Source organism: Bacillus sp. FSL R9-9410 (assembly GCF_038050385.1).
In the GTDB taxonomy this organism is placed as follows: Bacteria; Bacillota; Bacilli; order Bacillales; family Bacillaceae_G; genus Bacillus_A; species Bacillus_A cereus_U.
In genome coordinates, this window is the sequence record NZ_JBBOTV010000001.1 from 3,110,137 (window position 1) to 3,167,807 (window position 57,671).

Genomic DNA, 57,671 nt, shown 5'->3' on the forward strand with positions numbered 1-57,671 from the left:
GTATCAATGCTAGTAGTACAATTACAGCTTCATTCCAAGTATTAATAATTAGCATTCCAAACCCAAATCCTATTTCAAATAGCGCTTCCATTTCCTATAACTTTATTGTTGATCCAAATGCTTCACCTGTAAGTAAAAATACAACTTCAACTACTACATTTACTCAAGTAAACGATGCAAATGTCATTTCGGCAAAATCAGTGGATCGAGAGTTCGCTACCGTTGGAGATATATTAACTTATACCGTTATTTTAACGAATGCAGGAAGTGTTTCTGCTGATAGTCCAACTTTCGTAGATACAAATCCAGATGGCACTACCTTTATTCCAAACACTTTCCTTATTAACGGTGTACTCCAAAATAACGCAGATCCAAATATAGGTGTTCCGTTACCTTCCATTCCTGCTAACGGCTCCCTTACCGTCTCTTATCAAGTAATTGTTACCTCTTTACCAACACAAAATCCAACAATAAATTCATCTAGTACACAGTATAGCTTTATTCTAAATCCGGGCGATCCACCAACTATAGAAACATCTTTAAGTAACACTGTAAGTACACAAATTAATTTAGCAAATGTTGTTATTGTCAAAGAGGTAGATTTAACCATTGCCGATGTCGGGCAACCAATCACATATACAATTTCCTTAGCTAACCTTGGCAATACTACAGCAAACAATGTTATTGTTACCGATATAATCCCTCCCGGCACCACTATCGTACCAAATAGTATTTTTATAGGTGGCGCTTTACAGCTAGGTGCAGACCAAAGTACCGGCCTTCAAGTCGGCTCCATTCCTGCTGGTGGTTTTACAACGATTGTTTTTCAAATAAGTGCAAATGGGCTACCTTCACCAAATCCAATTCAAAATAGCGCTTCACTTCAATATAGCTTTATCGCTGATCCGAGTTTACCTGCTGTTGTTAGAAACGCTGCTAGCAATATAGTAACTACACAAATTAATACTGCTAATATCGTTGCTACAAAACTAACGAGCACAAATTTCGCTGATGTTGGTGATGTCATATTATATGCGACTATTTTAACAAATAACGGGAATATCCCTGCTTCTAATGTAACGTTTACAGATATCATTCCAGCGGGTACCCTGTTCATTCCTAATACTGTAACGATTAACAATGTCCCTATAGCAAATGCAAATCCTGCTAACGGTATTTTGATCGGTACGATCGGGACGAATTCATCACGTACCGTTTCATTCCAGGTTTTTGTACCAAATATCCCTGCTGTAAATCCGATTACAAATCAATCAGGCACAACATTCCAATATACGTACGATCCATCCAAACCAGCTGTAATGCAGATGGTGGCTTCTAACACGGTACAGACAACTATTAATAACGCCTCAATTGCCGCTACAAAATCTGCAGATAAACAGTTTGCTAACGTAAATGATATTATTACGTACACGACTACTTTAACGAATAGTGGGAACACACTTGCATCAAATGTAATATTTACAGATGTAATTCCAAACGGGACATCGTTTATTCCTAATAGTGTAACAGTAAATGGGAATACACTCCCTAATGTAAATCCAGCAAATGGCGTAGCAATTGATCCAATAAACCCCAATACAAATACAACAATCTCATTTCAAGTAATAGTAAATTCCATCCCTAGTCCAAATCCAATCCCGAACCAAAGTAATACAACGTACCAATATATTGTAAATCCTAACTTACCTCCAGCATCCTCCAATACGGTAAGTAACGTAATAACAACTCAAATTAATAACGCTACGATCGTCGCTACTAAATCAGTGAATACACCGACAGCTGCAATTGGAGATATCGTTACCTATACGATTGCAGTTACAAACACAGGTAATATCCCTGCTAGTGCAACTGTTTTAACAGATGGACTTGGTGCGGGCGCTTCATTTGTCCAAAACTCCGTAACTATCAATAATGTTCCACAACCAGGATTAGATCCATCACTTGGTGTTCACTTAGCAGATATTCCGCCAGGAGATACTGTATTCATTACTTTTCAAGCACAAATTTTAGCGATACCATCTAGTGGCACATTAACAAATAATGCCCTTGTAAATTATGAATATACAGTGAACCCAAACCAATCACCTGCTGTTGGTAGTACAATTACAAACACAACGGTTACTCCAATTATTGATGCTACTCTATCTATAAATAAAACTGTCAATTCAACATTCGCTACTATTGGAGATACACTTACTTTCACTTCTACCATTACTAATTCCGGTAACACTACCGCAAACAATGTTATTTTTACAGATTTAATTCCAGATGGTACAACGTTTATTCCAAATAGTTTTACAGTAAATGGAACAACCATTCCTAATGCAAATCCACAAAATGGTATCAATATCGGTAACATAAATTCAAATGCATCAGTTATACTCAGCTTTCAAGTAAACATTACAACGATTCCAAATCCTAATCCAATCCCTAATAAATCATCGCTTCAATATAATTTTATTGTAGATATTAATGAACCACCTGTTTCACGAACAGTTAAATCCAATAAAACTTTTACACAAGTAAATACTGCTTCCGTTATCGCAACAAAAACTGCGAGCAGTGCATTTGCTGCTGTTGGAGATACAATTACGTATACAACAACCCTTACCAATAGCGGAAATACAACTGCAAACACACCTGTTTTTATAGATATATTACCACCTGAACTTTCATTCGTGCCTGATAGCGTACAAATTAATACCATCCCACAACTTGGATTTAGGCCCGATAGCGGGATTCCTTTAGACCCAATTCCAGTTGGAGGAACGACAACCATTAGTTTCCAAGCCATTGTCGGTTCAATACCAGCTTCAAACCCTACGATGAACCAATCTAGCACAACATACTCTATTATTATTGATCCTACCGAGCCGCCTGTTACAGAAACAGCTACTAGTAACCCCGTCTTAGTTCAAATAAATGAAGCAATTATTCAAGCAACGAAAAGTGTGGATCGTCTATTCTCTGACGTTGCGCCTGGAAATTCATTTTTAACGTATACAGTTTTATTAGAAAATATCGGGAACGTGACTGCTACTAATATCATTTTTACAGATCCGATTCCAAATAATACAGTATTTATAGAAGATAGCGTTCGAGTAGGTGGGGTTTTATTACCTGGGGTAAATCCAGCGAATGGGATACCAATTGGGGATATTATTGCAGGAGATTTTATAAACGTCACCTTCCGCGTGCAAGTAGTTAGTATTCCAAATCCAATTTTCACAATTGGGCCTGGGGGACCAAACTCACCGGTTGTAAACGGTGCTTCTATTAATTATCAATTTATGACAGGACCTAATTTACCACTCGTTTCACGAAGTACAACATCCAATTCTGTTTCGACACAAATAAATTCCGGAGAAATTGTAGCGGTTAAATCCGCGGATAAAAATTTCGCAACGATCGGCGATACAATTTCTTATACAATTACATTAAATAACCCTGGAAATGTCACTTCACAAAATATAATTTTCACGGATATTTTGCCTAATGGAACGACATTTATATCTGGCACTCTTATAAATGATTCTGGTACGCAGCAAATTGGCAATCCGGCAAACGGGATTCAGATTGGAAATATAAATCCAGGTGGTACGGCTACTATTACGATAAATGTCCTTGTGACAAACATTCCAAGTATAAATCCAATCTCTAATTCTAGTTCTGTACAATTTCAGCATATTGTCGATCCAAGTCAACCCGCTATAACACAAACCGCTTCATCTAATACCGTTACTACGACAATAAATAGTGCAATATTAACAGCGACAAAAAGCGCTGATAAATCAATCATTTCCGTCGGTGATACAGTTACGTATACAACTACTATTACGAATACAGGAAATGCACCAGCTACAAATGTAACATTTACAAGCGCTATTCCAGCTAGCACTACATTTATACCAAATTCGGTCACAATAAATGGTATCCAGCAACCTGGTGCGCAACCAGCACTTGGAGTAAATTTACCAAATATCGCACCCGGTGAAACAGTAACTGTTACTTTCCAAGTAAATGTTATTTCTATTCCCCCTTCAAGCTCGATTATGGATAATGACACAATTTTATATTCTTATACTGTTGATCCAAGCGGAGCTCCTATTACAACTTCTACTTCAACGAATATCGTTACAAATCCTGTACTAGATGCCATGATAACGATGGTAAAATCAGTCGATCAAACGCTTGTAACACTAGGTGATACCATTACCTATACGACCATTTTAAAGAATAGTGGTAATACAAATGCAACTAACATTACTTTCACTGACCTTATACCAGATGGCACAACGTTTATTACTGATAGCATTACAATAGATGGCATCACACAAATTGGTCTTAATCCTAATACAGGTATAACGATTGGATCAATTGCTCCTAACAGCTCAATATCTATTGCATTTCAAGTTACCGCTACTTCTACACCAGCCCAAAATCCTATTGCCAATTCCGCGACTGCTTCTTACACATTTATCGCTGATCCAAATGCACCTATTGTTTCAAGAACTGCTACTTCAAACACAGTGTTCACTACAATTAATACAGCTACCATTCTTTCATCAAAGCAAGTTGATAAATCATTTAGTCATATCGGAGACACACTCACTTATACTGTCACTTTAACAAACAATGGAAATTCATCCGCACAAAATGTTATATTCACAGATAACGTGCCGAGTGGAACTGCATTTATTACAAACACATTTTCTATCAATGGAATTCCTCAAAGTGGTGCGAATCCAACGAACGGTGTAAATATTGGGTCTATAACAGCTGGGTCTACAGTAAATGTTTCCTTCCAAGTAAACGTGACCTCATTACCAACTGAAAATCCAATTGTAAATTTCTCATCGACATCGTACCAATTAGTCTCACCGCCTGATGCAGAAACTTCAATTAGTAATCCTGTTTCAACACAAATTAGAGAAGCCATATTATCTATGACGAAAAATGAAAGTGTATCCTTTGTAGATATCGGGCAAACTGCTTTTTACACTACTTCTATTGCCAATGTAGGCAATACGGATGCAACTAATATTGTATTCACAGATGTATTACCAAGTGGACTCACATTTGTTCCTAACACATTAACTGTCGATGGCATTTTACAACCTAATGCGGATCCAAATACAGGTGTATTACTTGCAGCACTTCCACCAAATGAAATATATAGTATCGTCTTTCAAGTTACAGTGAACAGCATTCCACCTATTAATCCAGCACCGAATACAGCATCAACGACATATGAGTTTACTGTTGATCCAGGTAATCCGCCGGTATCGAATACAGCTAGCTCCAACACTACACTTCTTCAAATAAACAACGCAAATATTATTAGTACAAAAACAGCAAATCTTACTTTTGCGGATGTTGGTAATACAATAACATTTACACTTAACCTTCCTAATACAGGGAATGTGGCTGCAACTGATGTAATTATTATCGATATTCTTGATAGCAATTTAAGTTTCATTCCAAACAGTTTCACAGTTAATGGGCAAACCATTCCAAACGCTGATTTGTCTACTGGTGTAAACATAGGTTCAATTAATGGGGGTAATACGGCAATCGTTACATTCCAAGCAACTGTTACTACACTTCCAACACTTAATCCAATTTCTAATTTTGCTTCTACCACATATCATTATGTCGTTGATCCTAGCCAGTCACCTATTACAACTTCCAATCAATCGAATACAACGACAACACAAATTAATAGTGCTATCCTTACTGCACAAAAAAATTCAAATGCGGAAACGATAGATATCGGGCAGGATATCGTCTACTCCGTTACAATTACAAATAGCGGAAATGTTAGTGCAACGAATGTTATTTTTACCGACCTTATTCCAGCCGGAACTTCCTTTGAACCGAATAGTTTTACACTTAACGGAATTAGCATCCCCAATGCAAATATAATTACAGGTGTTCCAATTGGTGATATCGCGCCAAACCAATCTGTCATCGTAGCATTTCATATTAATGCCAATGAAATTCCTCCTATAAATCCAATTTCCAACCAAGCTAGCGTTAGCTTCCAACATATCGTTAATCCAGCAAATCCTCCAGTTTCAAAAGATATTACTTCTAACAACGTTACAACAAAAATTGAAAGTGCTATTTTAAACACTATTAAAATAGGAGATAAAGCTTTTGCAACTATCGGTGATACGATTACGTATACAACTACTATTACAAACACAGGAAATATTCCTGCTAACAACGTTATTTTTTCAGATCCTTTACCAACATGGACACAATTTGTTGCTGGATCAGTTGTTGTTGATGGCACTCCATTACCATCCGCTTCTATTATTAGCGGTGTTGGCATAAATACGATAACTCCAAATGAAATCGTAACAATCATATTCCAAGTTCAAATTGTAAGCAATCCAACAACGTTTACACCTGAACTCCAAAACTTAGGATTTGTTAACTTCCAATATAACGTAGGCAATTCATTACAAGCCCAGCCTGGCAATGTGGAAACGAACGTCTTCGTTACTTCTATTAATTCAGCGATACTTTCAGCTGTAAAAACTGCTAATACAGCCTTTGCGAATATCGGAGACACAATCACTTATACAGTTTTGATTCAAAACAGCGGCAATACAAAAGCTACGAATCTAAATTTCTCAGATCTTATTCCAGCTGGAACGACCTTTGTTGAAAATAGTTTTTCTGTAAATGGAAGTATCATTCCAGGGGCAAATCCAAATAACGGAGTTAATATCGGAACCGTTAGTACGAACAGTTCCTTAACTGTTACTTTCCAAGTCATAGTCACATCTACTCCACCCTCAAACCCAATTACAAACGTTGCATCTATTCAATTCACATTCATTGTTGACCCGGCAGCTCCTCCTGTTACAAGCACAATAAATTCTAATGGCGCTTCAACACAAATTAATAACGCTACCGTTACTACTGTTTTAGAAGCAAATCGATCAATCGTATCCATCGGAGATATAATTACGTATACAGCAACATTAACAAATACCGGAAACTTCCCTGCAAATTCTGTATTGCTCATAAACGGAGTTCCTGTAGGTGCAGTATTCGTTCCAAATAGCGTTACGTTAAATGGAATTTCACTTCCAAATACAAGTCCAACTCTCGGTATTCCAGTTGGTATTATCGCACCAGGTGATTCTGCTACTATTACGTTCCAATTTCTTGCAAGTTCTATTCCACCGCAAGGGGCGATTATAAATCAAGCCATTACAAGTTACACGTATATTGTCGATCCAAGTCAACCTCCAGTTACAGCAACATCCTCATCTAATACGGTTAATACAGCTGTCGTTGATGCATCGTTATCCGTAATTAAAAATACAGATTCTCTCGTACAATCTACTAACGGTACAATCACTTACACAGTAGTCGTTCAAAATAACGGAAATACAACTGCAAATACAGTTAATTTAACAGATTTGGTCCCAGAAGGAACTGCATTTATTCCTAATAGCGTGACCATTAATAGCGTTTCCGTTCCAGGTGCCGATCCAAACGTAGGGATACCATTAAACGCCATCGCGCCGTCAGAAATCGTCACCGTCACATTCCAAGTTATCGTTCAATCCATTCCAAGCGTGAATCCAATTTCTAATACAGCCCGTATTGACTATACTTTTATCGCCGATCCAACCTCTCCTATCATCTCTCGTACAATTACTTCTAATCCAGCATCCACACAAATTTCAGATGCGACTATCATTTCTTTAAAAGCAGTCAATGCACAACAAGCAACAACTAGCGATATTTTGACCTACACGATAACATTAGAAAATAACGGAAATATCTCAGCAACTAATCTCTCATTTTTAGATTCTACTCCAAATGGGACTACATTCGTAGAAAATAGTTTTACACTTAACGGAACAGCTATACCTGGTGCCAATCCAAACGTAGGTGTTACTTTGCCTAACCTTGTAGCAAACGCTACTCACCTTATTTCGTTTCAAATTCTTATTAATAATTCATTCTCGCAAGATTCTATTACAAATCAATCCAATACAACATATACAATTCAACCAGATCCAAGCCAGCCGCCTATTACTGAAACATCTACAAGTAATATTGTCATTACAAATTTTGTGCAAGCACAATTGACAATTACAAAAACATCCAATCCAATAACTGTAGATATTGGCGGAACTATACTTTATATTTCTGAAGTGAAAAATATCGGCAATGTTGACGCAATAAATATTATTTTTACAGATTCTATTCCAGCTGGGACTACATTCGTTCCCGATAGTGTCACAATTAACGGTGTCCTGCAACCAGGTGTAAATCCAGAAAACGGAATACCAATTGGAACGATTCCAGCAAACAGTTCCAAAACAATACTATTTCAAGTGCAAACAAACAATCCACCTACTGAAACCGAAATTGTAAATCAATCTTCTGCAAATTACCAATATGTAAGTATTCCTACAGCTCCACCGGTGAATCGCTCTGCAAATTCTAACATTGTTACAACATCACTTCAAAATGCAAATATTATTTCTGTTAAAAACGCGGATGTAACTTTCGTATCAATTGGGCAAATTATTACCTATACAAATACACTACAAAATATAGGAACCGTTCCAGCTAACAATACTATGTTCATTGATAACATTCCAGAAGGTACGATATTCATTGAAGATAGCTTATCAATAAATAATGTGATTCAGCCTGGCGCGAATCCTGAAAACGGAGTAACTCTCGGCACGATACAACCAAATGAAACAGTCACTATTTCATTCCAAGTACAACTTACAAGTATACCTTCCGGCAATACGGTCATTAACATTTCAGACACTTCATATGAATACCAAATTGACCCTAGTTCTCCAATTATTCAGCGTAGATCGTTATCAAATGCAGTAAACACTGAAGTGCGGACGGCAAATGTTAGTGCAATTAAATCCGCTAATAGATCCATTACACGTATCGGCCAAATTATCACATATACAGTCGCAGTTACAAACGCTGGTACAGTACCTATTACAAATGCACTACTTATTGACGCAATTGCAGCTGGAACCACATTCGTTCCAAATAGCATCCTTGTAGATGGCATAACACGACCTAACGAAAATCCAATTACTGGAATCACCCTTAGCATTATCCTTCCAAATAATACGATTATCGTTACGTTCCAAGTAAATGTAGTCTCTATACCTTCACAAAATAATATTAATAATATCGCTGTCATTCACTATGAATATCAACCGGATCCAAGCTCACCACCAATTTCAGAAACGACCTCTTCCAATAGTACAAATATACAATTTATTGACGCTATTCTTATCGCTACAAAATCCGCTAATAAAGTATTAGCTAATATTGATGAAATCATTGAATATACAGTATTAATCCAAAATAACGGATCCACTACAACTAACTCCATCTTTTTTACAGATACTATAGAAGATGGAACAGTATTTATTCCGGGAAGTGTAATAGTTAACAATACTGTACTTCCTGCAGCAGATCCGAATATCGGCTTTTCCATTGCTAATATCGCGTCAGGTCAATCGACAACAATAACATTCCAAGTTTCCGTTACGAATTTACCTGCTGTAAATCCAACACCTAATACTGCAAACATCGTCTACGACTTTATTTTCAATCCTGACTTTGCACCAATTCAAAAATCTACTACTTCCAATACTACTTTCGTTCAAATTAATGACGCTGATATCGTTTCACTGAAAACTGTTGATTTAACTTCTGTAACGATTGGTGACATTTTAACTTATACAACAACTTTAACGAATACAGGGAATACAGATGCTACTGCTGTTGTATTTACAGACAATATTCCTGATGGAACAACCTTTATAGACGGTAGCGTTTTAGTAAATAACATTCCGCAGCTTAACGCCAATCCAAGTACCGGTATACTTGTAGGAACGATTGCTCCTGACATTTCTATCCCAGTCACATTTTCTGTTACCGTCGTAGCTCTTCCAGCTAGCGGTCGCATTCAAAATCAATCAGCTTCCCGCTATACAATAAACGGGGAAGAACAAATATCGACTAGTAATATTACCTTCACTGAAGTTATTTCTGCTAATGTAATTGCGACAAAAACAACGCCAATCCAATACGCTGACCTACAAACTATTATCCCTTATACAATTCCCATCATAAATAACGGAAATATACAAGTGGAAAACATTATCGTTACAGATATCATCCCAGCAAATACGAGCTTTATAGAGAATAGTGTTATTGTAAATGGCAACGCTCGGCCAAATGACAATCCACTTAGCGGTATACCAATTGATAACATTCCGCCTAATACAACAGCAACTATTCTATTCCAAGTCCGGGTTATTTCGATTCCGCAAACAAATCCAATCTCTAACACGAGTGCAATTGAATATGAATACACGGTACCAGATCAACCACCTATTACCGAAACTATTATTTCATCAGCTGCTGTAACAGAAATTAATCATGCGAATTTGAATAGTAATAAAGCTGTTGACCTTGCATTTGCAACGGTTGGTGATACGTTAACGTATACGATTACATTAAATCAAACTGGTAATGTTGCAGCAAATGATGTAATCATTCAAGATATTATTCCTCAAGGTACTACGTTTATAGAAAATAGCGTCATTGTCAACGGAGAAACTCTTCCGGGAGTTAATCCAGTAAGCGGCATACCAATTGGCATTATAATTGTAGGTGGAAATACTATCGCTTCATTCCAAGTAACTGTAACTTCTATTCCAACACCAAATGAGCTCAACAACAAAGCAATTACTACTTTTAACTATATAGTCAATCCAAATAACTTACCTGTTACAAATACGACTACAACAAATACTGTGACAACAACTGTCCAAAATGATAATGTCGTTGCCATAAAATCTGTTAATGCCACGAATGCATTACCTAGTCAAACTTTAACGTATACAATTACAATTACTAATAGTGGCAATGTAACGATTGAAGATCTTTTCGTTGTAGACACCGTACCAGTAGATACAACCTTCGTTACTAGCAGTGTTACGATTAACGGAATCAATCAACCGAATGCGAATCCTGAAAACGGTATTACATTAGGAAACCTTGCTCCTAATGAATCTGTTATCATTACGTTCCAAATAACAATATCTTCTTCGACTCTTCAATCTGCAATCAATAACGATGCTTCTGTTTCCTATACTGTTACCATTGATCCGAATGAACCACCTATTACAATTACAAAGCAAACAAATACCGTTACAACAACACTCATCGATCCAATGGTGCGCATTGAGAAAAACGCTGACAAATCTATTGTCGTTATAGGAGATATTATTACATTCACATTAGAGATATTTAATCATTCCCCAATTCCTACAGTAAATACTTCCGTTTTAGATATGATTCCAGCTGGTACAACATTTATAGAAAATAGTGTAACCATTAACGGTACCCAAATCCCAAATATCCGTCCAGACACTGGTATTAATATCGGCGCTTTACCTGCAGATGGAGTAGCAACTATAACATTTAAAGTTCTCGTAACTTCTATCCCTTCAAACAGTACAATTATCAATTCTGCAACAGTTACAGCTGCTTTCCAACTGACGCCACAGGATCCGATTATTACTTTCATCGTTAATTCGAACATTGTTCGCATACCAGTTCAATTTATAACTGCAACTGTGCTTAAAAACGCTTCCGTTAGCTCAGCTTATTTAAACCAATATTTTGATTATACGGTGCATATTACGAATACCTCGGAATTTTCAATTACAAACATTTCTTTACAAGACACCATTCCTGCAGGTTTACAATTTATGAACGGTACGGTCTTCATTAATGGGGAACGCTCTCCACTAGCGAATCCGAATATCGGTTTCCTAGTCGCTACTAATTTGGAACCGAACGAAACAATTATCGTGTTATTCACAGTACAAGTGATAAGTCCACCTATTAATAATGAATTTAAAAACACGGCAAACGTTTCTTTACAACTTCAAGTCTCTCCTACCGATCCACCAATCACAGTAACCATTACAAGTAACGAAAACATCGTCACCTTTATTCCAGAAAATCCAGATGAAACACTTCCAAATTTAAATTGTTTCTTTGACGGTGAACGTTTCATACGCATTACTCCTCGAAATATACGAAATTACTTTTGGACTTGGATTTGGTGGCGTTAATCAAAAAAGAAAAAGCTTGTAGTTCGGATAATATCCAAACTACAAGCTTTTTTCATAAACAAAATTATCAATTGCTAGCAGCACTATATGCTACATGTCGTTTCTCAATCCGTTCTTCAATTTCTTTCATATTCTCTTTATTAGTTAGTAGGGATTGTTTATTTTCTATTAATAATTGTTTAAAGGATTTTCTCACTTTTTTTCGCATGTTTATTTTCCTCCTTGGGGGATGGTTTATATAAAAGATAACTTGAAACTTTAATCAATGAGAGGATTTACCCTCACTAATTATTAGCCTACATCAATCGGGCTTTTACAGGGAGTTACTCTTCCATCATCACTCTTTATTCAGCTATAATACTGAGATAGAAGTCCTATCTCCCGTTAATGCGGGATAAGGATTTATCTGTGTGTCCTTATAATAATTGATTGTTGTGAAATCCATTTGAACTTCATATGAAAACTAAGCTTATATTCTGACAACTTTGTGAACAAAAAAAGAAAGGTAGATCAAAATTATATTTGATCTACCTTTCCATACCCTTTAAAGCATATTAATCAATATTTCAGGTCTTCCCCAATTCATTTCGTCGCAAACGAATCGTAGTTTTTCTTCATTCATTGTGTGTAATCCTTCTTCTAACGAACATGAAATCGGAACTTCACAATGAATTTGCGCTAATTGTAAAGAGATATTTAAATTCTCTAAATCACTTTCAATTTTTGTGCGCTGCGCTTTCGTTAATGATGCTATATTTTCTAGTACTGCCGATACTGTCCCGTATTCTTGAATAAACTTATACGCTGTTTTTTCACCAATACCTTTTACACCCGGATAATTATCACTTGTATCTCCCATGAAAGCTTTCGCATGAACAATTTGCCAAGGTTCTACACCTTTCTCTTCCATGATTTTTTCCGGTGTGTAATACTCGTAATTTCCAATCCCTTTACGAAGAAGCATAACTGTAACATTCGTATCAACAAGTTGAAGTAAATCTGTATCACCTGTCAAAATATAAACTTCCGCTTCATTGCAATATTGTTTTGCAAGCGTACCGATACAATCATCCGCTTCATAACCTTTCATACCGATTACAGGCATAGATAATTTCGCAGTCATTTCTTGCACTAAATCAAATTGCGGAATTAATTCTTCCGGCGGTGCTGCACGGTTTGCTTTATAATTCGAGAAAGATTCCGTTCTAAATGTCGTACTTCCCATATCCCAGCACGTTACAATGTGCGTTGGTTCGATTGCTTGTGTTGCTGTTAATAAATGCTTCATATAACCATGAATCCCATTCGTCGGGGTACCATCTTGTCGTTTCATAAATTGTCCATGTACACTTGTTGCGTAAAAAGCACGAAATAATAGTGCCATACCATCAACTAATAATACTTTTTTCATAATTCCTCTCCTACTAACAAAAAATAATAACCTCACGTTATCACGTAAGGTTATATATAGATTACCATTCTACGTTTTTATTCAACTTTTTCTATTATACATTGTTTTTGTATATTTGGCATCATTAACACATTAAGACATTCTACCGCAACAAGTATGAAGTATTCCTGAATACGTATTTTTACCTGTCGAAACAACTACAGCCTTTGCATTTCCCCCAACAATATACGTACCTTTGAAACATACATTTTCAAGTTCAAGTGGATTATAGTCTTTCATCCGTTTTAATGGAATAAATCGTTTACGTTCAAGATGATAGCAACTTTCAAATTTCTCAATACTAGCATCGTTTCCTGTCAGCATAGATTCATTTACTAATAAATCATTTGCATAAATAATACGTACATCTGCTGGCACTGTATCGCCCTCTGAAAGAAAAATCATATCTCCAGGTACAAGCTCTTGTACTGGCAATTTCATCATTTTCAATTCATTATTTAGCCCTGTTATGCTAGAAGCTTCTACTCTAGAAACAGTAACTGTTTCACATTGTAATTCATCACACACATTTTGTTTTGAAAGACCCGGGATCATTCCACTTAGCTTCATCATTACTTCCGCAATACGCGCTCTTTTTGAAGTTAATTCATTTCGGCCGTATACTTGAATACGTTTTTGTGCCTCTTTCATAGATAGTCCGTCTCTTGTTGTTTTAAAATACGCAAATACAGATTTTACATCTCTTGTTGCGATTTCAATTAATAAATCTTTATTTTTTTGAAGCATTGTTTGTTCTTTCATTGCTTTTTTACTTAATTTATACGAAGTGTTACCCACACTTTTATTTACATATAACATATTATCGTCTCCTCCTTTACAACATAGGAAGAAACGCTTTGTTTCTCAATTTATCCACTTTACCGTGAAAGTGTCTAGCGCTTAAATACTCGAATAAACGCTACATTATGATAAATATAGAGGGAGGAACAAGTCGTTTCCTGCCTACATCATATATTTTTGATTTGAAGTATATGGGTAACGGAACCGAGTCAGAATTTGACATGCTCCTCACCTCCTCCTTAATTTTTTAGTTATAATCTATACTATGAAATTACTCATAGCTTGCTAACAAAAAAGACCCTTACTCATAAGAGAGCAAAGGTCATTGCATACACAAATAAGCGATTCCCAATATAATATAATTAGAAATCTACGGACCTCTCCCTCGCCGAGTTTTAGCACTGTATAGCATAGGTTCATTACCAGCTACGTTAAGAAAAACCTTAATTCGATCATTCCTGTTGACCCATTGGCGTCTCTCGACATTTTTGGGCAGTAGCATTTCTCTATACAGGAGCCTCACCTAACAGAGACTTATTTTAATTACATAGAAAATGTTACTCTTATTTAAAATAGATGTCAACACTTTGTATGGAAACTTTTCCTTATTACAACAACTACCTCTAGTACTGTACACTAATACGCATCCTGCTCAGCATTCGGCTACATAAATTAATTGAACACCTATTACAAAAAATTAGCACATGAAAAATAAAACCCTTACGTTAAAATGTAAGGGTTTTAATATGTTACACAACCAGCAATTACAATTCCGATGGAAAGTGATAAAAACATAAGGAAAAGACCAACTGCTTGATTATCTTCTTCAAGGCTTTTATTAATATTAAAACGTGGTGTAAGCCATTCCGCTAAATAAAAGACAATAATTTGAGCTAATATCCCAACAGCCCCCCATGAAACCATATCAAGAATTGAAATAGAATTAGCAGCCGTTGAATATAAAACGATAGCAAGACCAAGTAGTCTCCCTCCAAGTACATAGCTTACTGCTTTATTCCCTTGAGCCATTAACTTAAATTCCTTAACTTTCGTTGTCACTTCCATAAGAAAAAGACCGATACATAAAAGTGCAAGTGATACTGCTAAATATAGTAAAAAATTAATCATTTATTTTCCTCCTTCTTAATACCTACCGGTAAATAATACGATTCATTTCCCGTAATTTTTTCTCCGGCACGTATACCGATGCTGCTCGCTTTTCCAGCAATTAAAAATGCCCCAAACACGTACGACAGCCTCTCAATTCCTTTTTCAGTTTCCAAAAATACAACTGGAAGCTCTGTATATTTCTGAAATATAGGAAGTGATGATTTATACGTTTCATGTGCATTTCGAATCATAATATTTGTATCCTTATCACGAATCGTAATCGTGTCACCTTCCCTACCGAACGAAGGTTTTTGAACGAAAGGACTTTTCCCAAAAAATAAATCTGGCTCTAAATATGTAGGAAGCATATATTCGTTAATCCACTTTTGTTCCTCACTTGTGTAAAAAGCACCTTCTTCTGCTAATCCCCAAATAAGACATTGAATTGATTTCGGCTGAAGTAAAAAGGCCGACAAAGGATTTATAATAAAAAGCTTTCCTTCTTTTACAAGTTGCAAAAGTTCTACTCCCACCAAATCCCCCGTTTTTGGATCTTGATCTTCAATTAAGTCTTCAATTGGATATGTTTGGCGATACAAAACATCAATTGGTACACCATCTCTATCTACTAAAGCATCATCTGTAATTCTAAGTTCTGTCATTGGCATCACTTTATTTTCAACATGACATAGCCCACTCAAATACATAGTCGTATTCCAATCTTCTATATGTTCATGATGAGCTGTGAAAACAACATTTGGATCTTCCATTCCTTTTGTAAACTCCATTACGGCTTTTGTAATACCGGAAGAAAGTAAGCGCTCTTGATTTGCATTTGGATCATCATAGCCTAATTTTTCACAAACTTTTCCATTCATTTGAAAGCATTCCACAATAAAAGTTGGAGTGTCACTATTAAACTCAAGCATTTTAATACGATTATCATCTGTTAAAGCAAAATCAAATCGTGAAATAACAGATTCAGGATACATTCCTTTCAGTCTAATAAAAGGCAAGCTTGCAGCTGGAAAACCAAGTTCAAGAAGCTGTTCATTAGATAAATCCCGAAGAAGTCTAGCAGTCTTAAAAAATATTTTCCCCATTCGTTCAGTTGCTAATTGTAATTGTTTCATCGTTTGCTCTGTTATTGGGAAAGCATGAAACAAACTATACTCACATTCATATAAATCCGACCAGAAATGCGGATAATTCGAATAAAATCCTCTTCGTTCCTTTATGTATTGCGACATATTTTAACCTCCAAATCCACCTTTTGAACCGCTTCCAATTCCACCTTTAAATTCGGCCGAAGATTGATAAGTTTTAAACGCTGATGAATTTTTGAAGGTGGATTTATTTTGATAGTATTTACCACCATAAAAGTAATGTCCACGATAACCTGAACTACTATCATCACACTGCCAAACACCAAGTTCATCATCCCAATCCCAATCAGAACAACTATTATCATTCGGTTCGGGGGGAATATCTTGCGCGCAGCCAAATAAAGTGCCCGTCATTAAAGATGTCAGGACACCACCTACTAGCCATTTCGTTTTTGTCACCTTTGCACTCCCCTTTTTAAATTATATTTCTATTATATAAGATGTCATGATAAAGTAGAAGAAAAAGGAAGAAGAGGGATAAAATGCGATTGGAATATCGGCTCAATGATGAAACTAACGGGTATCCGGCTTTATGGAACTACGCAAATATTTCTAATTCTGAAATTGTCACGCGCATGACTTGTGAATATTTTATAAAAGATGGAAATACATATGTCGTTACTGCAACTTCAGTAGATCCAGACGGGACAGCAGTGTTATATATACAAAAAGAAGTTTTTTTCAACGATCCTTCAGATCCTACATACTCGCACATAGGTTTTGAAATTAGAGAACTAAAGGAAGCAAGCTCAATTATAATAGAAAGTAAAGATGTGTGGAATTACGAGGACATCTTACCCTCTCTCCATTCAGATATTATATATATTCAACGGGATGGAATACATTTGGAATTCACTCTAGATTCAAGAGAAATTGATGAAGACCGCAAGTGCTATATTTATTATGGAAACTTTACAGGTAAATCGAGATAACATGAGCATATTTATTCAACAAAAAAACCTTACGTATAAAACGTAAGGTTTTTTATATAGTCCCACATATGCCGTTATCTATAGATGTCCATAAACCTGCTCTCACAGGTGGATGTTCTCACAAATGTTTGTAACTTCCTTCTTAAAAAGATGGCCTGCTATCTACATTTAAATATTGAACTTCCATATTATACTTATTGGTTTAAGACATACACAAGCCACGTACACCGTAGGAATTTTATATAATGTTAGTTGAAATAAGACCCCCGCAAGTGCCGTTCCTCGTAAATGTCCAAAAACCCGCTACTCGCAGGTGGATGCCCTCACAGTTACCGTATATCTTCCTCCACAAGGAAGGCTTGATAATGGTCACTAAATATTGAGCTTCCGTAAAACTAACATCGGTTTTAGACATAAATAAGTTACGTACACCGCAGGATGTATTATTTACTTGTCGTTATATTATCACATTGTTTCCAATGTGTAAAATATAATATTTTTGAAGCAATCTCTTGCTTGTGACCTTATTTTAATACAAATTATTTTTGCATGCAAGTGATTAATCTTCTTCTTTTGCAATTTGATTTTCTGGATAAGAAATCCAATCACTCCAGCTACCGGTATACAATTTAACATTTTGAAAACCAGCTAATTTTAATGCAACTATGTTCGGACACGCTGTAACACCAGAACCACAATATACGATTGTTTCCTTCTCTTTATCAAGATTTTGGAAACGCCCTTGCTGTTCCTCTTCGTTTTTAAAGTGTCCCGATTCTAAAATTCCATCTTTCCAAAAATAGTTTACTGCCGTCGGAATATGCCCTGCCTTCGAATCAACAAGCTCTTCCGCACCTGCATAACGTTTCGGCTCTCTAGAATCAATTAACGTAATATCTATACCTGCATGAATATTCTCTCTGACCGTTTCCATCGTTACAAGCATATTTTCTTGTATTTCCGGTATAAAAGGTTTTCGTGCAATAAATGGGATATTCGGCGTTGTCTGTAATCCATTCTCTTTCCAAGCTGGAAATCCACCGTCTAATATATACACTTTCTCATGTCCTACATAGTTTAATAACCACCATAAACGAGAAGCCATTGCACCAGCTTGACTGTCATACGCAATCACTGTTGTATGTTCATCAATCCCAGCCTGTGAAAGCTTGTCTGCAAACTGCTCTATATTCGGTAATGGATGGCGACCACCATGCTCTATTACAGAACTTGATAAATCTAAATTTAAATCAAAATATAACGCATGGGGAATATGTTCTTCCTCATACTTCTCTTTACCCCAATTTGGATTCGCTAAATCAAAACGACAATCGACTATACGGACATGTTCATCTTCTAAATGCTCACGCAACCATTCGACTGTAACAATCATCCTTAACGCCCTTCTTTCTCGTTCACACGACCTACATACTCCATAACCATATCTGTTGTAACAAGTTTACGTTGCGGCGCAACGCCGCGTTTTGCAAGGTCATTAATTTGCTTTGTTACCATATTAATTGCATCAACTGAGAAATGTTTTCCATTTGATGCAAGTGCGATCGCAGCCTCAATCGCTGCTTCGCGTTGCGCATCTAATTGTAAAAATATTTTTACAATCTCATTTTGTTTACGAGAATGTGCTGTAATTGCTTTATGTACTTCCATCTTCTCTTCCCCCTAAATAATTTATACTTATTTGTTTAATTTCATTGCAAGCCGAATCATATCACGACATACAATTCCATTTTCAATAATCTCTTCTTCATAATGCTTTGAAAAGTAATCAAAATCAATAGAAAAAATACGAAATCCACATTTTTGATATAACGCAAGTTGTGAAATGCTAGAATTACCTGTACCAACTTCAAGCTTGTACATATTATATTCTTTAGCTTTTTCTATTGCATGCAACAATAACCCCTTACCAATACCTTTTCCTTGCATATGTTCTACAACCGCAATATTCATAATTTCCATTGTCTTTGGTCTTGTTTCCAAAAGCACATATACACCGATAACTCTTTCTTCTTGTTTAGCTATATACGTAAACCCTCTCTGTACATATGCATCAATTTGGCGTTCACTTGGATCAGCAAGGAGCAATAAAGATTTCGGTATAGCTTCTTTCGAAATACGCTCTATTACAACAGACATAAAAATTCCCCTTTCCCTATTGTTCTAAACCCCCCTTGTCTACCATAGATAATAGAAAGGAGGGATTCACCATGGACAACAATGAGAAAAAATGCAACGTCATCTCTATTGATGGAAAGAAAAAGAAGAGCGACACATATTCCTATCCAAAATTAGTAGTAGAAAACAAAACGTATGAGTTTTCTTCATTCGTCTTATGCGGTGAAACACCAGACGGCAGACGCTTAGTTCTTACCCATATGATTTCTACTGATGAGTTTGCAGGGTTTGTAAAATCTTTAGATACTGTACTACAAAAGAAAATTGAACGAATCTTTTTTTCATAACGGCTATTTAATATAAATTTCTTTTTCAATTTCTACTAACTGCTTTTGTAGCTCTTCTTTACTTTGTTCATATAGTGATACATCAATTGTTTCAGCTAAAACGAATAATATACTTTCATAATAATTCTCAACATCTTGCTGCATCACTTTTTGGAATAGGTTCCATTTTGCATCCCACTCTTGCTTATAATGATGAACGAATAAATCTTCTTCATCAGCTACATAGTTTGATACGAAAGGTTCTAACACTCCTTTAGCGTCTTCTTGCATAAAAGCTTTATCATTTTTTTCAAAAAAGCTTTTCTCATTTTTAAAATGTGCTAGTGCCTTTTTAAAATCTTTTATTTCTATTGAAGGAAACGGCTCTTTATGTGTAATAACTTTATATTCATAATCCACTGTTCCACCCATAGAAATCGATTCATTTTCCACTTTGCAATTCACAACAATTTCATCCTTTGCACGCTTCATCGCTTCATCTATCCATTTTTCAAGACGTAATGATGTCGCACGCATTTCTTGTAATAAATCATGTTGAATAAATGAAACTAATTCCATTACACATTGTTGCAACTGCATTTTCACATTCCCGTCTGTTCGTAACGACGCCGGATTAATAAATTCAGTAAACACATCGTTATAGCGTAAAAATAGACGTTGATGTACATAATAAAGCAATTCTTTCACTTCATTTTGCATTGCTTGCTCTTCAGCAAGTACACTATATGATGAAATAATATGAAGTAGCTGATCACGCTCTGCTTCATATTTTTTTGTTTGCTTCTCTTTCTCATCATTTCCCTGCTTCGCGCCATTTATCATATTTACAAGAAGCTGATTCGCTCCTTGCAATGCACTATATAAAGCATGCACAGATACAAGCATTAAATCCCTCATCATAAAGGACGTAAATGATTCTTCAAACTTAGCAATCCCAGAATTTTGTAAAATACCATACTTTTCTTTATCAATACTTTTCCCTTGCTTTTCTTCAAGCGCACATAAACTTGAAATTGCAAATAAACGTGGATTTCTAATACCGTATTGCAAGAGCTGATCCGCAATATAACCTTTTACCATTTCAAGTTCTTCTTCGGATTGTGCTAAATCGGCAGCATTTATTAAGAAGAACATTTTATCAAGTGCAAATGTATCCTTTACACGACCGAGCTGAATTAAAAACTCACGATCTGCGCGAGAGAAAACATGATTATAGTATGTTACGAATAAAATAGCATCTGCGTTTTTAATATACTGGAATGCAACATCCGTATGGCGAGCGTTAATAGAATCCGCCCCTGGTGTATCTACAAGAGCTACTCCTTGCCTTGTTAAAGCGCAATCATAATAAAGCTCCATATGCTCAACAAAGCATGATTTTTCTTCATTAGCTACATAATCAGAGAACTCCTCTAACGTAACTTGTACTTGTTCCCCTAAATGATTAGCAACTGCCTCATATCCTTTTTGTACCGCTCGTAAAAAGCTAAATGTTGTTTTTTGCTTCCCGCTTGGTGAAGGATATTTCATAATTTTATCAATTTGCGTTAACGCTTCTCCCAATGTAGCAATTTCATAGTGAAACATTTTATAAACAGCTTTCATATCTTCTAACAGCGCTTGCTCTGACTTAAACTGGACAATTACCGTTCCATGTGGTTTATCTTCTGTAACTGGCAGAATTTGATTTATTGTTGCTGTCGTTGGGTTTGGCGATACAGGAAGTACCTTTTCACCGAGCAATGCGTTAGCAAATGATGATTTCCCAGCACTAAAAGCTCCAAATAACGCTACTGTAAATTGCTTCGTTTCTACACGCTGTCTTTTTCCAACTACTTCTTGCTGTAAATGTTTCAGTGTAGGCAATGGATCTAATATCGTTTCAGCTTTCTTCACTTTTTCTAATATACGCTGAATATTTAAAGCTTTCGTTCCTTTAATCTCTTCTTCACTAGCCGCTACGTTGTCATTTACAATGTCTTGCTCTTGTAGTGTAAACTTCTCACTAACAACTTGTTTTTTACTTTGTAATATTTCGTCTATTTGCAATCCATCTGGTATAGAAACATGTTCATTCCAAATATCTCCTAAATAGCTCTCATATTCCTCATACTTCTTAATATATTGTAATTTCGTTTCTTTTGCTGTTTGTAACATCGTGTGTTTTTCAATTTCTTCTTCAATACGAGCAATCTCTATCTTCACTTTCTTCTGCAATATACCCGTACTTTTCCCGAAAATTTGCTGAGATTTCATAAAGTATCTTTTCTTTAACTCATTTGCAACGTCAGCAGTATAAAGAAGTAAGTAATCACCGGTAAATCCAGCCCCTTGTTTAATTGTTTCAGCCAACACTTCCGGTCCGAAAGCAATCTCTAACGCATATATGTCTTTCCCTATTTCTTCTGTAAATAACCCTTCTTCTTTTAAGAAGGCTACAATAAATTCTTTCACATGAAAATCAAGTTGCGTTTCAACAGTCTTTTGAAGAGCAAAATAAAAAGCATCTACACGTCTCTGTTTTTCTTGCTCCGTCTTTCCTTTCGCAAATAACAAACCAACTTTAAACTTCGTTAATTTCGTTTCTAAATATTCATTTGCCAATTCTCTCATTTCAAATGGCATTAAATACGCGTTATCTAATATGGCTTGTAAACCTTTTATAAATTCATTTCTCGCATCAGATTCTTTACTAGCCGCGCGATTTTTATTTTCAGTTAACTCTTCCTTTTTTTCAACTATCTCTGAAAGTGACAGTGGTGATGTTAATTCTTCTTCATATTTCATAAGATGTTTTTCATTTTCAGAAAGAATAAACGAACAATGTTCTTGCAGTAAATATTCTGTTTCTCGCTCCATTCCCTTTCTTACATACTGCTCTTTTTCTTTCATGATAGAAAAAATTAATGCTTCTAAACTTTGAATTTCATTGTATGGATGATTCATCATTCGCAATGATGTATAAAAAATACCATCTACTTCAATATCCCAGTTAGAAAAAGACTGTTTTACACTATTTCTATACTCTTCAAACGATATCTCATTTGCTTTATGTTTATCTATTTGGTTTACAATGAGATAAACCGTTTTATTACGTTGTTTCAATTCTTTAACAAATTGTAAGTTAACCTCTGATTGGACATGGTTATAATCCATCATATAGAAAATAACATCTGCTAGATGCAGTGTTGATTCTGTCGCTAATTGGTGGGCATCATCCGTAGAATCAATTCCGGGCGTATCAACTAACATAACCCCATCAGGAATTGGCGCATCATTTCGATAAATATGAACACCAATTACTTCATCACCATCTTTACATATTTGTTTTAATTCTTCTACTGAATATGCGCCGTCATATTCATACTGTTCTCCAGACTTAATCGTTACAACAACGCGATCAGATCCTCTTTCAATTTTAACGACGTTAGCACTCGTTGGAATCGGACTTGTCGGTAATAATTGCGCTTTATATAGGTGATTCATCATTGTCGATTTCCCCGCAGAAAAATGACCACAAAAAGCTAGCATAAGCTGCTCTTGTTTATATTTTTGAATCACTTCAAACAACTTCAAACTATTCTCTGCATCACCGTTTTTTTGCCACTCTTCATAAAAACAAACAAGTTTTTTCATACCGTTTGTCTGTACTATGTTTGTCATCCCCTTGTTCCCCTTTATCCAAGATGTATATACTTTATCCCGCTGTTTGTGGGCAGTCACAGCCCGTTTCGTGCGGGCTAATAATCAGTGAGAGATAGACCTCACCGCTGATTAAAGTTTCACTTTATTATCATACTAAATTTTCAGCATATTCACATCAAAAATAAAAAATCCCTTTCATTCTTTTTACAAATGAAAGGGATTTTATGTAATATTATTCATTTTGTTGTTCCTACTCCATTTAATACATACTTTGTAACACCAACATATATAGCAATCGTTCCTGCAACAAGTGCATACACCATATTAATACACCAACCTTTTGATAATGATTATCACTTTTAAATACATTTTACCATTAAAGAGAATCATTATCAACAATTTTCTAAAAAAGAAAGCTCCTTCGGGAAAAGGAGCTTTACTGCCTGTTTTGAAGAAGTTTAAAACTTGCTGTGCACTCTTATTATATCTCATAATACACATCTTAACAGTTTTAAAAATTGGAAATCTCCCCTATCCCCTCCCTCTTACATTTTGTATAATAAAGTGAAACTGTAATTAGTGGGGATTTTTCCCATCACCACTAATTATTAGTTGAACAAATCGGGCTTTTACAAGCAGTTGATCTCCCACCTAACTTCCTCGTATTCACTTAATTTTGAGGTGGGAGTCTTACTGCTTGTTAATGCAGGATAAAAGGGAATTACTTAACAAGGAGGAAAATAATGACACAAGATCTTTCACAAGGCGAGAGGATACACTCAATTGATATTATTAGAGGAATAGCTGTACTCGGTATTTTTCTTGTTAACTGGCCAGTTATCGCTGGTGTTGATTCTCGAGACATTTCCGGCGTTTATGATGGATTAGACAGCTATATTCGCTTGTTTTATGACATGTTTATTCAAACGAAGTTTTATACTATTTTTTCATTTTTATTCGGATTAGGTTTTTATATCTTTATGAATCGTGCTGAGGCGAAAACAGATCGTCCGAAAACTTTATTTGTTCGCCGCTTGCTTATTTTATTATTATTTGGGTTCTTGCATTACGTTCTTTTATGGGACGGGGATATCTTACATAGTTATGCAATCGCTGGATTTTTCTTATTGTTATTTTATAAGAGAGAACCTCGTACTATTTTGATTTGGGCATTAGTTTTACTGAGCATTTTTCAATTTTTAATGCTAATTACTAGCATTGGAATTGCCTTAATGCCAAGAGATGAGCTAGGACTCTCCTTACCAATCATGCCATTAGAAGACTGGATGTTACAAATACAAAATCGTTTCCATGCGTTTTATTCTGAAGCAATTGGGCTAAGTGCATTCATGCTTCCAGAAACAGTTGGATTATTTTTGCTTGGTTTATATGCTGGCAAAAAAGATATTTTCCGCCGCTCAAAAGAATTAGATCCAAAACTAAAAAAATGGCAAATTATTATGTTCATTTTAACATTACCAATGTGGTTCTTTATGGTTCGTTATTTCTTGTCAAAACAACCTTATGATCCGATTTATATGAGTGCCTTTACAATGTTTAGTGGAAAAACATTATTCATCTTTTACATTTTCACACTCATGCGCTTATTACAAAAAGAAAGATGGCAAAAATTATTACGCCCATTCCAATATGTCGGACGAATGGCGTTAACAAATTACATCACCCATACCATTGTTACGTTACTTGTATTCGGTCTATTTTTCAAAAATTATTATCCCGCTCCGTTATGGGTCGGACCACTATTTTGCATCGGTTTCTATACGTTACAAATCTTCATTAGCCGCTGGTGGCTTTCTCGTTATCAATACGGGCCACTTGAATACATTTGGCGCCTTGGTACGTACGGTAAGATGATGCCACTTAAAAAGAAAAGCAAGGTCTCATAATGAGACCTTGCTTTTCTATGCTTCTCTTACTGCACTTTGCATCGGAACTGGCTCTTCTTTTACTTTACGCTGCGGCACCATATTAAATACAATATTTAAAAGTACTGCTGATGCACTTCCAAGTACAATTCCGTTATCAGTTAAAATACGAATATTTTCCGGAAGCTGTGAGAATAACGTTGGAACGACTGTAACACCAAGTCCGATTCCGACAGAACATGCAACGATTAATAAATTCTCTTGTTTTCCAAAATCAACACTGCTTAACATTTTAATGCCATACGCCATTACCATGCCGAACATTGCTAACATCGCACCGCCAAGTACTGATTTCGGAATAATTGTTGTAATGGCTGCGATTTTAGGAATAAACCCAAGAGCAATTAACATACCACCACAAGTATAGATAATAACGCGATTTCTTACTCCAGTTAATTGAACAAGGCCTACGTTTTGAGAATATGTTGTGTATGGAAATGCGTTAAAAATACCACCTAGAACCATTGCTAATCCTTCTGCGCGATAACCTTTTGTTAATTCTTTTTCACCGATCTTTTTATTGCAAATATCAGATAATGCAAAATATACACCTGTTGCTTCCACAATCCCTACGCAAGCAACGAGAATCATCGTAATAATTGGCGTTAATTCAAATGTTGGTGTACCGAAGTAAAACGGCTGAATACCGTGGAACCAATCTGCCTCTCCAACCGCTTGCAAGCTTACTTTCCCCATAAATGCTGCAACGATTGTACCGAATAAAAGACCAAGTAATATAGAGATTGAACGGATAAATCCGTCAAAGAACCGATACATAATAATGATAAATAATAAAACACCAAATGCTAAAGCTAAATTTTCTAGACTTCCGAAATCTTTGCTTCCAACTCCTCCAGCCATATCATTAATAGCTGCTGGAACAAGTGTAACCCCAATGACTGTAACGACAGATCCTGTTACAACAGGAGGAAACAGTTTTACAAGTTTCCCAAATAATTTCGCGAAAATAACAACAAATAATCCCGCAGCAATAATTGCTCCATATATAGAGGACACGCCGTATTGTTTACCAATTGCAATCATCGGTCCAACCGCTGTGAATGTACAACCAAGTACAACCGGAAGCCCAATACCGAAAAAGCGATTTGATAATGCTTGTAAAATCGTTGCTACGCCGCACATTAATAAGTCAATCGATACTAAATACGTTAATTCTTGTTGATTTAAACCAAGTCCCCCGCCAACAATAAGCGGAACAATAATTGCGCCAGCGTACATGGCAAGCATGTGCTGAATGCCAAGCGATGCAATTTTAAATGGGTGCTGCTTCATCGTTAGTTCACCTCCGCAGTTTCTTGCTGTACAAATGTAACTGTGCCGTTATCAAGTGATGCAATTTCTGCTAGTGATTCAACACGAACTCCCTGTTCACGCAGTTTCTTTCCTCCATCTTGAAATGCTTTTTCAATAACAATGCCAATTCCCGCAATACTTGCCTCGGCTTGCTCTACTAAACTTATTAAACCTAAAGCAGCCTGACCATTTGCTAAAAAGTCATCAATAATTAATACATGATCATTTTCATCAATATGATTTCGAGATAATGAAATCTCGTTCGTTTCTTGTTTTGTAAATGAGTATACTTTCGCAACATACATATTATCTTGTAACGTTAACGATTTACGCTTTCTTGCAAAAACTACTTTTACACCAAGCTCTAAAGCAGCCATAACCGCTGGCGCAATGCCTGAAGATTCAATCGTCACGATTTTTGTAATGTTCTCTTCTTTAAAACGCTTAGCAAATTCTTTTCCGATTTCTTGCATAAGTACTGGATCAATTTGATGATTTAAAAATGCATCTACCTTTAATACATCACCAGATAAAACCTTTCCTTCGTTCAAAATCTTTTCTTGTAATACTTTCATGTTAGTTCCTCCTCTTATGCAAATAAAAAACTCCAAAAGCCGCCACCACTCGTTACAAGTGAGAGACGTGCTTTTGGAGTTTCGCAAAAAAGAATGCTAAACAAGCAAATATATTCGTCCTCACTCATAGTCAAAGTATTTACGGTACTTCGGTAGAAACTTGCAGGCCATATCCCCGCGATTATATGAGTGTAGCTAACTTATTTATTTATAGAAGGATTATAACGCACTTTTTTCACTTTGAAAAGCATTTATCGAAAAAACACGTACGAATTTTATGAAAACACCGTTTTTGTTCGAGTTTTCCCAACTTTCACATTTCATATTACAACGTCGTTAATATGATAGGACCATCCTTCGTAATCGCAATTGTATGCTCATATTGTGCAGATAATTTCCCATCCATCGTCCGTGCAGTCCATCCGTTTAAATCTACTTTAGAATATCGCATACCGGCATTTACAATAGGTTCAATTGTAATTACCATTCCTTCTTGTAATTCTGGTCCTTGCCTTGGCTTACCAAAATGAAAAATTGCTGGTTCCTCATGAATTTCTTTACCAATTCCGTGTCCCGTAAAGTCTCTTGCAACAGAAAACCCTTCAGAAGCTACATAACTTTCAATTGCGTATCCAATATCTCCAACATGGTTACCACTTATCGCTTGCTCAATCCCTTTATATAAAGCACTCTCTGCTACTAACAATAACCTTTTTGCTTCATCAGCAATATCTCCAACTATATACGTCCATGCAGAATCCGAAAGCGCACCATTTAAATTTACTACCATGTCAATTGTTACAATATCTCCTTCACTTAAAGAAACATCTGTTGGAAACCCATGACACATTTCATTGTTTACAGATGCACATATTGCGTATGGATAATCGTTATACCCTTTCTGTTCGGATCTGGCACCATGCTCTTCTAAATATGCTTCAACAAACGTATCAATTTCTTGTGTAGTGATACCTGGTTTCATCATTTTTGCAATTTCTCTATGACAAGAAGCTAGTAACTTCCCAGATTCATGCATCAAATCTATTTCATTTTTCGTTTTAATTGTAATCATACTACCTCTCCTTACTAAACTTGCTATTTGCTACTAAACTTCAATCATACACACCCTCTTCCAAAATTTCAAAACTTCTAACTATATCAAAATAAAAAAACAGAAGCCCCCTTCTGTTTCTTAATCATTTTTACATATATAATTCATTTTCAAAAACTCAAAACAGCTGCCATTCGTTTTTTGAATAAACGTCCCAACTGCTTCGAACCCTGCTTTTTTATATACTTTGATTGCCCTTTCATTAAATGCCGCTACTGATAATGTTATATAGTCACATTTATATTTTTCTTTACTAAAATCTAATCCAGCTTTTACGAACTGTAAACCTAATCCATTGCCTGTTATATCAGGTCTCATTCCAAGGCCTATATCAACCGTTTGATTATTTATTTTACAAAAACTAAAGAAGCCAATTATAATATCGTTTTCTTTCACGACAAATGTAGTATTCCCTCTCATATGAGCATTTAAAAACTCCACTAAATCTTCTTGATCTGCCTCTATATCATAAAAAGAATACTCCCCTTCATAATGCCAGTTGTATGCAATTTCTTCTGCTTCCGCTTGCGACATTACTGTAAACATATAGTCCATTTCTCTCACTCCCTCATAAAAAAGAGCTGCAATTAAGCAGCTCCTGTTTTATAACTCATAAATCTCTTTATATTTAGCTTCTAAATAATCAGCTAAGTAATTTGCATTTAAACCTTCACCTGTCACATCTTTTAAAATTTCAAGTGGTTTTTTCGTTTTGCCGTATTGGTGAATATTCTCTGTTAACCATTCACGAATTGGTGTCACGTTTCCTTCTTCTAATAATACATTAAAGTTTGGAATATCCTTTAGCATCCTATGTTTAAATTGCGCTGCATACATATAACCAAGCGCATAAGATGGGAAATATCCAAATGAACCACCAGCCCAGTGAACGTCTTGTAATACACCTTGTGCATCATTCTCTGGACGAATACCTAAATACGTTTCCATCTTATCATTCCATGCCGCTGGTAAGTCCTTTACTTGCAATGTGCCATCAAATAATTCTTTCTCCAGCTCATAGCGAACCATAACATGAAGCGGATATGTAATTTCATCGGCTTCTATACGGATAAAGGATGGTTTTGACTCATTAATCGCATCATAAAACTCGTCTACTGATACACCGTCAAATTGACCGTCACTATATCGCTTTAACAAATCATAGTTTTTCTTCCAGAACGACTTATTACGGCCAATGAAGTTTTCAAAGAATAACGATTGTGACTCGTGAATTCCCATTGATGTTCCACTGCAAAGTGGTGTTCCTTCTAGTTCCTCTGCAACATTTTGCTCATATACAGCATGACCACATTCATGAATCGTGCCGAAAACAGCCATACGGAAGTCTTTCTCATCGTAACGAGTCGTAATACGAACATCCCCTCTATTTAATGTAATTTCAAAAGGATGTACCGTTTCATCAAGACGACCCGCTTCAAAGTTATAGTTCAATTGTTTTAATAACTCTAAAGTAAAATTCTTTTGTTTTTCTTTTGAAAAATGTTCGGATAAAGCATTTGTTTTTAATTCTTTTTTAGACTCAGAAATTTCTTTCACAAGCGGAACGATACGTTCACGTAGTTGACCAAATACATGATCTAACACTTCTACTGTGATTCCCGGCTCATACATGTCTAATAGCGTGTTATATTTGTACGTTTCGTAACCCCAATATGTAATAAACTTCTTTTTGAATTCAACAATTTTTTCTAAATACGGACGGAACATTTCGAAGTCAGATTGTTCGCGAGCTTCTTCCCATACACTTTCCGCTTTCGCTTCTAATTTCACATACGCTTCATATTCCGCTTGTGGAATTTTCTTATTTCTATCATATTCTTTACGACACTCTTCAACCATTTTCTTTGTCGTTTCAGAAAGTTTATTTTCAACAATTAAAGATTCTAGTTCAGTTAAATAGTTCCCCATCTCATCTGAAGTCGACATCGCAAACACTTCGGATGAAAGCATTCCTATTACTTCTGAACGCTGGTCTACTCCTTGTTTTGGTGCACCTGTTCTTAAATCCCAAAACATTAAGCTTAATGCTTCTCCATAATTCTCTATCTTCTTCACATATGCTAAAAATTGTTTTTCTACTTCATATGTAGCAACTGTCATAGTATAAAAAACCTCCTTTTTCTACCTCAACCTTATTTCGACATTAAAACATAAATTCCTTTTCTAATAGAAAAAAAGCTTGGCAAATGCCAAACTTTTCCCTACAACATTTTTTCGCTTAAAGTACTTTTCCTTCTACCGGAAGCACTTTCTTCACTGCTTCTATCACTTTTTCATCTTCATTATCTGATAAGAATAATGATATAGCACCTTTATCTTCACTTGTACGAATTAAACGTCCAATTCCTTGGCGAAGACGTAAAATCATATAAGGCACATCTACGTCCCAAAATGGATCATTCACATGTTTACGCTTCGCCTCAAACACAGGATCGTTTGGAGGGAATGGTAATGACCAAATAATAACATGTGATAATGATGAACCTGGAATGTCTAAACCTTCCCATAAATGAACGGCACAAAGTACAGTCTCTTCTTCATTTTGGAAACGAGAAACGAGCTGACTAATTTCTTGATCTCCTTCATATAGGAACGGAACTGACATTTGCTCTTTACTTACATATTCTTTAAACGCTGCAAGTTCTTGCGTTGTACGGAATAATACGAGTGTACGTCCATTTGTTTTTTGTATATTTTCAAGTGTATATTGACACTTTCTTTCCCATTCATTTTCTTTCGTATACGGAAGTAAGTTTACAGTCATTTGCTCTTCATAATCAAACGGCGAAGCAACTGAGAATGATAAGTAATCTTTTACCCCTAGACTATTTGCAGTAAATGCGAACGAATCATTGTCAGATAATGTCGCAGAAGAGAAAATATACGGAATCTTCTTCGAGAATACTTTTTCTTGTAGCACTTCTTCAACTGCACGCGGCATAATAACTAACGTAAAGGCACCATCACCTTCTTCACCCCATGTAATTACATTTTTCTCGTGCATGAAAAGACGAAGTGAATGCTCTAACACATCTAAATGCTCATCAACAATATTTAAATCGTATGTGTTTACTGTATGCATTTCACTTTCAAATACTAATGCATCACCGACTTCACCGATTTTCGCATAAAGTCTTTCTGCCTCAGCAGTTACCTTTTCTGTCACAATAATTTCTAAACGATCAGAACCTTCAATTTCCTTTTTATTCTCTTGTAGTACCCCAAAGAATTGTTCAGTTTGCCAAATTGTTTCTTCTACTAAATGTGCGAACTCTTCACGAATATCGTTTTGTAATAATCTCGTTAAAAGTTGCTCCATCATCGTTTGCTTTAAACGGTATGTTAAAGCTTTTTGCGCTGCATACTCTACAAGATGTCCTTCATCGAATACAACGCAGCTACTTTCAGGTAACAATGGCATTTGCCCTTCACGTTTACGTGCATCATATGTCCAAATATGATCCATATAGAAATCTTGAGAACAAATAATTAAATCTGCAGCTTTACGATAATGTTCACGAGAAAGTGTTTGACCACAACGATGACGAGAATCACAAGTGAAGCAATCTTGGAAGTAATCCCAGTTTACCTTTGACCATTCCTCGTCATTTAACAGTGGAAATTCTTTTCGATCACCATAGTGAGTAAAGTTCTGCATCGTACCATGATCGAATACGAACTGAGGTAATTCGTAATATACATCTTCAATTACTTCTGGAGCTCGTCCACTCATAACATCTTCAAGTTTACGCAAACATAAATAATTATCCATTGATTTCGCAAGTCTAACATCAACAGATAGCCCTAATGCTTCAGATAACTTAGCGATGTCTCCTTCTTCTTTCACAAGCTGCTCAATTAACGTTTCATCTGCACAAGCGATAATAGCTGGCTTCCCTGTATAACGTGCATAACAAATTGCATATAGAAGATATACAATTGTTTTCCCTGTTCCTACACCTGCTTCTGCAAACATAACTTTCTTCTCTTGGAAAGCACGTTCTAACTGAAACGCCATAAAAATCTGTTCATCACGCTCTTCAAAGCCTTTTTCCGGAAGAATGTCGTAAAACACATCTCCAATCCACTCATTCAACTTATCATAAAAATTATCTTGTTTCCCTACTTCAAATGGTAACCTATTCTCAGTAAACATCCTTAGCCTCCAACCAAACAATTTTTCTATAAAAAGATATAGCAACTGCTACTCACATGTGTGCAGCCACTTTCCCCTGTTGCAATACATAGAAATACACGAAAAAAAATTTTCCTTTCGAAAAAGGAAAATTTTTTTCTATATTAATGACTTTAAATACCGTTTATCAATCGCTGTTTCATGTGAAAGAGCTGACAAATATTCTTCCTGCGCTTTTTGTATTTCATCTACAATCGCACCTTGACTATCCGCTTCTTTTCCGAGCTCATCATACGTACGGTGAATAGCTTTTTGAATCATTGATAATTGGAAACTATCCATATCACTTCCTCCTTTACGCATTACATAATAGCCAGTATATGCGCGCTGGAGGAGTTTTATACTATGAATTACGCGGTGGACGTTTTCCGAAGTATTGATAGTAATCTGTACGGATAAATCCGTTAAACAGTTTACGCTTTTTCGATGCATCTTTTCCGTAACACTTCTCAAATGCTTCATAACTTGTTAATAAATACATTGACCACGTATCTAATGGGCGGAATACCTCTCCCGTTTCTTTATATAATTTTTCAACAAGCGCTCTTTCACTTAAACGTTCTCCGTATGGAGGATTCGTTACAACATAGCCATATTCCTCTTTTGTCGTGAAATCTTTTACTTGCATTTGTTTAAATGATATAAGGTCCCCTAATCCAACTTCATCTGCGTTATCTTGGGCAACTCTTATCATACGGTGATCGATATCTGATCCAATGATTTGCAATGATTGATTATAATTTGCTAAATCTTCAGCTTCTTGACGAGCTTCGCGCCAATTTTGTTTACCAACCCAGCCCCATTCATCCGATGCAAAGCCTCGGTTAAATCCTGGTGCGATATTTTGTCCAATTAATGCAGCTTCAATTGGAATTGTACCAGATCCACAGAAAGGATCAACGAAAGGACGATCCGGCTTCCAGTTTGTTAACTTAATTAAAGACGCAGCTAATGTTTCTTTTAAAGGCGCTTCACCTTGCTCAAGACGGTATCCACGTTTATGAAGACCTACACCACTCGCATCGATTGTTAATGTTGCAATATCCTTGAGCATTGCAATTTCAATACGGAATAACGGACCATCTTCTTCAAACCAAGTTGTGCGTCTATACGTTGTTTTTAATTTCTCAACAACAGCCTTTTTAACGATACGTTGGCAGTCTGAAACGCTAAATAATGTTGATTTTAAAGATTTCCCAATAACAGGGAATTCTCCGTTCTCTGGAATATAATCTCCCCAGTTTAACGCTTTTGTTTTTTCAAATAACTCATCGAATGTTGTTGCTTTAAATTCGCCGACTTTAATTTTCACACGGTCTGCAGTACGTAACCATAAATTCGTACGACAAATCGCTTTTTCATCCGCTTCAAACGTCACCTTTCCGTTTTCCACTTCACATTCATAACCAAGATCGCGAACTTCTCGGGCAACTAACGCTTCAATACCCATTGCCGCTGTTGCAATTAAAGTAACTTTTCCCATTTATATTCACCTCTTATGTATAATCAAACAATAATTAATAACATGTTGTCCTATTAATTATCACATATCACGAAGAATATTCTCATTTACCATTTTAACTCACAACTTATAAATTCATACAAATAAAAAGCCCTCCTCTAACAAAGGAGAGCTGAGTTATTTCATAGTTGGTTCATAACGTTCTGTAAGCCATGTTCTGTTCCTTTGTACTGCAAACGGCCCACGCCTCGTACTCCGGTGGTAATCATCTATCTACAGGTTATGAAAACCTGTCCTTTCCCATCGTTCATTTCCTTGGAAAAGATTCCCCTACCATTATTTGGGTTTCTCGCTCGTGGGGTTTACCTCGTTCCACTCCTATCATTTCTTCAAGGACTTCGTCACTGTGGCACTTTAAAGGTAGTCAAACCATATCCGAAAGGACTTAGGTTTTTTCCCTGCCGTTAAACCAGCCTCACAGCCAGAATACCCTAGCTTATGACTTGGCTAGGCACGAACACTACAACCATCTCAGGCTGTGCGAGCATGGACTTTCCTCTACAACGTTGGCGTTGCAGCGATTACCCAAACGTTATGACAAACATTAGTATAGTGGAAACAAAAAGATTTTGCAATGTTTTTTTCTATGTAAAATGCTTTAACCTTTTTACCACCTTACATTATTCGTATAACTTACTTCCAAATACAGCTTTTTCTAAATTAGATATACGTTTTAAAATATCCGTATTCGTATTGTTATATACAGGTTGTGCAACTGGTGTTTGTACCGGTTGTTGCGGAACTTGTGTTGCCGCTACTTTCTGCTCTTCTAATTCACGTTTCAAACGAGCATTTTGTTGTTTTAATTGATCAAATTCCTTATGAAACGCTTCATAATCTTTAATAATCATATCAAGAAACTTATCTACTTCTTCTTGTTGATAACCTCTCATACCTGTTTTAAATTCTTTTTCTAAAACATCTTTCGCTGTTAATTTAATTTTATCCGAAATCATTTTCTTCACCTCAAATTTTTGCCAAAGCTTTCATTAACTAAATTTTTTCAGAAACAATGCCTTTTGTCAATCAAATATACGAGTACTATATTACATCTTACTCTGCATTATTCCACTGTTCCTCTTCCATTATATCTTGTAAATCAGAAAAAAGAATGAAATAACTGTGATAATTTTCTATTTCTCCTTTTTTCTTAGCTGCTTCTACAATATATTTAGGGCTCCCAGACTTTTCTTCATCATATACAGCTAAAAGTGCATCGCTTTTTTCAATAAAAAATTGATTCTTTAATTTAAATTGCTCTGGGCTTTCGTACTTCCGTTTCGTAATACTATCAATGTGATCTGCTTGCGAAAGAATAAATTCGTAATATTCACGGTTATCTTCCTTCCAATTTTCTTCTTGTTCTAAAAAAGGAGTAAATACCGCTAATTTTAAATCTGGATATTCTACTTGAATTTCAAAAACAACTTCAGCAGCCCATAGCTCTACTCCTAACTGGCCGCTAATAATAACCCATTCCAAACCTTCTTCTACAAAAGCAGTTAATTTACGATGAATCGCCTTTTTTATACATTCTACTCCTGGATGATCATTTTTAAATATTCCAAGCTCAAATGGCTTATATCCTGTTACAGCAACAACTTTCATATCAACACTCCAATTACAAAAAAAGAACTAGCATTTTGCTAGTTCTAACATATCATTTACTTTTTAAACATTCCACCAACGTTTGGTCCGATATTTGGTCCAAATGGTGATACATTCGGTCCTGGTCCAAATGGTGACACGTTCGGTCCTGGTCCAAATGGTGACACGTTCGGTCCTGGTCCAAATGGTGATATTTGATGCCCATGGTGATGATGTCCATGACCGCATGGTCCACATCCACCACCAAATCCACCACCAAATCCTGGATCACCAGGATCTACAACGTTTACGTTCGAGTTTGTTTGTGGGAAGAATCCTTGATTTTTAATTTGTTGATGGTGTACATGTGTTGTATGCGTTGGGAAAATGTGTGGCACCACCGTTGTTGAAAAAGAATGTGTTACGCATTGTTTTGCCGGATGAATGACAGGAGCAGTTGTACAAATAGGTCCTACAGGCTTATGCCCTCCAAAGCAAGGATGACAATGATGCATAGTTTTTTCTCTCCTCTCTCGTTAAGAAAATCTGATTACACTTTACAATATGAGAAAGGAGGTAAAGCCGCTTGTTATATATACCCATTTATTTCATGGAAATTTGTCTAGTAACCAATTTCATACGTAATACCTATTATAGACAACCCCCTACTATTATTTACCAAAAAAGCCCCCGACTTGCTTAACAATCCCTGTTACTTGATTCATCGCGTTCATCATTTGTCCAGCTGTGTTCATCATTTTATTTACATCGTAGTTACCATCTGATGATTTAAATTGTGAAACAAAACTAGAAAATTGACTTGGTTGCTGTTGCTGTTGCTTTTGTTTATTCATCGTTGGATATGGTTGTTTCGGTGGATAAAACATAGCTTGTTGATTTACATATTGAGCTGGCGACATGTAGTTTTGTGAATTCATATACGCTTCCTGTGGTTGATTCGTATACATTTGCTGCGGCTGACTCATATGCGCTTGCTGTGGTTGATTCATATATGCTTGCTGCGGTTGATTCATATGCGCTTGCTGTGGTTGATTCATATGTGCTTGCTGCGATTGATTCATATGTGCTTGCTGCGGTTGATTCATATGTGCTTGCTGCGGTTGATTCATATGTGCTTGCTGCTGATTCCCAAACGACACTTCAAATGGTTGATAATAATTTTGGTTTCCATAATGAGGCTCGAAAGGATACATATTATATCGTAAATATGTATCCTCATTATATTGATACATATTTTGCTGTGCATATGGATTTGCTTGCTGATATACATTAGGTTGTTGAAACATGCATTCTCTCCTCCTTCGCATAAGTTTCTACATATAGAATATGTACCTATAAAATAAAATGTGTAACGGAGTATCTGTCTATTTTTGTCGGAAGTTTAAATTTTTAAAAAAATTAGAAAGTAAACCCTTCCATGCTATGATAATAAGGAAGAAGATTCTCATTGGGGAGGAATCAACATGGTATTAGGGGATTTAAAACAAGCGTTTTCTCAAAAAAAGGGGTATTACACTGAAAATTCGAATGAACTGTTAGACTTTGCGAGACATTGTTATCTTGAAGGAAAAGTATGCATATCAGATTACCGAACATTAATACGCGAGTTAGAAATAAACGGTGCAACAAAACCTACAACAGTGACAGAAGCATAAAAAAAACAAGAGGGTTTTCCCTCTTGTTACTTACATTGATCTACAATATTTTGCAAAGTATACGAAATAGCTTGATGAGTTTCAAAGAAACGTTTACCTTTTCCCTTATTAACAAAACATTGTAGCACATTAGTTTGCAAATTATCATACACTTGATCAATTTGTTGTACATGTATATACTTAGGTTGTTCTTCCTTTATCCACCTATAAGCTAATTCTTTCCACATCTCTAACTCCGCATCTACAATATCAACAAATGGCTTCATATCCTTATAAAAATCATATTCCGCCATTTCTCTTTTTTTCACATTCGCTTCATCATTATACTGCATTAACTTCTCCGAGGACTGGATTAATGCTTCATATCCCATTTTGTTCCCACCTTATTATGCACTCACTACGACGTTTTGAAATGTCTTTACCCAGCTCCCTTTTTCTTCGTGATGCACTAATTTATTTTCCATATGTTCTATATGCATTTCTGTTATTTCTATCTTATTGCATATTTTTTCACCTTTACCCTTTAATGCATGATTCATTCTAATCCCAATATTCATTTCCAGCAAATCGAGAGAACTTAACATTTGATCCATTTTTTTCATAACATCTTCCTTCTGAACCATCGCCATATTTAAAACGCCCCCTTCTTTGCCTTTCCTTTGTCATGTAATTTCGCCGATTGATTGATTACTCCTTCTCACATGACAAAACTAGTTGATATTCGTCAAAGAAATCATTTAGTATGCCATTTTTAGAAATGGTAACAATACAAAAAGGAGGTGTATTACGATGGCAAAAAATAAAAACGAAAAAAAGAAAAAGCAAAACAAACAACAAAATAAACCTGAGACTGGTAATCCAAAGCTTGATGGTCCAAATTTCCCCGCTACATAAAGTGAAACTTTAATCAGTGGGGTTTTGTTCATCCCCCACTGATTATTAACCTTCACCAATCGGGCGTTTACGGGCAGCAGGGCTCCCACCTAACTTCTTTGCTCCAGCCAAATTTTGAGGTGGGAGTTTTACTGCCGGCAAATAGCAGCTTAGAAAGTAATTTATTGTAGAGCATATTACTTTTAATAAAGAAGCCCCGCCTTCATTTAGGAAGGCGGGACTTCTTTATTATATCATGAACTCATCTATTCTTTTAACAAAACTACTTAATATAGAAAGAGTATGTATTTGTTCCCTCTTCTTTCTATACCATTCTGTTATATTAATTTCCCCCTTAGGTTTTTCAAGTGAAAATAAAGAATCTATTTCCAATCCTTCACTAAACCAATCTTTTTCAATTAATTTTTCATGAGTGACAATAGAATACACATCCCTAAGAGCCGGCGTACCTGATTTTCTAATTCCCCTTATATTACATTCATAATCCATCCTTGATCCTGTATGCCTAGTTTGCACTGCAAATTTATAAAAAGAAGCCTTATACTTTGAATGAAATAATAACCAAGCTAATTGCTTCCCCAGTTCTATACGTTTTTGCAACGTTTCAAATTGATAAACTGAAAATCCATACATTCCCCCTTCCACCATCGGAAAAATAACTGCACTAAGGTGAAATATTTCTTGAAATTTAAATAGTGCAGTATCAAATACATGTTTTTGAAAATATGCATTCTCAATTACTGGTTTTTGAATTTTATTTTGTTCATTAATAATAAGTGCCGTCATAAGCCTATTTATATCTTTTTTCTCCCAAAACGCGATCCATTCTTTTTCCATAAAAATTGATATGTTGAAAAATTGTAACAAATGAAAGAGCGGCGCACATCTCTTTTTACTTTCCTCATACAGTAATAGTTGAGGAAATGCATCTAAGAAAATGAGCCAATTGGCTTTCTCATACAAATGAAATAATCGTCTCTTAACTGTTTGAGATAAAAGATTAGAATAATATTCCCCTTCTAAATCTGTCATGTTCCATCCCCCATTCCTTGAAACCATGCTTGCTAAAAAAGACCATCTAATTTCTCTATTTCTCAAATAATATTCTTGGTAAGATTGTGTACGTGAAATATTATCTACGTTAGCTACATCCGTTCTCTCCTTAATATTAAGAACTATAGCTTTTTCCTCTTCTGTACAAAAAATATCATTACGGCTCTGCTTAATTTTTTCGTAATCATTCCATCGAAACATGAGTAAGTCACCATACCTTTCTTGAAAAAGGTCACATCTTTTTTCATTTTTTGATATAATCACCTTTGTAAGTAAATCTTATCAAGTTGGGAGTGGACAAAATATGACCATTCGTTACCCAAATGGAAAAAGGTACGATCAAGCTTCACAACCTCATAAAACACCAATAAAAAAACATACTTACAGTAATAGAGGTATGTCCCTTGAAGAGGAATTGAATGAAACCAATCAATATTACTTAACCCATAATATTGCATGCGTACATAAAAAACCTACACCTCTTCAAATTGTAAAAGTAGATTACCCCGCTCGAAGTGCTGCAGTGGTAAAAGAAGCGTATTTCAAACAACCTTCTACAACAGATTACAACGGTGTATACAAAGGGAAATATATCGATTTTGAAGCGAAAGAGACTAAAAATAAAACCAGTTTTCCACTTCAAAACTTCCACCTTCATCAAATTGAACATATGAAGCAAGTAGTCGCTCATAATGGAATTGCATTTGTTATTATTAAATTTACACTTTTTGATGAATTTTATTTATTAGATGCAAAACATATTATTGCATTTTGGAATCGTCAAAATACTGGTGGACGTAAATCGATTACAAAACAAGAAATAGAAGAGCATGGGTCTTTATTATCATGCGGTTATCACCCTCGAATTGATTATATCCGCGTACTAGACACGGTTTATTTTTCGTGATAGAGTCATCACTAAGGCTCTTTTTTCGACTTTTGGGGGAGAGAATGAAAGGTAGGAGAAAGTATAATGTCAGATAATTATCGTTCTCGTACAGAACGAAATCATGTAAAAAATCAAACGAAAGAAACTCATAAAGAAGAAAAGCCAAAGAAAAAAGGTTCCTTTTTCAAGAAATTCCTTATAGGTTGTCTACTTCTTGGTATCGTCGGCCTCGTAGCTGGCGTTTCGGCTTTCTTTGTTATGGTAAAGGACGCTCCGAAATTAGACAAATCAAAACTTGTCAATCCTTTATCAACAAAATTCCTTGATAAAAACGGGAACTTCTTCTATGAATACGGTGCTGAAAAACGAACCCATGTTACTTACGATCAAATTCCCAAAGTAATTGAAAGTGCATTCCTTGCGACTGAGGATGCTCGCTTCTATGAGCATGATGGAATTGATTTTAGACGTACTGGAATGGCAATTATGGAAAATGTCACTGGTGGTTTTGGATCACAAGGTGGTAGTACGATTACACAGCAAGTAGTTAAAAACTATTTTCTAACGATGGACAAAACTGCAAAAAGAAAAGTGCAGGAATGGTACTTATCTTATAAGTTAGAGCAACAGTACTCAAAACATGAAATTTTAGAAATGTACTTAAATAAGATTAACTTAGGTAATCGCTCTTATGGTATTTCCACAGCTGCCAAAAAATATTACGGCAAAGATTTAAAAGACATACAACTACACGAAGCTGCAATGCTCGCTGGTTTACCCCAAGGTCCTAACATTTATGATCCAACAAAACCAGATAACGTTGATAGAGCAACGAAACGTCGTAATATCGTATTAACATTAATGAACCGACACGGGTATATAACGAAACAAGAAATGAATGATGCGATGCAAATCCCTGTAATACAAGGACTTCTTCCATCTTCAGAAGTGACTGAAATGAAGTATCAAGCATTTATAGATGCTGCTGTAAAGGAAGTTGAAAAAGAATACCCTGATGTAAATATCGGTTCAGATGGTTTAACGATTCATACAACACTTGATCAAGATGCTCAGGATTACGCTGAAAAAATTATGGATGGCAATCTCATTAAGTATCCAAACGATCAGTTCCAAGGATCATTTGTATTTATGGATACACAGTCTGGAGAAGTTCGAGCAATTGGTGCTGGGCGTAAAGAAAGTAAGTCTACTTTCAAAGGTCATAATATGGCAGTTGATTTAAAACGCCAAGTTGGTTCAACAATGAAACCAATTTTCGACTATGGTCCAGCAATTGAGAATCTTCAATGGTCTACTTATCATCAATTAAATGACTCTGATTACACTTACTCTAATGGCACAAAGATTAAAAATGCTACAGGTAATTTTAAAGGTGACGTTTCACTTCGTGAAGCATTGAAGAAGTCATTAAACATCCCGGCTTTAAAGACAGCTCAAACAGTTGGTCTTACTAAGTCACAAGAGTTTGCTGAAGGTTTAGGCATGACGTTTGAAAATGGAGTACATGAATCTACTGCAATTGGTAGTAACGATAGTTCTCCATTAGCAGTAGCAGGTGCATATGCAGCGTTTGGTAATGACGGTGTTTATAATAAACCTCACTTCGTAAAAGAAGTCATCTTCCCAGACGGGAAAAAGAAAAGCTTTAAACCGAAAGAACAACGTGCAATGCACGACTATACAGCTTATATGGTTACTGATGTTCTTCGTGACGTAGTAAAACCTGGTTCTGGCGGTACAGGGCCAACAGCATATGTTTCTGGATTCGACGTTGCTGGTAAAACAGGAACACAAAACTTTGATGCAAAAGATATAAAAAAATATGGCATCCCAGCTGATGCAAACAGAGATAGCTGGTTCGCTGGATATACACCACAATATACGATGGCTGTGTGGACTGGTTACGAAAAGAATGGTCCAGAAAATTACATTAGCGATCGTTATACTAAAATTGCACAACAAATGTTCCAAGTAATGATGAGCAAATTCGCTACAGATAAATCTCGTTTCGAACGTCCTTCTTCTGTACAAGAAATAAATGAAGAATTGTACGTAAAAGGTGCGAAAAAAGATGCAGTTAAACAAATTAAAGTAGATCCACCTAGTGGCCTTAATGTCGCTTTCGATGGCGCTAGCACAGTGACACTGAACTGGTCTGGACCATCATCAAATGTTGATGCATACGCAGCAAGCTATAAAGCTACTGACGGTTCTAGTGGTAGCTTATCAGTAAGCGGTACGACAGCTACTCTTGGTGGTATTAAACCAGGTGTTACTTACAGCTTCTCTGTAGTAGCGAAAAAGGGTACTGGAACAAGTCCTGCAGTTGGTGCATCCTTCACTGCGCCTGGCGGAACTCCAAATGCGAAAAAAACTGACGAAGAGGCTAAGAAAAAGGCTGACGAAGAAGCTAAGAAAAAAGCTGACGAAGAAGCACAGAAAAAGGTCAATGAAGATAAACTAAAACAAGAAGAAGCTAAGAAAAAAGCTGACGAAGATCAGCGCAAACAACAAGATCAACAACAACAACAACAACAACAGCAACAGCAGCAACAAGAAGAACAACGTAAACAGCAAGAAGAAGCTCAAAAGAAAGCTGCTGACGAAGAGGCTAAGAAGAAGGCTGATGAAGAAGCACAGAAAAAGGCCAATGAAGATAAGCTAAAACAAGAAGAAGCTAAGAGAAAAGCTGAAGAAGAAGCTAGAAAAAAAGCTGAAGAAGAACAGCAACAACAACATACCGGAGGAGCTACACCTCACGCAGACGGAAATGTTGTTACAACAGAGTCTTAATAAACAAAAAAAGAAGTCGGTTTCTCTTAACGAGAAACCGACTTCTTTTTTGTTATCATTTTCTTTACATATAGCTTTTCTATTTCGATATACAACTGTACTAATTGAATATATGAATGGTAATTACTCGGTTTCTTTATAATAAATGAATATCGCTCCATAAAATTAACAGGTTGTACTTCCAATTTATTCGTATTTACTTGCATCTCATTCAAACTATGAACAGGCTGCTCATTTAACCAATATATAACCGATAGAAAGTGAGCTGCAAAAAGAATCATCGGACCCTCAGCTTCTTGTTTTTTTCTGTTCCGAAATAGTGTAGCAATTTCTTCATGCTTGCTTTTCCATATATTTAACACCGATGGAATACTTGTTTCAATTTCATTCCATGGCTCATATTGTCTTTCAATATCAAATATAAAGTAAGTATTTTGTATTATTTCTTCAAAAGATTGGTCTGTGTGATACGTAATCGAATTTGCACTCTCTTTAAAAAATGGTACGCACCGAAACTCTTTCGGTATTTCTATAACTCGCTCCATCCTTTATTTCCCCTTCATTCGTTTCTTTCCTTCGCGACATATTTCTAGTAATCGGCACTCTTCACATTGTGGTCGCTGCGCCTTACAGTAATAACGTCCGAAGAAAATCATACGGTGGTGTGTAACTCCCCACTCATCCATTGGAATTTTCTTCATCAATGTCTTTTCCACTTCTAACACAGAATCTTTCCATCTACAAATTGCTAACCTTTTACTCACTCTCTCTACATGCGTATCAACAGCAATCGCTGGAATCCCAAACGCTACCGAAACAACTACATTCGCTGTCTTTCTCCCTACTCCTGGTAACTTCGTCAGCTCGTCACGGTCTTCTGGAACTTTCCCGTTATAATCATCTAGCAACATCTGGCACAATTTTTGAATGTTTTTCGCCTTATTTCTAAACAATCCAATGGAACGTATATCTTGTTGTAATTCTTCTAAAGACACACTTAAATAATCTTCTGGTGTTTTATATTTTTGGAATAAGTTTTTCGTCACCTTATTCACAAGTGCATCTGTACATTGCGCAGATAATGCCACTGCGATTACAAGTTCAAATGGATTATCATGAATTAATTCGCAATGCGCTTCTGGATACATATCCGCCATTGTATCTAAACAATAGCGAATTTGCGTTTTATTCAACATGTCTTTCCTCCTACATTACTGCTCCAACCAATTGTAAAAAGGCACTTTCCCAGTAAATTTCGTTTCTTGTTTTGTTGTTTGTTGTGTACGTTGCTGATTCGCTCTAAATTTTTGGCCTTGATTTTGCGCTTGCTCTATCGTTTTAATTCCGTTCTTTTTCCACTCAAATAAAATACGATCAATATACCGGAAATTAAGTTTACCACTCATAACAGCTTCCCTGAGAGCAGCTTGAATTAAATTCGGATGATGTTGATCTTGATCTTCCCACATTCCTAATGTTTCACATTCAAACGGTGAGAGCGGTCTTCCAAATTCTTTTTCAAATACTGTATATAAATTTACTTGAAGTTTCTTTTTTTCTTGCTGTTCTTCCTCTATTGATTCATCCATTAAAAAATGCAATATTTTTTCCCAAAGTGGTTGTAAAGAATAACTTTCACACATCATCGCTTCTGATCTTTGTCCACCTTCTAGCGCTAAAAAACCTTTTTGGATTAATGTCTGAATCACTTCCATACATTTCATTTCTGTTATCGTCATCCGCTCTGAAATCTCTGAAGGAGTCGGGAACGAATTACCTGATTCTAAAAATGTGTGTACATGAAGTACCACCATAAATTCCGTTTCATTTAAGCCTAGCTTTTTATAATGCATCATAAGCAATTTAGGAATTGCTATGCTTCCCTGTTCAAACCATTGTAACATCATTTTCTTTTTCATCACCAAACACCTCGTTCTCTAGTATAACACACCTTCAGCCATTTCTTTTTGCCACAATTCGTCAAAGAAACCTCCCTATATATAGGGAGGTTTCTTGCCATTTACTACAAAAGACAGAAGATTACGCCTGTACTTTGCTTTTCATGAACCTATGAATTCGTTCTAATGCTTTCTCTACTTGCTCAAGAGATGTCGCATACGATAATCGAACGTTATTTGGTGCACCAAATCCTGTACCAGGAACAAGAGCTACTTTTTCCTCTTCTAATAATGCTTTTGCCCACTCATCAACTGTATCATACCCAGCTAACGCTACGGCTTCTTTTACATTTGGGAATAAGTAAAAAGCACCTTGTGGTTTGATACAAGTGAAACCAGGAATTTGAATTAATTTATCATAAATAATGTTCAATCTTTCTTCAAACGCTTGACGCATTGTTTCTACAGGTTCTTGTGAGCCTGCATACGCAGCAATTGCACCGTATTGAGCAATTGAAGTAGGGTTTGACGTACTATGACTCGCTAAGTTCGTCATCGCTTTAATAAGCTGCTTATTTCCTGCTGCATATCCAATGCGCCATCCTGTCATAGAATGTGATTTAGATACACCATTAATAATAAGTGTTTGTTCTTTTAATGCATTAGAAAGCTGGGCAATCGAAGTATATTCTGCAGCACCATAAATTAATTTTTCATAAATTTCATCTGAAACAATTAAGATATTATGTTCTAAGCACACTTCTCCAAGCTGTTGTAATTCTTCTTTGCTGTAAATCATCCCTGTTGGATTGCCCGGTGAATTAATAATAACTGCTTTCGTTTTCTCTGTAATTGCCCCACGCAGCTGCTTTGCTGTAATTTTGTACTCATTGCCTTCTAGACCTTCTACATAAACTGGGTTACCACCAGCGAGTTTTACTTGTTCTGGATAACTTACCCAGTAAGGAGTTGGGATGATAACTTCATCTCCTTCATCAAGTAACACTTGGAATAATGTATATAATGCATGCTTGGCACCATTACATACAATAATTTCAGATGGATCATACGCAATTCCTTGATCGCGAGTAAATTTCTTCACAATTTCTTGTTTTAACGCTTGTAATCCACCTGTTGGTGTATACTTCGTATGTCCTTCTAACATCGCTTTATGCGCGGCATCCATAATATGTTCTGGTGTATTAAAGTCAGGTTCTCCTGCCCCTAATCCAATTACATCATGACCTTCTGCTTTTAATGCTTGTGCCTTTGCTGTAATTTCTAAAGTTGAAGACGGTGTTAAAGCAGCTACTCGCTTTGCTAATTTCATTTGTAGTTCCCCCTACATCTATTTTTCAATGCTGTAGTGTCCAGCATATGCACCATTTTGAACTTCTAGATAATAATACGTATAACGACCTTCCTGATCAATATATGTAATTTCCCACAACGGAATATCGTTTTCAGCACCTAATTTTACTTTTACAATTTGTTTTGGCTTCGGCTTAGGTTCAGCACCTTCTCCAGTCGCCTGTTCAGCCAATTTTTGCAAAGCTTCTTTTTCAGAAATACCTTCACTCTTTTTCTTCACAAGGACATTTCCTTTTTTATCAGGCACCCAAACAATAATTTGTTCTCCTTTTTCATCTACACCTTGCACGACTGTATATGAAGATTTTCCGTTATAATAATCAACAGTATTTACCTTTGTAATCTTTGCCTTTTCTTTCGCAATTTCTACAGACTTTGACTCTTTTGGAATTTTCTTTTCCATCGCTTTATTATAAACATACGCCCCATATATTCCGCTAGCAACGATAACGATAATGATTGCAAAGATCCACTTTTTCATTGTATCACTACGTTCTGTAAATCGTAAATACAGCTATTTCTTTATCTTTTTCGTCTAATGCTAATCCGAACATGAGGTCCTGCTCTTTTAACGTACGATTCAAGCTATCAACAATTTTATACAAGTCAGACGAATATTTAATACGCGTCGTTGATAGGACTTCGATTTTCTTATCCATGAAAAAACTCCTCCGTTACACAAAAATTTCTAATTATAGAAGAACGCAATGCGGTTACAATAAGAGTACATTCTTTACAACCCCTGCTTCATCACCCATCTATTATAGCAGGACATGTACAGCAAAAAAAGGTTTCAAATCGAAAAGCAATATATTTTGTATACAAGAAGTAAGAAAAATAAAATTCCTCCTACCCACATTTTTTACGCCTGAAGTTTAAGTGTACTTCAGGCGTATTTTTCTTCCAATTTTATTTATTTGGTCGTTCCTTTAATTGCTCTAACAATTCTTCTAAAGGTCCTTCATAGAGCGGGACAGTTGGAATTGATTGTAAAAAACGTTTTCCATAGGAAGAACTTGTCAAACGGCGATCTAGAACAAATACCGTTCCCGTATCTGTATTTGTTCTAATAAGACGACCAAATCCTTGTTTGAAACGTAATATCGCTTGCGGGAGCGCTAACTTAGCGAATACGTCTTCTCCTTGATTTTTTAGCCACTCTCCTTTTGCTTCCATCATCGGCTGATTAGGAGGCGTAAAAGGCAGGCGGACAATGACAAGGCAACTCAGAGCATCTCCAGGTATATCTATCCCTTCCCAAAAACTACTTGTTCCTAACAAAATCGATTTGTCGAACTCTTGAAATTTACGAATGAGGCGACTTCGGCTCTTATTATTCACACTTTGTGTTAATAATAAATATCCTTCTAATGAATCATCACTTTTCAAATTCGTATACGCTTCTTTCAACATTTCATACGAAGTAAATAAAACGAGCATTCTACCTTTTGTAGCTGTCGCTATTTTTGCGATATGTGCCGATACAGATTCAATATATTCCTCATTACTTGCTTGCTTAATAAAAGGCACATCCGTTGAAACCATTAATTTCATTTGTTCTTCAAAACGAAATGGTGATGGAACCTTTAATATATTGGGCGCAAAATCATGCAAACCTAGCTCTTCTTTTATATAGTCGAATGAATCACTAACTGTTAACGTTGCTGATGTGAAAATAACACTCTTTTTTTCTGTTAAAAATTCATCAGCAAATCTTTCACTAATATGAACAGGCTGCGCATATAAAACGGTTGAATGAATCGTTCCCTTCGTTTCAGTCTCCATCCATGTCACGTATGAATTTTTTTCTAAAATGAGTAATTGTAAAGATTGTACCATCTTTCTCAACAACTCAATTAAGTGCATAAATTCACCTGTAACAACATGCATCTCCCATTCTAATTTACTTTGCAATATATCAACTTGCTTCTCAAGTGTAGTCACTAATTTTCTTACATCATATACAAAACGATTTGTTAACTCGGTAATGCTATCCCATAACTTACCTGTCTCTACTTCCGTGTTATATCGATAAATGAGCGGCATATTGCTCATCCCTTGTTCCTGCTTTGTTTGTTTAAATATGAAAGCACGTAACATTTGGAATAGTTCATCTGCATCAAATTTAAGTTCCTTCAAACTATGACTCACCATACGGAAAGTCGAACGAGAGGCTTGCTCTGATTTTTTCATCATTTTATATACTTTGGAAAGCACATCATCTGTTTCTAGCGTACCAAGACGAGATAAAGCTAATTGAAAATACATACATGAGAACTGTTCACCGAATGTTCTACTCGCCGCTTCCTCGATATGATGAGCTTCATCAAAAATAATATGTTCACATGAAGCAAACAGTGGTTCTTCACTTGAAAAATCTTGAAATAATAACGCATGATTTGTAATAACAATATCTGCAAACAATGCTTTATTCTTCGCTCGTTGATAAAAACAACGACTAAACCAGTTACTTTGCATCCCGCCTGGACTATATGCATCACTACAAATACGGTTCCAAAGTAACTTTCCGCCCTCAGGAATATTTAATTCATCACGATCGCCGGTTTCCGTTTGCAATAACCATACTAAAATTTTTGCCTTTGTGAGCGCCATATCATAATTTTTCTCTTCTTCTTGCAAAGCATATTCAAATTTATGTAGACAAAGATAATGCTTTCTTCCTTTCAGAAGAGCCACTTCAAATGAAAATGGCATTATTTTCTGTAATAATGGAATTTCTTTTTCTAGTATTTGTTGTTGCAATTGTACAGTTTGTGTACTTATAATGACAGGTTCTTCTTTTTTCTTTGCGAAATAAATACTTGGAAGTAAATATGCAAGCGTCTTCCCCGTACCTGTTCCTGCTTCAATCAGTGAAAACCTAGAATCTCTTAGCGCTGTATATATTTCCTTCATCATAATTTGTTGGCTTTCTCTTTTTTCAAACTTTGGCATATTCAATTCAAGTTTATCCATTGCTTTATGTAAGAAAGCATCAAATTTAGATGCGCATGTTTCACTGAGGCTTAAAGAATAATTCCGCTTTCGAAGCGCAATATTTCGATACACTTCATACTCCTCTGCCATTTCTTTACCATGCATCATTTTCTTTAAAATATTTTCAGAAAGTACATCAGCTATATCACTTTGGAAAACATCACTTAATTCATAAAGCGATTGTAATGTGACAAGTGGTAACTTTTCAATTTCACTTAAAAATTGTAAAAACAACTCCGCTGTTGCAAGAGCATCACTATCCGCACGATGTGGTTGATCGTGCTCTAGTTCATGCTGCTTAGCTAAATCACGTAATTTATAACTATCAGCTGTCGGCAAAAGAATTTGCGCCAATTCAACTGTATCAATTTTAGGACAATGTACTTCTGTATATCCAGCCTGCCTTAATTCTTCATTTAAAAAATTCCAATCAAAGTGAACGTTATGTGCAACAAAAGCCGCACCTTGTAATAGCTCAACAATCATCGGGGCTACATCTCGAAATAACGGGGCTTGTTTTACAAGATCTGCATCAATCCCAGTTAATTCTGTAATAAATAGGGGAATCTCTCTCTTCGGATTAATAAAAGATGAAAAAATCTCTAATATCTCTCCATCTTCCACTACAACAGCTGCAATTTGGGTGATTTTATCCTTCCCATCCTTCCAGGAGTTCCCTGTCGTCTCTAAATCAACAACGACATAACGCTTACTCATATATGTAACACCTCAATTTCTTACCTATCAAACACAAAAATTATATATTGTTACTATACCACGTTTTACCTCATCTTAATGAAAAGATGCACAAAAAAGCTATCTCCTTAATTAGAGATAGCCTTCCTACTTATAATATCGTGCCAGCTTTTTCAGCACCTAACATTTCAATAATTTGATTATCATCGTCTAATACTGCAATTTTCGGCTCTTGTTTATGAATATTTTCTTCTGTCACTAAACCATAGCAAATAATAATAACTTTATCACCCGGTTGTACAAGCCTTGCAGCTGCACCATTTAAACACACAACACCGCTACCGCGCTCTCCTTTAATAACATATGTCTCTAAGCGAGCTCCATTGTTGTTATTTACAATTTGTACTTTTTCATTTTCTACAATATTTACCGCATCCATTAAATCTTCATCAATTGTAATACTACCTACATAATTTAAATTTGCTTCTGTTACAGTTGCGCGATGTAACTTCGCTCTCATCATTGTGCGAAACATAGATGCTCCCCCTTATTTCCCCATTAATGTTATATTGTCAATTAATCGTACATGTTCAAACTTAACTGCAATCGCTAAAATGATTCTTCCTTCAATTTTATCTATTGCTTTTAATGAAGGATATGCATATAAATCAGCATAATCTACAGTGCATTTCGTATACTTCTCAATATGCTCTTTCACAAGATTCATAATGATTTCTGGATTACGTTCACCTGCCTCAATTCGTTCTTTCGCTATACATAGACTGCGGTATAAATGAGGAGCCTCTTCGCGTTCTTCTAGTGATAAATACACATTACGAGAACTTTTCGCTAATCCATCTTCTTCCCTTACAATATCAACTGATACGATCGTAACGGGAATATTAAAATCCCTTACGAATCCTTCAATTACAGCTACTTGCTGTGCATCTTTCATACCGAAATAAGCACGCGTTGGCAATGTAATATTAAATAGTTTCATTAGTACAGTCGCAACACCAGCGAAATGACCAGGTCTTTGTTTACCACATAATACGTCGGTACGCCTCACAACTTCTACTGTTGTCGTTTGTTCTGCTGGATACATCTCTTCTACACTCGGATAAAATAAATAATCAACACCATTTTCTTTTGCTACATTTTCATCTCTATCAATATCACGTGGGTATCGATCTAAATCTTCATTTGGTCCAAATTGTAGTGGATTTACAAATACACTTAACACTACAATTTCATTTTCTTCCTTTGCCTTACGTAGTAACGTAGCATGCCCTTCGTGTAAATACCCCATCGTTGGAACAAAACCGATACTTTTTCCACTTGTACGAAGTTCGTTTGTAATTTGCTGCATCTCTTGTACTGTAGTTATGATTTTCATTATTGTTTTCCTCCGTATAACGCTAAGCACTCTTCCTCTTTCATTGTGAATGAATGTTTTTCTTCAGGAAATTGCCCTGTCTTTACTTCAGTAACGTATTGCGAAATCCCTCGCACAATCTCCTCTTGAACAGACGTATATTGCTTCACAAATTTCGGAACACGATTTACGCCGTACGAGATAAGATCATGGTATACAAGAACTTGCCCATCTACTTTTTGTCCTGCTCCAATTCCGATTATCGGAATTGTTAACTGCTCTGAAATAAGTTCTGCTAATTGCATTGGCACACACTCTAACACAAGTGCTATCGCACCAGCTTCCTCACATTTCTTTGCATCTTCTATTAATTTTTTTGCACTTTCAGCATCTTTCCCTTGTACTTTATACCCACCTAGCACTCCTACAGATTGAGGAGTTAAACCTAAATGCGCCACAACGGGAATTCCCGCATTCGTTAAGTAGTGAATAGTTGATATAACTTCTCCAGCACCTTCTACCTTTAATGCATGTGCCCCGCTCTCTTGAACAATGCGACGTGCATTAACCATCGTATCTTGCAATGAGATATGATAAGACATAAATGGCATATCAGTTACAATAAACGTCTCTTTCGCTCCGCGGCGTACAGCTTTCGTATGATGAATCATATCCTCTACAGTTACTGGAACTGTTGAATCATACCCAAGTACAACCATTCCTAGAGAATCACCCACTAAAATCATATCGACTTTAGCTTCTTCTGCTAATTTAGCAGATGGATAATCATACGCCGTTAGCATTGTAATCGGCTCACCTTGCTCTTTCATTTTCAAAAAATCTGTTTTTGTTTTCAAAAACTACTCCTCCTTTATGCAGGAGAGAGGAGATGGCCGAAATCATATAAAAAACCCCTCTGGCCATAAAAGGGCAGAAGGGTTGTGTGTTAGTCGGCATTATTCATCCCTCTGTCCCAGTCCATTATTGGATCAAGGCAGAATCCAAATTATTTTTTTCATACTGCGTAAAATAATGGTGCAGTTCGCTTTGATACTGCCCATATTCGAACTAATTATAGCAAACTCTGAAAAGGAATTGCTACATTTTTTTGAAAAAATAATTTTCTATTCCTATTACGGTATGTGAAATTTATTAGTATCTAAATGACAAAAAAAGCTCCAAAATAGGAACTTCTTTTACTTAATTTCTATATCAGCAGAATGAATGTGGTGCACTTGTCCTTGATGATCCTCAAGTAACAATACACCATCCTCCGTAATCCCTTTTGCTAGCCCATTAATAGTTTCCTTCATCGTTCGAGCTGTAATTTCTTTTCCGATACTTACTGCGTAACTTTCCCAAAGAATTTTAATAACAGAGAAGCCATTTTTTAAATACTCTTCATACAATTTCTCTAGTTGCAAGAAAATTTGTTGCATAAGTTCCGCACGAACAATCGGCTTACCCGATTCAATTGCTAATGAAGTTGCAATTTGCTGAATTTCCTCATCAAAATGTTCTTGTTTCTGATTTGCATTAATGCCAATTCCCATAATAACAGCATTAATTTTATCTGGATCAGCTTGCATCTCCGTTAATATACCGACAGCTTTTTTACCTTGAATTAAAATATCATTTGGCCATTTAATCCCTACGTTTACACCGGTACATTTTTCAATTGCTTGCGCTACGCTAACAGCTGCTAATAAAGTAAGCTGTGGTGCATGATGAACTGGAATAGATGGACGCAAAATAATACTCATCCAAATTCCTGTTCCTTTTGGAGAATACCATTTTCTACTTAACCGTCCTCTACCTGCTGTTTGTTCTTCAGCAACGACAATTGTTCCCTCTTCTGCGCCTTCATAAGCAAGTCTCGCTGCAATATGCTGAGTAGATTCAACCGATTCTTCAAAATAAACCGTTCTACCGATACGCTCTGTTTGTAATCCTAATTGAATCTCATTAGCAGTTACTTTATCTGGTTTACTAGCAATTCGATACCCTAAGCGGCGTACAGCTTCTAGTTCATACCCTTCATTACGAAGACCCTCCATATGCTTCCATACAGCGGTTCTCGAACAGCCAAGTTTGTCACTAAGTGTTTGACCAGATACAAATGCACCATCTGCTTCAGAAAAAACTTGTAATAACTGCTTTCTTATAGTAGATTGCATCTTTGTAGCCACTCCCTTATATTCTCTTTCTTATTAACTAAATCTCCTTGTACGATTGCTTCTTCAATATTTTGAAGCATTTCGGCAACCCACGGACCTGGCTTTTTATCTGCCCAGCTTAATAAATCATTACCAGTCACATTCATTTCTTGACGATTTTTTATCGGCAATGCATGAAATAATGATTGTACTTGCTTAACAGACGCACTATTATAACTTTCTATTATCGCTTCATATACTCTTTCCGCCATCTCAGCGATGCGAATCCCAGTTTTATAAAGAAGGATTGTATCCCACTCCTTCTCCTTTCTAGAACGAATTGCTAATAAAACCGCTACAATATCTTTAATCTTTTTATTCGAGAACTTCCATTGACGCAAAAAGACAGATGGATGCTCTTCTCCGATACAATATAAGAAAAATGCCCACGCCTCAACGTCTGTTTCGAAAGAATCCCATTTATACTGCGTAGCTTTCAAGAGTCTTTCTTCTGACATTTGCAAATATGGCAGGTGAGAAAATAGCTTCGTTTCTACTAACTCTTGAAGACCATTCACACAATATGTACCGGTCAACAATTTTTCAAATTCAACTGTAATTCTTTCAATCGCTATATGTTCGAGCAAATGCCCATACGTTTCAATTGCTTGTTTCGTCTTTATTTCCAAAGAGAAACCTAACGTACTTACGAACCGAATACCACGCATCATTCGCAGTGCATCTTCTTGAAAACGGTCTGCCGCATCTCCAACCGTTGTAATTTCCTTCAGACGAATCGCTTCTTTCCCAGCAAATAAATCAACCATTTCGCCTTCCTCTGTCATTGCAATTGCATTCATCGTGAAATCACGTCGTTTTAAATCCTCTTCTAATGAACGGACAAATTGAACACTACTAGGTCTCCGAAAATCTTCATATTCGCTTTCTGTTCGAAAAGTAGTTACCTCATATGGTTCACCATTTTCTACAACAATTACAGTTCCATGCTCAAGACCAACCGGAACATGTCTTGGGAAAATAGCCATTACTTCTTCTGGTAAAGCAGATGTTGCGATATCGATATCTCCAATCGGTCTATCGATAATAAGATCGCGTACACTTCCACCAACGAAGTAAGCCTCATGTCCGTGCTGTTTTAATATCTCAATAATTGAACTAGCTTTTTTAAATCTTTCCATTCTTGTCATCCCTTAGTATGTCATAATAAATCGCCTCATACTGTGAAACGATTTTTTCCGAACGAAACTGCTCATATACAGATTTCATCGCTCGCTCTCCCATATTACGGTGAAGTTCTTCATTTTCTAGTAGTTGAATTGCTTGCTTAGCTATTCCATCTGTATCTCCAACTTCACATATATATCCTGTTTCACCATGTTGAATGACCTCTGGAATGCCCCCAACCCTCGTTCCGATACTAGGCACACCACACGCCATCGCTTCTAATATAACGAGACCAAAACTTTCCTTTTCTGATAAAAGTAGCATTAAATCACTCATCGCAAGAAGCTCTGCAACATTATCTTGCTTTCCTAGGAATAAGACACGTTCCTCAATATGTAAACTTTTCACCAATTGTAAAATAGTACAGAACTCTGGTCCATCACCAACAAGAAGCAATTTCGCATCTACTTCCTTTACAATTTTGGCAAATGACTGCACAACATCCTGTACACGCTTAACCTTTCGGAAATTTGAAATATGAATCAATACTTTTTCATTTTCTCGTATACCATATTCTTTTTTTAATTGAGACATATCACGTTTGAAATAAACACGTTCGTCTACAAAATTGTATACCGTCTCAATTTCTTTATCTGGTTTTACAAGTTCATTTGTTTCTTCAATTAACGAATGTGACACAGCTGTAACAACATCAGATTGTTCAATACCAAAGCGAATTAAATTATTTAACGAAGGGTCGGAACCTAACACAGTAATATCCGTTCCATGTAAGGTTGTAACAATTTTAATACGCTCCCCAATCATTTGTTTTGCTAAATATGCACAAATAGCATGAGGGATTGCATAATGCACATGTAAAATATCAAGGTTTTCTCTTTGAGCAACCTCTGCCATTTTACTCGCTAATGCTAAATCGTAAGGTGGATATTGAAAAACAGAATATTGATTTACTGTTACTTCGTGAAAATAAATATTCGGGTACACTTTATTCAACCGAAATGGTACACCCGATGTAATAAAATGAATTTCATGCCCGCGTTCCGCCAATTGCTTCCCTAACTCTGTCCCAACAACCCCAGAACCACCTACAGAAGGATAACATGTAATACCTATTTTCAATTTCATTTACATCCCCCTATTAAATCAGCATGTATTAAAACGGGTTTTTTACTCATAAATCCTTCGGCATACAGCACTCCAACTTCTTTCCCAAACATCTTCTCCCGAGCGAGTACAGTTTCAACGTATCCTTCGGTTAATGGCGTCTTAACACCATCACTCCCTGTTGAAAACTGACTTTCATACGCTTCTAACGCTTCCACCTTTTTAGAAAGGTATTCACTAATATCTATACAAAAATTCGGTTTATGAAAACCATTAATTATATAATTATAAAAAGACTCTACACGGTGCGGCGGAAGTTCAGGCATATATTTACGAATTCCCGCTGAAAAGATAGCTTCTTCCACAAGTTTCGCGCAATTAGCATGGTCTGGATGACGATCTTCGTAATATGGTGCGAAAATTAGTGTTGGTTTATATGTACGAATAATCTTTACAATTTCACGTATATACTCTTCTTTCATATACAAACCACGGTCTGGCATTGCTAAATTAATTCTCGTTTTTACTCCCATAATACGAGCTGCAGCCTTTGCTTCTTCTTTTCTCAGTTCTACCGTTCCATTTGAAGAAAGATCAGCTTCTGTTAAATCGCAAATGCCTACTTCATATCCTTGCTTCGTATACTTTGCAATGGTACCTGCCATGCCGATTTCAACATCATCGGCATGAGCACCAAACGCTAATATATGTAATCCACTCATAATTGTTCCCCTCATTTTCTTAACTTTCGGTAATCTAAATCTCCCCGCTCTAATGCATGCATTAGCATTTCAGCACTTGCCATATTCGTTGCTAGTGGGATGGCATATACATCACATAAACGAAGTAACGCATTGACATCAGGTTCATGTGGCTGCGCTGTTAGTGGGTCCCGGAAAAAAATCACCATATCCATCTCATTTTTTGCAATCATTGCACCAATTTCTTGATCGCCACCAAGAGGACCAGATTGATATCTTGTTACAACTAAACCAGTTGCCTCCATAATACGAAGTCCTGTCGTTCCTGTTGCAAAAAGTTCATGTTTTTCAAAGATTGGTTTATATGCGTACGCGAACGAAACCATATCATCTTTCTTTTTGTCATGTGCGATTAAGGCAATTTTCATCCGTTGTCTCCCCTTTAGTCGATAATGTTTTCTAAACCGTACACAAGATGATCAAGGTTCATTACTGTTTCAATTGATAGTTTTACACCTGACATAAATGATGCACGGTTGAATGAATCATGACGAACTGTTAACATTTGTCCATCTCCGCCGAACATTACTTCTTGGTGTGCAATAAGCCCTGGTAGACGTACGCTATGAATGTGAATACCATCCACATTTGCACCACGTGCTCCTTCTAATTGTTCCGTTTCATTAGGGTGTCCTTGCTCTTTTGGCACACGATTTTGACGGATTAATTCTACTGTTTTTACAGCTGTACCAGATGGCGCGTCTAATTTTTGATCATGGTGTAATTCAATTACTT

Annotated in this window: 49 protein-coding genes, 3 other RNA genes and 2 riboswitches (2 of these 54 only partly in view); of the genes, 8 read left to right on the forward strand and 44 right to left on the reverse strand. The window is 36.1% G+C overall.

Annotated features, from left to right (window positions below; genetic code table 11):
- A protein-coding gene (locus tag MKX77_RS16180) for a DUF7507 domain-containing protein (RefSeq protein WP_341307228.1) crosses the window boundary here: on the forward strand, nt 1–12,188 show its 3' portion. It extends 2,845 nt beyond the left edge of the window; only the last 12,188 of its 15,033 coding nucleotides appear in the window; the start codon falls outside the window, past its left edge; the stop codon is at nt 12,186–12,188.
- A 67-nt stretch (nt 12,189–12,255) separates the two neighbouring features.
- On the opposite strand, the gene MKX77_RS16185 is transcribed toward MKX77_RS16180, so the two are convergent.
- The 6 genes from MKX77_RS16185 to MKX77_RS16210 form a co-directional block, all read right to left on the reverse strand.
- Nucleotides 12,256–12,396 (reverse strand): FbpB family small basic protein, encoded by a 141-nt coding sequence (locus tag MKX77_RS16185; protein WP_001228051.1) that lies wholly within the window; start codon nt 12,394–12,396, stop codon nt 12,256–12,258.
- A gap of 336 nt (nt 12,397–12,732) precedes the next feature.
- Nucleotides 12,733–13,599, reverse strand: coding sequence for a 5'-3' exonuclease (locus tag MKX77_RS16190; protein ID WP_215555819.1), 867 nt, complete (start codon nt 13,597–13,599; stop codon nt 12,733–12,735).
- A 132-nt stretch (nt 13,600–13,731) separates the two neighbouring features.
- On the reverse strand, nt 13,732–14,457 hold the full coding sequence (locus MKX77_RS16195) for a P-type ATPase (protein WP_341307229.1): 726 nt from the start codon (nt 14,455–14,457) through the stop codon (nt 13,732–13,734).
- Nucleotides 14,458–14,811: 354 nt separating this feature from the next.
- A riboswitch (M-box (ykoK) riboswitch) is annotated at nt 14,812–14,977 on the reverse strand.
- A 203-nt stretch (nt 14,978–15,180) separates the two neighbouring features.
- The gene (locus MKX77_RS16200) at nt 15,181–15,567 is read right to left on the reverse strand and encodes a DUF350 domain-containing protein (RefSeq protein ID WP_002117799.1); all 387 of its coding nucleotides are present in this window, start codon (nt 15,565–15,567) and stop codon (nt 15,181–15,183) included.
- Nucleotides 15,564–16,799 (reverse strand): glutathionylspermidine synthase family protein, encoded by a 1,236-nt coding sequence (locus tag MKX77_RS16205; protein WP_341307230.1) that lies wholly within the window; start codon nt 16,797–16,799, stop codon nt 15,564–15,566. Before MKX77_RS16205 ends, MKX77_RS16200 begins: the two co-directional genes overlap by 4 nt.
- Nucleotides 16,800–16,802: 3 nt before the next feature.
- Nucleotides 16,803–17,114, reverse strand: coding sequence for a hypothetical protein (locus MKX77_RS16210; RefSeq protein ID WP_002158538.1), 312 nt, complete (start codon nt 17,112–17,114; stop codon nt 16,803–16,805).
- 83 nt (nt 17,115–17,197) lie between these two features.
- Between MKX77_RS16210 and MKX77_RS16215 the strand changes: the two genes are divergently transcribed.
- The gene (locus MKX77_RS16215; RefSeq protein WP_341307231.1) at nt 17,198–17,647 is read left to right on the forward strand and encodes a hypothetical protein; all 450 of its coding nucleotides are present in this window, start codon (nt 17,198–17,200) and stop codon (nt 17,645–17,647) included.
- A gap of 55 nt (nt 17,648–17,702) precedes the next feature.
- On the opposite strand, the gene ssrS (MKX77_RS16220) is transcribed toward MKX77_RS16215, so the two are convergent.
- From ssrS (MKX77_RS16220) to MKX77_RS16240, 5 genes are all read right to left on the reverse strand, one after another.
- Nucleotides 17,703–17,886: non-coding RNA, 6S RNA (gene ssrS, locus MKX77_RS16220), on the reverse strand.
- A 21-nt stretch (nt 17,887–17,907) separates the two neighbouring features.
- A non-coding RNA gene (ssrS, locus tag MKX77_RS16225) (6S RNA) lies at nt 17,908–18,090 on the reverse strand.
- A gap of 116 nt (nt 18,091–18,206) precedes the next feature.
- Nucleotides 18,207–19,040 carry a sulfurtransferase gene (locus MKX77_RS16230; protein ID WP_341307232.1) on the reverse strand — a complete coding sequence of 278 codons (834 nt, stop codon included), beginning with the start codon at nt 19,038–19,040 and terminating at the stop codon, nt 18,207–18,209.
- 2 nt (nt 19,041–19,042) lie between these two features.
- Nucleotides 19,043–19,315, reverse strand: coding sequence for a DUF2533 family protein (locus MKX77_RS16235; protein WP_002149260.1), 273 nt, complete (start codon nt 19,313–19,315; stop codon nt 19,043–19,045).
- A 27-nt stretch (nt 19,316–19,342) separates the two neighbouring features.
- Nucleotides 19,343–19,804 carry a GNAT family N-acetyltransferase gene (locus MKX77_RS16240; protein ID WP_341307233.1) on the reverse strand — a complete coding sequence of 154 codons (462 nt, stop codon included), beginning with the start codon at nt 19,802–19,804 and terminating at the stop codon, nt 19,343–19,345.
- A 71-nt stretch (nt 19,805–19,875) separates the two neighbouring features.
- Between MKX77_RS16240 and MKX77_RS16245 the strand changes: the two genes are divergently transcribed.
- Nucleotides 19,876–20,130 (forward strand): DUF3931 domain-containing protein, encoded by a 255-nt coding sequence (locus tag MKX77_RS16245; RefSeq protein WP_000369740.1) that lies wholly within the window; start codon nt 19,876–19,878, stop codon nt 20,128–20,130.
- A 3-nt stretch (nt 20,131–20,133) separates the two neighbouring features.
- Here the strand turns inward: MKX77_RS16245 and MKX77_RS16250 are convergent, their stop codons facing one another.
- On the reverse strand, nt 20,134–23,793 hold the full coding sequence (locus tag MKX77_RS16250; RefSeq protein WP_341307234.1) for a dynamin family protein: 3,660 nt from the start codon (nt 23,791–23,793) through the stop codon (nt 20,134–20,136).
- 725 nt (nt 23,794–24,518) lie between these two features.
- On the opposite strand from MKX77_RS16250, the gene MKX77_RS16255 reads away from it, so the two are divergent.
- Entirely contained in the window at nt 24,519–25,682 is a 1,164-nt protein-coding gene (locus tag MKX77_RS16255) for a DUF418 domain-containing protein (RefSeq protein WP_341307235.1), read from the forward strand.
- A 15-nt stretch (nt 25,683–25,697) separates the two neighbouring features.
- Here the strand turns inward: MKX77_RS16255 and pbuX are convergent, their stop codons facing one another.
- The 13 genes from pbuX to MKX77_RS16320 all read right to left on the reverse strand — a co-directional run bounded on the left by pbuX (nt 25,698) and on the right by MKX77_RS16320 (nt 37,353).
- Entirely contained in the window at nt 25,698–27,014 is a 1,317-nt protein-coding gene (gene pbuX / locus MKX77_RS16260) for a xanthine permease PbuX (RefSeq protein WP_002126498.1), read from the reverse strand.
- Nucleotides 27,015–27,016: 2 nt separating this feature from the next.
- The gene (locus tag MKX77_RS16265; protein WP_215555812.1) at nt 27,017–27,610 is read right to left on the reverse strand and encodes a xanthine phosphoribosyltransferase; all 594 of its coding nucleotides are present in this window, start codon (nt 27,608–27,610) and stop codon (nt 27,017–27,019) included.
- Nucleotides 27,611–27,717: 107 nt separating this feature from the next.
- Nucleotides 27,718–27,819: riboswitch (purine riboswitch) on the reverse strand.
- Between the two features lie 116 nt (nt 27,820–27,935).
- Nucleotides 27,936–28,682, reverse strand: a complete 747-nt coding sequence (locus MKX77_RS16270; RefSeq protein WP_341307236.1) for a type I methionyl aminopeptidase — start codon at nt 28,680–28,682, stop codon at nt 27,936–27,938.
- A 120-nt stretch (nt 28,683–28,802) separates the two neighbouring features.
- Entirely contained in the window at nt 28,803–29,276 is a 474-nt protein-coding gene (locus MKX77_RS16275; protein ID WP_341307237.1) for a GNAT family N-acetyltransferase, read from the reverse strand.
- Nucleotides 29,277–29,324: 48 nt separating this feature from the next.
- Nucleotides 29,325–30,842 (reverse strand): carboxypeptidase, encoded by a 1,518-nt coding sequence (gene ypwA, locus MKX77_RS16280; RefSeq protein ID WP_341307238.1) that lies wholly within the window; start codon nt 30,840–30,842, stop codon nt 29,325–29,327.
- A 118-nt stretch (nt 30,843–30,960) separates the two neighbouring features.
- The gene (locus tag MKX77_RS16285; RefSeq protein WP_341307239.1) at nt 30,961–32,898 is read right to left on the reverse strand and encodes an ATP-dependent DNA helicase; all 1,938 of its coding nucleotides are present in this window, start codon (nt 32,896–32,898) and stop codon (nt 30,961–30,963) included.
- A gap of 138 nt (nt 32,899–33,036) precedes the next feature.
- Nucleotides 33,037–33,219 carry a DUF3921 family protein gene (locus tag MKX77_RS16290; RefSeq protein WP_341307240.1) on the reverse strand — a complete coding sequence of 61 codons (183 nt, stop codon included), beginning with the start codon at nt 33,217–33,219 and terminating at the stop codon, nt 33,037–33,039.
- A gap of 61 nt (nt 33,220–33,280) precedes the next feature.
- Nucleotides 33,281–34,420 (reverse strand): THUMP domain-containing class I SAM-dependent RNA methyltransferase, encoded by a 1,140-nt coding sequence (locus MKX77_RS16295; RefSeq protein ID WP_215555807.1) that lies wholly within the window; start codon nt 34,418–34,420, stop codon nt 33,281–33,283.
- Nucleotides 34,421–34,600: 180 nt separating this feature from the next.
- An RNA gene (rnpB, locus tag MKX77_RS16300) (RNase P RNA component class B) lies at nt 34,601–34,992 on the reverse strand.
- Between the two features lie 87 nt (nt 34,993–35,079).
- A complete protein-coding gene (gene gpsB / locus MKX77_RS16305; RefSeq protein ID WP_215555806.1) occupies nt 35,080–35,415 on the reverse strand; it encodes a cell division regulator GpsB in 336 nt (111 codons plus the stop codon).
- A gap of 97 nt (nt 35,416–35,512) precedes the next feature.
- A complete protein-coding gene (locus tag MKX77_RS16310; protein ID WP_215555805.1) occupies nt 35,513–36,067 on the reverse strand; it encodes a DUF1273 domain-containing protein in 555 nt (184 codons plus the stop codon).
- Between the two features lie 56 nt (nt 36,068–36,123).
- Nucleotides 36,124–36,561: a CotD family spore coat protein gene (locus tag MKX77_RS16315; protein ID WP_341307241.1), complete on the reverse strand. Its 438-nt coding sequence runs from the start codon at nt 36,559–36,561 to the stop codon at nt 36,124–36,126.
- Nucleotides 36,562–36,717: 156 nt separating this feature from the next.
- Nucleotides 36,718–37,353 carry a YppG family protein gene (locus MKX77_RS16320; RefSeq protein ID WP_341307242.1) on the reverse strand — a complete coding sequence of 212 codons (636 nt, stop codon included), beginning with the start codon at nt 37,351–37,353 and terminating at the stop codon, nt 36,718–36,720.
- A 177-nt stretch (nt 37,354–37,530) separates the two neighbouring features.
- Here MKX77_RS16320 and MKX77_RS16325 point away from each other — a divergent pair, with 177 nt between their 5' ends.
- Complete coding sequence (locus MKX77_RS16325) at nt 37,531–37,722, forward strand: YppF family protein (protein ID WP_002030817.1); 192 nt, start codon at nt 37,531–37,533, stop codon at nt 37,720–37,722.
- Nucleotides 37,723–37,748: 26 nt separating this feature from the next.
- Here MKX77_RS16325 and MKX77_RS16330 read toward each other — a convergent pair whose 3' ends face one another.
- Complete coding sequence (locus MKX77_RS16330) at nt 37,749–38,093, reverse strand: YppE family protein (RefSeq protein ID WP_215555802.1); 345 nt, start codon at nt 38,091–38,093, stop codon at nt 37,749–37,751.
- A 15-nt stretch (nt 38,094–38,108) separates the two neighbouring features.
- Nucleotides 38,109–38,351 (reverse strand): hypothetical protein, encoded by a 243-nt coding sequence (locus tag MKX77_RS16335; RefSeq protein ID WP_002158558.1) that lies wholly within the window; start codon nt 38,349–38,351, stop codon nt 38,109–38,111.
- A gap of 118 nt (nt 38,352–38,469) precedes the next feature.
- Here MKX77_RS16335 and MKX77_RS16340 point away from each other — a divergent pair, with 118 nt between their 5' ends.
- Complete coding sequence (locus MKX77_RS16340; RefSeq protein ID WP_306475192.1) at nt 38,470–38,616, forward strand: phage portal protein; 147 nt, start codon at nt 38,470–38,472, stop codon at nt 38,614–38,616.
- A 228-nt stretch (nt 38,617–38,844) separates the two neighbouring features.
- Here MKX77_RS16340 and MKX77_RS16345 read toward each other — a convergent pair whose 3' ends face one another.
- Complete coding sequence (locus tag MKX77_RS16345) at nt 38,845–39,870, reverse strand: DUF2515 domain-containing protein (RefSeq protein WP_215555800.1); 1,026 nt, start codon at nt 39,868–39,870, stop codon at nt 38,845–38,847.
- Between the two features lie 103 nt (nt 39,871–39,973).
- On the opposite strand from MKX77_RS16345, the gene recU reads away from it, so the two are divergent.
- Nucleotides 39,974–40,576: a Holliday junction resolvase RecU gene (gene recU, locus MKX77_RS16350; RefSeq protein WP_000155584.1), complete on the forward strand. Its 603-nt coding sequence runs from the start codon at nt 39,974–39,976 to the stop codon at nt 40,574–40,576.
- A gap of 66 nt (nt 40,577–40,642) precedes the next feature.
- On the forward strand, nt 40,643–43,372 hold the full coding sequence (locus MKX77_RS16355) for a PBP1A family penicillin-binding protein (RefSeq protein WP_341307243.1): 2,730 nt from the start codon (nt 40,643–40,645) through the stop codon (nt 43,370–43,372).
- 26 nt (nt 43,373–43,398) lie between these two features.
- Here the strand turns inward: MKX77_RS16355 and MKX77_RS16360 are convergent, their stop codons facing one another.
- The 16 genes from MKX77_RS16360 to dapB form a co-directional block, all read right to left on the reverse strand.
- Nucleotides 43,399–43,917 carry a YpoC family protein gene (locus MKX77_RS16360; RefSeq protein ID WP_341307244.1) on the reverse strand — a complete coding sequence of 173 codons (519 nt, stop codon included), beginning with the start codon at nt 43,915–43,917 and terminating at the stop codon, nt 43,399–43,401.
- Between the two features lie 3 nt (nt 43,918–43,920).
- Nucleotides 43,921–44,568: an endonuclease III gene (gene nth, locus MKX77_RS16365; protein ID WP_002158563.1), complete on the reverse strand. Its 648-nt coding sequence runs from the start codon at nt 44,566–44,568 to the stop codon at nt 43,921–43,923.
- A 15-nt stretch (nt 44,569–44,583) separates the two neighbouring features.
- On the reverse strand, nt 44,584–45,291 hold the full coding sequence (dnaD, locus tag MKX77_RS16370) for a DNA replication protein DnaD (RefSeq protein WP_078181042.1): 708 nt from the start codon (nt 45,289–45,291) through the stop codon (nt 44,584–44,586).
- 121 nt (nt 45,292–45,412) lie between these two features.
- A complete protein-coding gene (gene aspB, locus MKX77_RS16375) occupies nt 45,413–46,600 on the reverse strand; it encodes an aspartate transaminase AspB (protein WP_341307245.1) in 1,188 nt (395 codons plus the stop codon).
- Between the two features lie 18 nt (nt 46,601–46,618).
- Nucleotides 46,619–47,122 carry a cell wall elongation regulator TseB-like domain-containing protein gene (locus tag MKX77_RS16380; protein ID WP_341307246.1) on the reverse strand — a complete coding sequence of 168 codons (504 nt, stop codon included), beginning with the start codon at nt 47,120–47,122 and terminating at the stop codon, nt 46,619–46,621.
- 7 nt (nt 47,123–47,129) lie between these two features.
- Complete coding sequence (locus MKX77_RS16385; protein ID WP_000358351.1) at nt 47,130–47,300, reverse strand: YpmA family protein; 171 nt, start codon at nt 47,298–47,300, stop codon at nt 47,130–47,132.
- 250 nt (nt 47,301–47,550) lie between these two features.
- Nucleotides 47,551–50,355 carry an ATP-dependent DNA helicase DinG gene (gene dinG, locus MKX77_RS16390; RefSeq protein ID WP_341307247.1) on the reverse strand — a complete coding sequence of 935 codons (2,805 nt, stop codon included), beginning with the start codon at nt 50,353–50,355 and terminating at the stop codon, nt 47,551–47,553.
- A gap of 130 nt (nt 50,356–50,485) precedes the next feature.
- Complete coding sequence (panD, locus tag MKX77_RS16395; protein ID WP_131369789.1) at nt 50,486–50,869, reverse strand: aspartate 1-decarboxylase; 384 nt, start codon at nt 50,867–50,869, stop codon at nt 50,486–50,488.
- Nucleotides 50,870–50,881: 12 nt separating this feature from the next.
- Entirely contained in the window at nt 50,882–51,730 is an 849-nt protein-coding gene (panC, locus tag MKX77_RS16400) for a pantoate--beta-alanine ligase (RefSeq protein WP_215555793.1), read from the reverse strand.
- Complete coding sequence (gene panB, locus MKX77_RS16405; protein ID WP_215555792.1) at nt 51,730–52,566, reverse strand: 3-methyl-2-oxobutanoate hydroxymethyltransferase; 837 nt, start codon at nt 52,564–52,566, stop codon at nt 51,730–51,732. The genes panC and panB overlap by 1 nt, the downstream gene beginning before the upstream one ends.
- Nucleotides 52,567–52,905: 339 nt before the next feature.
- Nucleotides 52,906–53,886, reverse strand: coding sequence for a biotin--[acetyl-CoA-carboxylase] ligase (locus MKX77_RS16410; RefSeq protein ID WP_078181047.1), 981 nt, complete (start codon nt 53,884–53,886; stop codon nt 52,906–52,908).
- Nucleotides 53,871–55,064 carry a CCA tRNA nucleotidyltransferase gene (locus tag MKX77_RS16415; protein WP_002202602.1) on the reverse strand — a complete coding sequence of 398 codons (1,194 nt, stop codon included), beginning with the start codon at nt 55,062–55,064 and terminating at the stop codon, nt 53,871–53,873. Before MKX77_RS16415 ends, MKX77_RS16410 begins: the two co-directional genes overlap by 16 nt.
- On the reverse strand, nt 55,051–56,196 hold the full coding sequence (gene bshA / locus MKX77_RS16420; protein ID WP_002086596.1) for an N-acetyl-alpha-D-glucosaminyl L-malate synthase BshA: 1,146 nt from the start codon (nt 56,194–56,196) through the stop codon (nt 55,051–55,053). The genes MKX77_RS16415 and bshA overlap by 14 nt, the downstream gene beginning before the upstream one ends.
- Nucleotides 56,193–56,897 (reverse strand): bacillithiol biosynthesis deacetylase BshB1, encoded by a 705-nt coding sequence (gene bshB1 / locus MKX77_RS16425; protein WP_215555790.1) that lies wholly within the window; start codon nt 56,895–56,897, stop codon nt 56,193–56,195. Before bshB1 ends, bshA begins: the two co-directional genes overlap by 4 nt.
- 11 nt (nt 56,898–56,908) lie before the next feature.
- Nucleotides 56,909–57,304 carry a methylglyoxal synthase gene (gene mgsA, locus MKX77_RS16430; protein ID WP_000684753.1) on the reverse strand — a complete coding sequence of 132 codons (396 nt, stop codon included), beginning with the start codon at nt 57,302–57,304 and terminating at the stop codon, nt 56,909–56,911.
- A gap of 14 nt (nt 57,305–57,318) precedes the next feature.
- Nucleotides 57,319–57,671: the 3' end of a dihydrodipicolinate reductase gene (gene dapB, locus MKX77_RS16435; RefSeq protein WP_341307248.1), read on the reverse strand. 448 nt of this gene lie beyond the right edge of the window; 353 of the gene's 801 nt are visible here — the last part of the coding sequence; its start codon lies beyond the right edge, outside the window; the stop codon is at nt 57,319–57,321.

What these genes read in the sequence shown, in the direction of transcription:
- MKX77_RS16185 (WP_001228051.1), bottom strand. Translation starts at nt 12,396, where the DNA reads ATGCGAAAAAAAGTGAGAAAATCCTTTAAACAATTATTAATAGAAAAT.
- MKX77_RS16190 (WP_215555819.1), bottom strand. Translation starts at nt 13,599, where the DNA reads ATGAAAAAAGTATTATTAGTTGATGGTATGGCACTATTATTTCGTGCT.
- MKX77_RS16195 (WP_341307229.1), bottom strand. Translation starts at nt 14,457, where the DNA reads ATGTTATATGTAAATAAAAGTGTGGGTAACACTTCGTATAAATTAAGT.
- MKX77_RS16200 (WP_002117799.1), bottom strand. Translation starts at nt 15,567, where the DNA reads ATGATTAATTTTTTACTATATTTAGCAGTATCACTTGCACTTTTATGT.
- MKX77_RS16205 (WP_341307230.1), bottom strand. Translation starts at nt 16,799, where the DNA reads ATGTCGCAATACATAAAGGAACGAAGAGGATTTTATTCGAATTATCCG.
- MKX77_RS16215 (WP_341307231.1), top strand. Translation starts at nt 17,198, where the DNA reads ATGCGATTGGAATATCGGCTCAATGATGAAACTAACGGGTATCCGGCT.
- MKX77_RS16230 (WP_341307232.1), bottom strand. Translation starts at nt 19,040, where the DNA reads ATGATTGTTACAGTCGAATGGTTGCGTGAGCATTTAGAAGATGAACAT.
- MKX77_RS16235 (WP_002149260.1), bottom strand. Translation starts at nt 19,315, where the DNA reads ATGGAAGTACATAAAGCAATTACAGCACATTCTCGTAAACAAAATGAG.
- MKX77_RS16240 (WP_341307233.1), bottom strand. Translation starts at nt 19,804, where the DNA reads ATGTCTGTTGTAATAGAGCGTATTTCGAAAGAAGCTATACCGAAATCT.
- MKX77_RS16245 (WP_000369740.1), top strand. Translation starts at nt 19,876, where the DNA reads ATGGACAACAATGAGAAAAAATGCAACGTCATCTCTATTGATGGAAAG.
- MKX77_RS16250 (WP_341307234.1), bottom strand. Translation starts at nt 23,793, where the DNA reads ATGACAAACATAGTACAGACAAACGGTATGAAAAAACTTGTTTGTTTT.
- MKX77_RS16255 (WP_341307235.1), top strand. Translation starts at nt 24,519, where the DNA reads ATGACACAAGATCTTTCACAAGGCGAGAGGATACACTCAATTGATATT.
- pbuX (WP_002126498.1), bottom strand. Translation starts at nt 27,014, where the DNA reads ATGAAGCAGCACCCATTTAAAATTGCATCGCTTGGCATTCAGCACATG.
- MKX77_RS16265 (WP_215555812.1), bottom strand. Translation starts at nt 27,610, where the DNA reads ATGAAAGTATTACAAGAAAAGATTTTGAACGAAGGAAAGGTTTTATCT.
- MKX77_RS16270 (WP_341307236.1), bottom strand. Translation starts at nt 28,682, where the DNA reads ATGATTACAATTAAAACGAAAAATGAAATAGATTTGATGCATGAATCT.
- MKX77_RS16275 (WP_341307237.1), bottom strand. Translation starts at nt 29,276, where the DNA reads ATGGACTATATGTTTACAGTAATGTCGCAAGCGGAAGCAGAAGAAATT.
- ypwA (WP_341307238.1), bottom strand. Translation starts at nt 30,842, where the DNA reads ATGACAGTTGCTACATATGAAGTAGAAAAACAATTTTTAGCATATGTG.
- MKX77_RS16285 (WP_341307239.1), bottom strand. Translation starts at nt 32,898, where the DNA reads ATGTTTACTGAGAATAGGTTACCATTTGAAGTAGGGAAACAAGATAAT.
- MKX77_RS16290 (WP_341307240.1), bottom strand. Translation starts at nt 33,219, where the DNA reads ATGGATAGTTTCCAATTATCAATGATTCAAAAAGCTATTCACCGTACG.
- MKX77_RS16295 (WP_215555807.1), bottom strand. Translation starts at nt 34,420, where the DNA reads ATGGGAAAAGTTACTTTAATTGCAACAGCGGCAATGGGTATTGAAGCG.
- gpsB (WP_215555806.1), bottom strand. Translation starts at nt 35,415, where the DNA reads ATGATTTCGGATAAAATTAAATTAACAGCGAAAGATGTTTTAGAAAAA.
- MKX77_RS16310 (WP_215555805.1), bottom strand. Translation starts at nt 36,067, where the DNA reads ATGAAAGTTGTTGCTGTAACAGGATATAAGCCATTTGAGCTTGGAATA.
- MKX77_RS16315 (WP_341307241.1), bottom strand. Translation starts at nt 36,561, where the DNA reads ATGCATCATTGTCATCCTTGCTTTGGAGGGCATAAGCCTGTAGGACCT.
- MKX77_RS16320 (WP_341307242.1), bottom strand. Translation starts at nt 37,353, where the DNA reads ATGTTTCAACAACCTAATGTATATCAGCAAGCAAATCCATATGCACAG.
- MKX77_RS16325 (WP_002030817.1), top strand. Translation starts at nt 37,531, where the DNA reads ATGGTATTAGGGGATTTAAAACAAGCGTTTTCTCAAAAAAAGGGGTAT.
- MKX77_RS16330 (WP_215555802.1), bottom strand. Translation starts at nt 38,093, where the DNA reads ATGGGATATGAAGCATTAATCCAGTCCTCGGAGAAGTTAATGCAGTAT.
- MKX77_RS16335 (WP_002158558.1), bottom strand. Translation starts at nt 38,351, where the DNA reads ATGGCGATGGTTCAGAAGGAAGATGTTATGAAAAAAATGGATCAAATG.
- MKX77_RS16345 (WP_215555800.1), bottom strand. Translation starts at nt 39,870, where the DNA reads ATGTTTCGATGGAATGATTACGAAAAAATTAAGCAGAGCCGTAATGAT.
- recU (WP_000155584.1), top strand. Translation starts at nt 39,974, where the DNA reads ATGACCATTCGTTACCCAAATGGAAAAAGGTACGATCAAGCTTCACAA.
- MKX77_RS16355 (WP_341307243.1), top strand. Translation starts at nt 40,643, where the DNA reads ATGTCAGATAATTATCGTTCTCGTACAGAACGAAATCATGTAAAAAAT.
- MKX77_RS16360 (WP_341307244.1), bottom strand. Translation starts at nt 43,917, where the DNA reads ATGGAGCGAGTTATAGAAATACCGAAAGAGTTTCGGTGCGTACCATTT.
- nth (WP_002158563.1), bottom strand. Translation starts at nt 44,568, where the DNA reads ATGTTGAATAAAACGCAAATTCGCTATTGTTTAGATACAATGGCGGAT.
- dnaD (WP_078181042.1), bottom strand. Translation starts at nt 45,291, where the DNA reads ATGAAAAAGAAAATGATGTTACAATGGTTTGAACAGGGAAGCATAGCA.
- aspB (WP_341307245.1), bottom strand. Translation starts at nt 46,600, where the DNA reads ATGAAATTAGCAAAGCGAGTAGCTGCTTTAACACCGTCTTCAACTTTA.
- MKX77_RS16380 (WP_341307246.1), bottom strand. Translation starts at nt 47,122, where the DNA reads ATGAAAAAGTGGATCTTTGCAATCATTATCGTTATCGTTGCTAGCGGA.
- MKX77_RS16385 (WP_000358351.1), bottom strand. Translation starts at nt 47,300, where the DNA reads ATGGATAAGAAAATCGAAGTCCTATCAACGACGCGTATTAAATATTCG.
- dinG (WP_341307247.1), bottom strand. Translation starts at nt 50,355, where the DNA reads ATGAGTAAGCGTTATGTCGTTGTTGATTTAGAGACGACAGGGAACTCC.
- panD (WP_131369789.1), bottom strand. Translation starts at nt 50,869, where the DNA reads ATGTTTCGCACAATGATGAGAGCGAAGTTACATCGCGCAACTGTAACA.
- panC (WP_215555793.1), bottom strand. Translation starts at nt 51,730, where the DNA reads ATGAAAATCATAACTACAGTACAAGAGATGCAGCAAATTACAAACGAA.
- MKX77_RS16410 (WP_078181047.1), bottom strand. Translation starts at nt 53,886, where the DNA reads ATGCAATCTACTATAAGAAAGCAGTTATTACAAGTTTTTTCTGAAGCA.
- MKX77_RS16415 (WP_002202602.1), bottom strand. Translation starts at nt 55,064, where the DNA reads ATGGAAAGATTTAAAAAAGCTAGTTCAATTATTGAGATATTAAAACAG.
- bshA (WP_002086596.1), bottom strand. Translation starts at nt 56,196, where the DNA reads ATGAAATTGAAAATAGGTATTACATGTTATCCTTCTGTAGGTGGTTCT.
- bshB1 (WP_215555790.1), bottom strand. Translation starts at nt 56,897, where the DNA reads ATGAGTGGATTACATATATTAGCGTTTGGTGCTCATGCCGATGATGTT.
- mgsA (WP_000684753.1), bottom strand. Translation starts at nt 57,304, where the DNA reads ATGAAAATTGCCTTAATCGCACATGACAAAAAGAAAGATGATATGGTT.